The sequence below is a fragment of the Plantactinospora sp. B5E13 genome (assembly GCF_039871775.1).
Classification (GTDB): domain Bacteria; phylum Actinomycetota; class Actinomycetes; order Mycobacteriales; family Micromonosporaceae; genus Plantactinospora.
This window is the reverse complement of the sequence record NZ_JBDPLT010000033.1, coordinates 1-55862: the sequence shown is the minus strand read 5'-3', so window position 1 is coordinate 55862 and position 55862 is coordinate 1. Positions and strand designations below refer to the sequence as shown.

Here is a 55862-nt window from a genome sequence, read left to right as displayed (position 1 = left end):
CGGCTTCCCGCCCACCGACGGCCCGGACACCTACACGGCGGGAACGCTGTTCCCCCGGTCGTCGAAGAAGGCGGCGCGGGCGATCAACGCGGCCAGCGGCAACCGGCCGCTCGTCGTACTGGCGAACCTGTCGGGCTTCGACGGCTCCCCCGAGTCGATGCGGAAACTGCAACTGGAGTACGGCGCCGAGATCGGCCGGGCGATCGTGAACTTCCGCGGCCCCATCGTGTTCTGCGTGATCTCGCGGTACCACGGCGGCGCGTTCGTGGTCTTCTCGAAGGCGCTGAACCCGGAGATGACCGTGCTGGCGTTGGAGGGCTCGTTCGCCTCGGTGCTCGGCGGCGCGCCGGCCGCCGCGGTGGTCTTCGCCGGCGACGTCGACGCCCGGACCGCGGCCGACCCACGGGTACGGGACCTGGAGACCCGGGCCGCGGCCACCTCGGGTACCGAACGCGCGGCGCTGACCGCGGAACTCGACGAGATCCGTTCGACGGTCCGGACGGAGAAACTCCGTGAGGTGGCCGCCGAGTTCGACCGGATCCACAACATCCAGCGGGCTGTGGAGGTCGGTTCCGTCGACGCCGTCATCCGGGCGGCCGAGCTTCGTCCCCGGGTCATCGAGGCCATCGAGTCACGGCTGCGGTGACCCGCCCGGGTGTGCCGGATGCTCAGCCGGCGGCGGCGAGCATCCGGCGCAGCTCGGCGGCGAGCGTGACGGCGGCGTCGATCTCCACCTTCCGGATGGAGACGCTCTCCACGTTGAAGCCGAACGGCAGACCGAGCCGCCGGCAGAAGGCGATCAGCTCGGCGGCGGTCGCCAGACACTGCTCGTACGACTCGGTGAGCGGGTCCTCGGCGTGCCGGAGGGCGTTCTCCAGCCAGCGGGGCACCTCGACACCGAGCCACTGCAGGAAGGCGAGGGTCTTCAGCGAGCCGCAGACCGAGAGGGTGAGGATCACCGGGCGGGGGGCCAGGCCCCGTTCCCGACAGGCGTAGCGGTAGTCGGAGAGCAGGCTCTTGGTCGCGGAGACGTCGTACACCACCTGGGTGACGAAGTAGTCGCAGCCGGCCTCCTGCTTGGCCAGCATCCGCAGGTGCTCGTCCCCGCTCCGGCTGTACCGCTCGGTGATCGCGACCGCGCCGAGCGGCAGCTCGGGCCGCAGTTCCCGGCGCAGCTCGTGGGCCCGCCGCAGCCGGGTGTGCACGGTCTTCTGCCCGGACGAGGCGCCGACAAAAACGCCGGCCACCCGGTCGGCGTCGACCCCGCCGAGCCACCGCGCCAGCTCGGGTTCCGGATACTTGCCGACGCAGCGGTAGACGATCACGGGACGTCGCCAGTCGCCGAGATGGTCGGCGTGGAAGACCGCCGGGTCGATCGTCGGCAGGTACGGGAACGGGCGGTCGGCCGGGTTCCGGTCGCTCTCGTCGTCGATGTCGTAGAGGACCAGCCCGTCCAGGTCCAGTGGCGCCAGCCGGCCGACGGTGACCCGGGCCACCTCCGCGATCTGCTCGGCGGAGGCGCTGCGCCGGGGCGGGGTGACCGCGAAGAGCAGGATGCCGGTGCGCGCCTGCGCGAGCATCGTCCGCAGCGGCGGTCGACGGCCGGGCGGCGTGGCGTCGTCCGGAACCGTCGGGTGGTCTTCGGAGTGGTCCGGCATGCCCATCAGGGTTACAGCTCCGTGACGACCACGTCCAGCTGACGCGGCCGGCCGGCCGCGACCGGCTGCTCCTCGACGGTGTACTTCAGGTCCCGCAGCGCCTCGACCAGTTTCGCCGGGGTGCGCGGCGCCGGACCCGCGCAGAGCAGGTCGCGGACCAGCCGCCCCTTGGTCGCCTTGTTGAAGTGGCTGACCACCGACCGCCGGGCCACCCCGCCGACGACCTGCTCGTGCAGGACCCGTACGGTCACCGTCCGCTCGGCGACCGGGCCGGTCGGCCGCCACATCGCCGCGTACCCGCTGGAGCGCAGGTCCAGGACCGGGCCGCCGCCGGCCAGCTCGGGCAGCACCGGGCCGAGCAGCTTCCGCCAGTACGAGGCCAGCCCGCCCACCCCGGGCAGGGTGACCCCGCCGGAGAGCCGGTACGCCGGAATCCGGTCCGCCACCCGCAGCACGCCCCACAACCCGGAGAAGACCAGCAGGTCGCGCCGGGCCCGGTCGCGGGCGGACCCGCCGAGGCCCGACAGGTCGAGGGCGTCGTAGAGCACCCCGGTGTAGATCCGGCCCGCCGGCTGGGCCGGCGCGGACCGCAGTGCGGCGTTACGGTCCAGTTCCGGGTCCTGCCCCGGGCTCAGCCCGAGTACCGCCCGGCTCCGCTCCCGGTCGGCGCCGGAGCAGAGCTGGCCCAGCGCGTCCAGCACCCGCTCCCGGGCGGCGGTCAGGTCCGGCCGGACCAGCCCGGCCAGCTCGGCCCGGCCGCCGGTGGTCGGGGCGGTCTTTCCCTCCGAAGGCGGCAACAGGATCAGCACAACCGGCAAGCCTACGCAGCCCCGTCCTGGGGTCAGCCGACCGGGCGGCCCGGCCCGTGCGGGTTGCCGGCGGTCAGCCGCAGGGTGAAGGCGCCCCGCTCCCGGCTCAACGCCACATGGTTGCAGGCCTGGTACGTGATCCAGAGGCCGAGCCCGCCCCGGGCGCCGTCACCGGTCGGCAGCAGACCGACGAACGGGTCGTCCGGCCCGTCGCCGGTGTCGCTGATCTCCACCACGATCCGGTCGTCCCCGGTCCAGATCCGGAACCGGGCCGGCGGCTCGCCGTGCCGCAGCGCGTTCGTCACCGTCTCGCTGACCGCGACGACCAGGTCCTCGACCTCGTCGGCCGGCACCTGTCCCCGGTCGGCGCCCTGGACCGCGTGCCGGGCCTCGGCGGGGGTCGGGTCGGTCAACTCGACCAGCGGTGTTGTCGCCTGCAACGGATCCGGCGGCACCGACCGCCGCTCGGTGAGGTACGCCTTCGGCTCGACGTAGCCGACGCTCGGCACGTGCCGGCCGTCGGCCGTGGCGACCCGGGGATGGGTGCGCAGCACGTCCTCGAGCACCGGGTCGGGGGTGACCCGGGTGTCGTACGCGCACATGCTCCAGAGCGGGAAGTCGTCGTAGGCGTGGTTGATCGCCGACTCGTAGCGGGCCCACCAGTCCCAGGTCGGGCCGAACACCACCGGGTCCAGTTCGCCGATGATCCGGATCTGGCCGGCACCCCCGGCCAGGTACGAGGCGAGCAGTTCCCGGTACGACCGGATCGCGGCGGCCGGACGGGCGTACATGTCCCCGCCGGAGAGGAACGACACCCCCGAGTCGGCCGGCAACGCGGCCCGGAGCAGTGCCGCGTTCCGCTCGCCGAAGGCGACCACCGTCGGCTCGCCCGCCTCGACCCCGCCGAGCAGGAACGGCACCGCCACGGCGAGCAGTTCCTCGGGCGAGGCGTACGTCACGGCCTCGTGGTAGTAGCCGTCGTGCCCCGCGGCGGCGCCGGTCCTCACCGGGCCACCTCCACCCGGATGCCGGTCAGGCCGAGCAGGTCGACCAGGCGGGCGGCGGAGGTCCGACCGCCGCGCAACACCACCTCGGCGCCGCGTCGGCGGCCGTACTCCCGCAACTGCAGTAGGCAGCGGTGGTCGACGAACCGCAGGTCGTGGGCCTGCACCACCAACTCACCGTCGACCGGTGCCAGGTCGGCGCGCTCCAGCGCGGTCACGAACAGCTCCTGGTGCAGTTTGTCCACCTCTCCCCGGAGCGCGGCGACGCCCTCGTCGGGCGTACAGGCGTGCAACCGGAACAGGACGTCCTCGGCGTTCGTCTGCGGATGCAGACAGGCCAGCTCGGCGATCGCCCGGTCGCCCAACTCGGGGCGGTGGTAGGCACACATCGCCGACATCGGGCGGACCCGCATGTAGCGGTCGACGAGATGCTCGTACCGGGAGAAGGCGGCGAGCTGGGTCGGGGTCCGGACCAGCGAGGTCACCTCGGCGACCACCCGGAACCCGGTGTAGCCGCTGGCCAGGGCCTCGTCGGTGGCGGCCGTGTAGGCGGCGACCTGCGCCGGCGGGTCGACCACCCGGTCGGCGCACGCGGTGGTCGACGAGACGACCCGGGCGGCGCCGCGACCGAGCGCGTCCGCGAACCCGGGGATGTCGCGCATCCGTTCGACCAGCCGGTCCGGCTCCTCCGGCCCGACATACCAGACCCGTTCACCGGCGGCGAGCCCTTCGGCCAGGAACTCGCGGGCCCGGGCGTCGAACGCGGCGGGGTTGTCGTAGGACCAGCAGACGTGCCGGTGAGGCGGAGACGGCGCCAGACCGCCGGTCATCCTGATCGGCCCCATGTGCCGAGCATATGTCGGCCGGGCTGGTCGGCCCAGTCGGCGCCACCGGCGGCACCGGGTGGATCTGGTGGGTCGGGCGGGTTGCCGACGAACCGCGTCACCGCCCGTCGCCGCTCCGACGCCGGGCGGCCTGGATCCGGGCCCGGGCCCGGGCCGTCTTGATCGCCCTGGTCAGGGTCCCGATGTCGTACGCGCCGTAGTGGCGGCGGCCGTTGATGAAAAACGTCGGTGTGCCGGAGACCCCGCTCACGTCGGCCGAGTCGATGTCGTCGGAGATCCGGTCGTCGTGGGCGCCGCCGAGCAGGTCCGCGGAGAACCGGTCCCGGTCGAGGCCGAGTTCGTCGGCGTACCCGATCAGGTCGTCGGCGGTCAGCGCGTCCTGGTGGTCGAGCAGCAGGTCGTGCATGGGCCAGAAGGCGCCCTGGGCCGCCGCCGCCTCGGCCGCCGCCGCCGCGAGCCGGGCCTGCGGGTGGACGTCGGAGAGCGGCAGGTGACGCCAGACGTAGCGCAGGTCGGCGTCGGTGAGCAGTTCCCGGACCACCGGCTCGGCCTGCCCGCAGTACGGGCACTGGAAGTCGCCGTACTCGACGATGGTGACCGAGGCCGTCGCCGGCCCCCGCACGTGGTCCCGGTCCGGGTCGACCGGCGGTACCAGGTCGACGAGCTGGTCGACGTCGCCGAGCAGGGCACGGGCCCGCCGGGGCAACGGCAGGGCCGCGGTGATCCGGAACACCACCCAGGTGACCAGGGACGCGATCAACACGGTGCTCAGCACCCCGACCTTCGCCTCGGCGAGCCGGGGACCGTCGAAGGCGATGGTGGCGATCAGCAGTGAGACGGTGAAACCGAGGCCGGCGATGGTGCCGCTGCCGAGCACCGCCGCCCAGCCGACCGCCGGGCGGATCCGGCCCCGGGTGAGCCGGCTCAGCAGCCACGCGATCCCGACCACCGCGATCGGCTTGCCGAGGACGTAGCCGAGGATGATGCCGAGGGTGACCGGGGCGGTGAAGGCGTGGGCGAGGAACCCCCCGCCGAGGCTGATCCCGGCGTTGGCCAGGCCGAAGATCGGGACGATCACGTAGCTCGCCCACGGGTGGTAGATCCGCTGGAGCCGGTCGTTGGGCGACAGTGACCGGGCCAGCCCCCAGGCGGCGGAGTGCGCCAGCTCCGGGGTCGGCTGTTCGCGGAACAGCCGGAAGCGTTCGCTGGCCCGTTCCAGCGCCCCGCGGTTCGGGGTGTAGGCGGAGGAGATCAGCCCGAGGGCGAGACCGGCGACCACCGGTTCCACCCCGCCGGCCAGCAGCGCCGCCCACAGGGCGACACCGAACGGCAGGTAGAGGAGCCCGCGCCGGACCCCGAGCAGGCGCAGCCCGAGCAGCACCGCGAACATCACCACCGCGACCACGAGCGGGGTCACCTTGACGTTCTCGCTGTAGACGACCCCGATCACGACCAGCGCGACCAGGTCGTCGACCACGAAGACGGTGAGCAGGAAGACCCGTACCTGCTGGGGGACGTTGCGACCGAGCAGGGCGAGCAGGCCGAGGGCGAGCGCGGTGTCGGTGGACATCGCCACCCCCCAGCCGTGCGCTCCGGCGCCGCCCCGGTTGAGCAGCAGGTAGATCAGTACCGGGATCACCATGCCGGCCAGGCCGGCGACGAGCGGCAGCACGAACCGTCGCCGGTCCCGCAGGTCTCCCAGGTCGAACTCGCGGCGGGCCTCCAGGCCGACGACGAGGAAGAAGAACGTCATCAGCCCCTCGTTGACCCAGGTGCGCAGGTCCTGGGTGACGCCGACGCTGCCGAGCCGGATCGACAGGTCGGTCCCCCACAGCGTCTCGTACGAGTGGCTGTCGACGTTCGCCCAGACCAGGGCCGCGACGATCGCCGCCACCAGGATGCCCGCGCTGCCCGACTCGGTGCGCAGGAACCGGCGCAGCGGGGCGGAGATGTCGTCCCGCCACACCGTCCGCCCACGCATCCCGGACGAAGGAGATCCAGTCACCGACGCTCCACCCGCCCCCGGTCGCCTCCCCGAGGTGTATCACGGGCATCCTGGGGTTCCGGACGGTTCCAGCGAATCCCGGCGGACCGGGCGGTGGCCGGGCCGGACGGCGGTCAGGCCGGACGGCGGTCAGCCCGGGACGAGCGTCGGTTCTGCCGTGCCGGTCGGCGGATACCGCGGTTCGGGCCGGGCGGTGGCCACCTTCAGCCAGGAGACCAGCGGCTCGGCGTTGCCGCGCAGCCACCCCAGGTCGCCGAATCCGCGGTCCCAGCCGGCCGCCTCCAGCGTCTCCGGACGGCACCCCCACAACCGGCAGAGCACCTCGTCGACCACCGCCGGCCGGTAGCGCAGCCGCAACAGCGGCCGGTGCGGGTCGGGATGCGGCAGCCGGTCGGTGAGCCGCAGCGCGGAGGCGACGATCCGGCGGGTCCGCTCCCGCACCTCCGGGCCGGTCAGCTCCGGCGGCAGACAGCGGTACGGCAGGACCTTGCTGTTGACCGTGCCGAACGCGCGGACCAGCACCCGCAGCATCGCCTCGGCCGCCGGCAGGTCCCGCTCGTCGGTGGTGAGCCAGCCCGATCCGGCGATCCCCTCGTCGGTCAGCCCCCGCTGCCGGGCCAGGTCGAGGGCCCGACGTTCGACCTCCGGCAGCGGAGTCCGTGGATCGGCGCCGACCAGCAGTCGCAGGACGTGCCGGCGGTGCAGGACCGGGAACTCGGGATGCAGGATCATCAGGGCGTTGATCACCTTGGCGTCGTTCACCCAGCGCTCCCCGACCGTCGCACCGTGGTGCCGGGTCCGCCACGCCTCGAAGAAGACCGTGCCGACCGACTCGATCGGGGTGTCGGCCTCGTCCCGTGGGCGCAGCCGCGGGTCCCCGGCCGCCGCCAGCCGCAGCAGTTCCCGGGCGTCGTCGGCCTTGGCGTCCATCGGGTGCGCCGCGGCCCAGGCGGCGTACCGGTCGTGGCTGTCCCGCAGCCCCGCCGCGTACGCCCGACGCCGCAACATCCGGGGCCCCCGGGCCCGGAACGGCACCTGCCGGGCACAGTCGAGCAGGGCGTGCGCCCCAGCCCGGTCGAGCACCCCGGCGTCGACCGCGGCGGCGAGCGAGACCCGCAGGTTGACCAGCGGTTCACTGAGCGGACGGTGGCCCTCGTCGGCCGGCCCGTGCACGATGGTCACCTCGTCGTCGTCGGTGACCACGCCGTCCCGGTAGAACTCGAAGATCCGGCCGACCCCCCGCATCCCGTACGGCCACAGCTCGGCGGCGCGCAGCGCGCCCATGCTGCTGCTGCCGGCGACGACGACTCCCCGGTCCAGGGCGTCGAGCAGTTCCTTGTGCCGAATCGGGGCGGTGAGCAGGAACAACCCGTCGATGATCAGCACCCGGTCGTTCGCGCGGGGCGCGAGCCGGAGCAGGTCGCCGTGCCGGATCGGCGGCAGCGGTGTGGCGCCGGGCAGCAGCGCGGTGACCTCGGCCGCCGGCAGGGTCGGACCGACGAAGACGTAGTCGTGGGGCATCAGTGTTCTCCCGGCCGTCGGGACATCTCGTGCAGGGTGTAGAAGTCGAGCCCCGGCGCGATCACCTTGCTGGCCGGGATGCCGACGTCGGCCCGGGTCATGTCGACCACGAAGGGTTCCATGCCGGTGACGTCCATGATCCGCCGTGCGCAGTGTCGTACCGTCGCCTCGACGTCGTGGCCGCCGACGTCGACGGAGCCGGTCACCGGGCAGAGGGTCCGGCGGTGCACGTTCGGGTTGGCCAGCGGGTCGGCGGTGACGTAGTGCGCCGCGTCGATGTCGTCCCGGGCCCCGGAGACGACGGCGAGCCGGGACTGCGCGGCCTCGGCCATCGCCCGGGCCGCGGCGAGCCCGGCGTCGAGGTGGCAGCCGAAACCGCCACAGACGATCGGCAGGTCCGGTGACCAGATCGAGCAGGCGTAGGCGGGCACACCCAGCCGGCCGGTCGCCTCGACCAGTTCCACCCAGCAGCCGGCGCCGCGCAGCGCGGCGAGCACCGCCTCGGCGACCGGGTGGCGGGCGGTCTCCGGGTCGACGTACCGGCGCTCGGCCAGCGGGGTGGTGCAGTACGGGGTGATCGAGTCCCGCTCGATGATCTCGAGCAGGGCGTGCAGGGTCGCCTCGGCGGCGGTGTTTCCGGTGGCCAGGCCGTTGCTGCTGGGGTGGAACAGCACGTCGGGCCAGGGCAGCACGCCGGTGAAGTCGAGCCGGACCAGGTCGATCGGCGCCAGGTAGGTGGCCCCGGTCAGCAGGCCCCGACCGACGACCCAGTCCAGCACCGTCGTGTCGGTCAGCGGGGAGCGCTGCGCCAGCTTCAGCGCGCGTACGTCGTACCCGACGCCGACGTCACGGGCGGCGCCCCGGGCCACGACCGTCAGCCGGTCGTTCTCGGCGTGCCAGGTCTCGATGCTCTCCATCGCGGCGCTGACCCACGCCTGCACGGGGTCGAGTCCGGTGCCCAGACTCACCGACAGGGTCCGCCCGCAGGGCCGGTACGCCACACAGGTCGGCAGTCCGATCTCGTCCAGGCCGGTCACGTCCGCGACCCGGGTGATCCCGAACCGGGACAGGACCGGCCGGACCCGCTCCCGGGTCTGCTCCGGGCTCGCGCTGCGGAACGGACTGGTCACCGGCCCGGTGCCGGGCGGCGCCACCGCCACCGCCGCTCCCCGCTCGTACGACATCTCGGCTCCTCTCCACACCCGACCCCGACCGGCCCGTCACCGTCACCGGTGGCGGAAACCGGGCGGCCCGGGCGGTGGTGAGCCGCCCGGGCCGCCGGTGTCGAGCCGTCCGGTGACGCGTGGTCGATCAGGTGCTGACGTAGCAGGCGATGATGACGACCGGCGCGTCGGCGGCGGCGCCACCGCCTGCGACGGTCTCCAGCTCCTTCTCGTCGAGTTCGCTGAGGTCGACCAGCGGAGCCGCCGGCACGTGCAGGATGTGCCGACCGGGGGTGCTGTTCCAGTCGTCGACCAGCTGCGCCGAGGCGAACAGCCCGTCGGCCTGGCTGCGGTCGAGGACCACCTCGGCGTCCGGCGTCACCGGCAGGCCGGCCTCGATCGCGTACTTCTTCGGGTTGGCGAGCAGCTTGCGCTCCTCCGCCTCGTCCTGCCACACCTTGCCCATGATGGTGGTGTACTTGCTCAGGAACTCTTCCTGTTCGGCACTCACGGCGCTTCCTTTCCGCAGGGATTGACGACTGGCAGTCCCGGCTGATGTCGAAAACGTACAAGCGACGGAATCGCCGACTCAAGGAAACGGGTGCGGTTTACATCGTTCCGAGCCGGCACGGGTCATTGCTGCCACTGATCCGTGAAATCGTCAGGTCGTGCTGCAGCACGGGCAGCAGCAGGCGCAACTCGCGTCAATTCCGCCGACCACCCGGTCCAGTTCGTCCTCGTCGAGCTCCCCCGGCGCGAGCGGCTCGACGCGGGGGATGAACAGGGTGAGGACACCGCTGTCCACGGCGGCCTCCCAGGCCCGTACCTGGACGTCGATGTTGGGCTCGGCATCCGCCGTCTCCCGTACGACGCGGATCTCGACCCCTTCCGGCACCGGCAGGCCGTGCTGGGCGAGCAGGCCCCGCGGGTCGTCGGTGAGCTGCCGCTCGGCCGCCGGGTCGGCCCAGACCTCGGCGACCAGCCTGCTGTACGCGGCGATGAACATCGCCCTGTCCTTCGGCGCCATCAGTTGTCCTCCTTGGACCGTTTCGGATACGCCGCCAGCCGTGACGAAAATGGGTACGGCCGGCACGGAAAATACTGCGACCAGATGGTGGAGACGCGCCAGAGAAGAGACCGGACGGCACGAATACGGTCCACGACGACGCGACGCGTGGCACGAATCGGTGTCGGATCCCACTCCGCCCACGCACATACCACACGGGTCGTCCGTGCTCGGATTGTACGAGATTCGGACCGGCGCCCGGCAGTAGTAGTTTCACCTATACCCGTCGGCCGTACGCATTGATAGGTTCGCATCGCCCGCGCGACCCGAGGAGTGCCATGACGGCGAGCCTGTCCCCCGTCGGCGACCGCGCCGGTGCCGCCCCGGTCCCCGAGCGGTACACGATCGACGGTCTCGCCCGGGCGGTCGGCATGTCGCCCCGCAACATCCGGGCGCACCAGGCCCGGGGGCTGCTCGCCCCGCCGACCCGGGTCGGCCGGACCGCCTACTACACGCCGGCGCACGTACGCCGGCTGGAGAGCATCAAACTGCTCCAGCGGCAGGGCTTCAACCTGGTCGCCATCGAGGCGATGCTCGGGGTACGCCGGCCCACCGCGACCCCGACCGAGCCGCTCGCCGCCGCGCTCTCCCGGCTCGCCGCCGACCATCCCTCGCTGGTCTACACCCTGGCCCGGCACGGCGTGCTGGAGCGCACCGGGGACGGTTCGATCCGGGTCACCCGGGCCCGGGCCGTGCAGCCCGCCCTCGAACTGCGGCACGCCGGGGTGCCGGTCCCGGCCGCGCTGGCCCTGCTCGGCGAGGTGCTGGACACGCTGCGGGTGGTCGCCGAGGAGGTGGTCCGCAGCACCGGCACCCGGATGCTGGCGCTGCGGCGTACCGGCCCGACCGCGACCTCGTGGGAGCAGTTGGACCAGGAGACGACGGCGTTGACCCGCAGCCTGATCGGGCTGCTCAGCGAGGCGTTCCGGGTGGTGGCCGAGAATTCGGGCGAGGCCGCGATCGCCGAGTTCGTCGCCGCACCGGTCGCCCTCGACCTGCAGATCGAGGACGGACAGCCGGTCGACAACGGTTGACCGGGGCGGGTCGGTCCGGCCCGCCCCGGTCGGCTCACCCCTCCCCGCCCAGCTCCCGGTCCATCGCCTCCGGGGTGTCCAGCGCCTGGGAGCTGGCCTGCAGGAGCTGGCGGGAGGCGAGCCGGTGGAACAGCCCGCTCTCGTCCATCATCAGGCTGCGGTAGCTGCCGCGCTGCACGATCCGACCCCGGTCCATCACCAGGATGGTGTCCGCGTCCATCACCGTCGACAACCGGTGCGCGATGATGATCCGGGACGCCGCGAGTTCCCGGGTGCTGGCTGTCACCACCTCCTGGGTCCGGTTGTCCAACGCGCTTGTCGCCTCGTCGAAGAAGAGCATCCGGGGCCGGTTGATCAGCGCCCGGGCGATCAGGACCCGCTGGCGCTGGCCGACCGACAGGGTGCCGCCGCCGACCGGCACCATCGTCCCGAGCCCCATCGGCAGCTGCCCGATGTCCTCCTCCAGGCCGGCCAGCCGGACCGCCTCCCAGACCTGGTCCAGGGTGAAGCTCGATGCGCCGCAGATGTTCTCCCGCAACGTGCCGGCGAAGAGCATCCCGTCCTGGAGGACCACCCCGCACTGCCGACGTACCGCCTGCAGGTCGAGTTCGGTCAGGTCCTGGCCGTCGTACTGCACGGCGCCGCTGCGCGGCTGTTCGAAGCCGAGGAGCAGCCGGAGCAGGGTCGACTTGCCACAGCCGCTCGGGCCGACGATCGCCACGAACTCGCCGGGCTGCACCTCGAAGGAGACGTCGTCGAGGACCGGCGGCGCGTCCGGGTGGTAGCCGAAGGTCACCTCCCGCATCGCGACCCCGCCCCGCAGCTCACCCGGGTCGGTCCGCTGCGGCTGCCGTTCCGGCTCGGCCGCCAGGATGTCGTGCAGGTTCTCCAGCCGGGGCACCGCGGCCACCACCTCGACCCCGGTCATCACCAGCACCAGCAGGGCTCCGAGCAGCAGCGTGAAGGCCAGGTTGACGACGAAGAAGCCGGCCGCGTCGACCGCGCCGTCGAGCGGGCCGGCGAGCAGCGCGAACATCGCCAGCATGCCGCCGATCGGCAGCGCGCCGGCGACCGCGGCCAGGGTCGCCTGCACCCGGCGTACCCGTTGCAGCTCGGCCCGGGCGGCGGAGCTGGCATCCGACCACCAGCTGTAGGCGCGGTCCTCGGCGCCGGCCAGCCTGACCTTGCTGATCGCGCCGAGCAGCTGGTTGGTCCGGGCCGCGGCCCGGTGCTCGGCGGGCAGCGCACGACGCTGCCGGCGGATCACCGCCCGGCCGATACCGGCGGTGAAGGCCGCGGCGAGGGCGACCATCGCGAGACCGCCGGCCGCGAGCGGCGGGCTCACCACGGCCAGCAGCACGAGGTCGGCGACGACGGTGGCCAGCGCGGTGACCGCGGCCGGGGCCAGGCCGCTGAGCGACTCCCGGACGAAGGTGACGCCGAGCATCGAGTTGGCGAGTTCCCCACTGGAGGTCCGGGTGAAGAACCGGACCGGCAGCCGCATCAGCCGGTCCCAGAGTGCAAGCTGGGCGCCGACCTCGGCCCGGCCCTCGAGCCGGAGCAGCCGCAGGTTCTGCACGACCGCGGCGAGCGCGGCGAGCAGGGCGCAGGCGACCAGCACGCTGGCCAGCTGGACCAGCCCGATCGACGCGTTGTCGCTGGCTACCGAGCCGAGGACCTTGCCGGTGACGATCGGTGCCGCGAGCCCGAGGGTCGCGGCGACCGCCGCCGCGCCGAACAGGCCGACCAGGTCACGGCGGCCGCTGCGGGTCGCGGCCCGGATCAGGTGCCCGAACCCGGCCCGCTGCGGCAGCGGCAGCTGGATCACCGTGGCCGCGCGTTCGTAACGACCGGCCCGCGCGGCGTCGATCACCACCGCGGCCCCGGTCTGCGGGTCGACCGCCCGGTACCGACCGCGCCGGAACACCAGCGCGACCGCCGTCGGCGGCCCCGGCTCGTCGTCGGTCGCCGCCTCGTCGGGTACGGCCGGCTCCGGCGTGCCGGCGGTCGGTGTCCCGTCCGACGTGGTCGGTGTCCCGTCCGACGTGGCCGGGGCGGGCGCCGGCCGGCACCAGCCGATCAGCGGGCCGAGGTCCCGCCGCCACCACTGGGCCGGCAGGCGTACGTCGCGCAGGTGCAGGGCGGAGCTGCGGGCGACCGCCCGGATCGCCTCCCGTTCGTCCGGGACCGCCAGTCGGCGGTCGGCCGGTTCGCTCACCGTCACCCCGGTCTCCGCGGTGAGCAGCCGGAGCACCGCGGCGACCCGCTGGTAGAGGTCCAGGTGGGCGACCTCGGCGGTCGGCGCGCCCCGGCCGCCGCCGCCGACCACGCCGTACGCCTGGCGGGCCGCGCCGGCCACCACCGCCGCGTTGACCCGCTTGCGCCGGTCCAGCCCGGCGACCAGGTCCACGTCCGCCGCCGCGATCCGGACCCCGATCAGCTCGACCAGCCGGACGAAGTGGTCGTCGAGGGCGTCCCAGAGTTGCCCGGCCCGCAGCAGTTGCCAGCCGCTGAGCGCCTCGACGGTGCAGTCCGCCCGCGCCGAGATCCAGTCCCGGCGGGCGAGCAGCAGCAGCCCGTCGTTGCCCCAGGTGTCGGCCGGACCGCCGTCGTTGCGGACCACGGTCCCGCCGATGATCCGCAACCACCACAGGCCGGCGGCACCGGTCAGGGTCGCGCCGCCGGCCAGCGACGAGATCTCCCGGGGGCGCAGCGTCGCGGCGGTCCGGGGGGCCTGGCCCCGGCGCAGCGAGTCGGCGACCGCGGTCAGCCCCCGCTCCAGCGCGAAGACCGCGGCGCGCCCGGTCTGGGTGGCCGCGCCGTCCTCGGCCGGGTCGGCCCGGGCCGCCTCCTCGATCCGGCGCCGGCCCGGCTCGTCGAGGCAGCGGATCTCGGTACCGGGCAGCGGTACGAGGATCAGCCGCCACCGGCCGAGCACCGCCGGGCTGGGCACCATCGCCTGCTCGGGCAGCCGGGCAACGAAGTGCCGCCGGGAGACGGGCACCGTGGCAGGGCTCTCGTCGGCGGCTCCGGCGGCTCCGCCCCCGCCGTCCGGGGTGTCCGCCCGCACCGCGAAGAGGTCCGCCTCGCCCCCGAGTACGACGTACGCGGCCTGGCCGCCGTCGAGTCGTACCGTGCCGGACGGTGCGGGGGTGGCCAGGCCGACCAGCCGCTCCCAGCCGGCGATCCTGCGCGCGTTGACGGTGTGCACGGCGATCCCTGCCCTCTCCTGTGGACGCGTCAGTGCTCGCGGACGAGTCGCGCGTACGCGCTGTTGCGGGCGATCAGTTCGTCGTGGCTGCCCCGTTCGACCTCCCGGCCCCGGTCCAGGACGACGATCAGGTCGCAGTCCCGGATCGTCGACAGCCGGTGCGCCACGATCAGGCAGGTGGCGCCCCGGCGGCGCAGGTTCCGGTCGATCAGCTGCTCGGTCTCGGCGTCCAACGCGCTGGTCGCCTCGTCGAGGATCAGCACCCGGGGGTTGCGGACCAGGGCCCGGGCGATCTCCAGCCGCTGCCGCTGCCCGCCGGAGAAGTTCCGGCCGCCCTCCTTGACCAGGCTGGCCAACCCGCCCGGCCGGCCGGCGACCTCGCCGAGGATGGCGGCGTCCCGCAGCGCGGCGATCACCTGCTGGTCGTCGATGGTGGGGTCCCAGAGGGTGACGTTGTCCCGGACCGTGCCCTCGAACAGCAGCCGGTCCTGGTCGACCATGGCCACGGTGGCGGCCCAGAGTTCCACGTCGGTCTCCAGCCGCTGCCGGCCGTCCACGGTGATCCGCCCGGACCACGGCTGGTAGAGGCCGGCGACCAGTCGGCCGATGGTGGACTTGCCGCTGCCGGAGCCGCCGACCAGCGCGACCCGGCTGCCCGGCGGCACGTCCAGGTCGAAGTCGACGAGCAGCGGCGCGGTCAGCGGGTTGTAGCCGAAGGTCAGCTTCTCGATCCGCAGGTGGCCCTCCAGCGGGGCGAGTGGGCCGACGTGTGCCGGCTGGGCGGGCAGCGGATACCGTTCCACGTCCCGCAGCCGGTTCAGGTCGGCGCTCATGTCCTGCAGTCGGGAGCCGAGCGCGGTGAGGTTGGCCACCGGCCGGTTCATCGCGGCGACCAGGCCCTGCATCGCGACGAGTACGCCGATCGACAGCGCGCCCTCCACCACCCGTTCGCTGCCGAGGATCAGCAGCACGGCGGTGTTCAGCGCGGCCAGCAGGGCCGGCACCACGGAGAGCACCGCGGTCGGCACCCCGAGCCGCTGCTGGCCGGAGGCGACGGCCGCCCCCCGGGCCGCGAACCGCTGGTAGCCGACCTCCTCCTCACCACCGGCCTTGATCGTCTCGATCATCTGGATGTTCGTGTAGACGCTGGCGAAGAGTTTGCCGCGGTCGGCCTGCAGGCTGGCGACCGCGGTGGACCGGGTCGCCGAGACCTGCCGCAGCACCAGCACGTTGAGCCCGGCGAAGGCGACCGCACAGAGGCCGAGCAGCAGGTCGTACTGGCAGAGCAGGATCCCGTACGCGCCGACCAGCGCGCAGTCGACGACGGTGGTGGCGACCCGTCGGGTGAGCACCTCGGCGACCACCTCGTTGCCGCGGACCCGTTGGGCCAGGTCGGCGGCCTGCCGCTGGTTGAAGAAGGAGATCGGCAACCGCAGCAGGTGCCGGAAGAACCGGGCACTGGCCGACAACGCCAGCGCGGACTCGGCGCGGACCATCAGCCGTTGCTGGACCAGCCCGGCGACCAGGGTGAAGCCGACCGCGACCGCCATCGCGGCGGCCAGCCCGGCGAACGCGGAGTCGTCGCCGGCCAGCAGCACCCGGTCGACGAAGACCCGGACCAGCGCCGGGGTGGTCAGGCCGACCACCGCGATCAGCAGTCCGAGCAGGACGGTCAGCGGCAGCACCGAGCCGAGGTTGCGCCAGCGTTGGGCGAGTGCCCGCAGCACCCGGAACCGGCTGCCGCCCCGGGCGAAGTCCGGCCCGGGACGCATGGTCAGCACGATTCCGGTGAACGAGCCGTCGAACTCGTCCCAGCTCACCGCCCGGGGACCGGTCGCCGGGTCGTTGAGCCAGACCTTGCGACCGAGTCCCTCGAGGACCAGGAAGTGCTCGAAGCGCCAGAACAGCACGGCCGGCAGCGGTACGTCGGCCAGCCCGGAGATCTCCATCTGGAAGCCCCTGGCCTCCATGCCGTACCGGCGGGCACCCTTGAGCACGCTGGCCGCGGTCGAGCCGTCCCGGCTCACCCCACAGGTCTCCCGCAGTTCCTCCAGCGGCACGTGCCGGCCGTGGTGGCCGAGGACGATGCCGAGCGCGGCGGCCCCGCACTCGACCGCCTCCATCTGGATCAGGGTGGGGGTGCGGACCCGCCGCCGACGCGGCCGGGGCGGTGTCGGGGCGGCGACGTCCCCGAGGTCGATCGTCGGCGCGGTCACCGCTTCAGCAACCAGTCGATCGGGTGCTCGACCGCGACGGTGAAGCTGGCGGTCACCGCACTGACCGAGTTGAGCTGGAACGGCGGGGACTGTTTCGACCAACTCAGCCCGGTCGGGGAGTCCGGGTCGGGTTCCAGCGGTACGGCGACCCGGATCACGCTGCCGCCGGCCAGCAGCCGTCGCACGTCGGCACCGCTGCCGAGGAACGCCCGCAGCGACTCCTCGGTCTCCGGGAACGCGCCGACGGTGGCGACGGTGCCGCGCAGCTTGCCGAAGATGGTGCTCGGCACCGCCTCGGCGACCACCTCGACCTGGTTGCCCGGGCGCAGCAGCGGTGCCGAGGAGGCGGCGACGTAGACCACCGCCTGCAGGTTGTCGTCCGGCGAGTCGAGCCGTTCCATGTCGGCGATCCGGGTACCGGGCTGCAGCAGCTGCCCCTCGGAGATCATCCAGCTGACCACGTACGCGTCCCAGGGGGCGTTGACGATCACGATCCGCTGGTCGGCGGTACGCAGGCTGTACAGCGGGGTGCCCTTGGCGACCCGGTGGTTGAGTGCCCCCCACACCTCCATCACCTGGCCGCCCTCGACGGCGTCCAGTGGGGAGACCCCGGCAGAGTGGATCAGCACCCCGGCCGCCTCCACCACCCGCCGTACCTCGGTGGTGGTGGACCAGGTGGCGGCGAAGCCGACCGCCAGGGTGAGCGCCACCGCGGTCAGCCAGGTCGGCACCCCGGCCAGCCGGACCGCCTCGTCCAACTGCTCCGGTGCGTCGAGCCGGCGCAGCGCCTGCCGTCGGTACTTCATGCCCGTCCCTCCCGCGATCCGGATCCGTCGGCGGCCGTTCCGGCACGGCAGGAGCCGAGCAGGAAGTCGGCGACGCTCGGTTCGACCAGCGGGTCGACCCCGGCGAGGTCGGCGAAGGCCGCGGAGTGGCCGGCGCCGAGCGCGCACGGCGCCAGTCCCATCGCGGTCGCCACCAGGTACATCAGACCGGTCAGCACGCCGGCGTCCTTGAGCAGCAGCGGGTACGCCAGCCCCTCGTACTTCCACTTCAACCGCTCCAGCCGGGCGGTGACCACGAGCAGCACCTGTGGTGGCGTGCTCATCGCCCCGGCGCTGCGGGCGTACTCGACGAGTTTGCTGCCGACCACCGCGCGCTCGGCGAGCAACTCCAGCCGGTGCCCGACCGCGTCGTAGTGGTAGAGCCCGGCGGCCAGCCCCGCGCACCGGGTCACCACCGGATAGATCTCCAGCTCGCAGAGGCTGCCGGCGGTCGGGTACGGCCGCCGCCCCACCTGCTGCCCGGCGGCCTCGCCCAGGTGCATGGTGTGCTGCACCCGGTAGAGGAACTCGGCGAGCTGGTCGACGGTGAGCGGGTTGGCGTCGTCGTGTTCCCGGACGCTGCGTCGGGCCCGGACCACCTCGGTCAGCGGGTCGTCACGCTTCGCCGCCAGCTCCATGTCCGGTACGGCGAGCGGCACGGTCCGGACCCCCGGGAAGACCCGGCGCAGCGGCGCCGGGGCGAAGGTGTCCCGGAACGGGTAGGTGGCGCCGACCGGTGCCACGTGCCCGCCGGGGCGGGACCGGTCGTGCACCGCCAGTTCCTCCGTCGCCCAGTACGCCAACCGGGGGTCGGTCTCCTCCTCGGCCCGCTCGGCGGCGGTGCCCAGGATCCCCGCGGTGAGCAGTTCGTCGAGGACCCGTCCGGCGGTCTGCTCGTCGACGTCGAGGGCGGTCGCCGCATCGGTCGGCGTGACGCCCCGGGCGGCCAGGCCGAGCAGGGTGACCAGGGCCGGGTCGAGACGGTCGAGGACGGTCCGGCCGAGCGGGGTCCGGGCGGTCAGCCCGTCGTCGCCGGGGCACAGCGTCGCGAACCGACTCAGCCGGTACGTGGTCGCCGGATCGTGGCGGCGGGAGACCGGGGCACTGCCGGCGCCGAGTCCCCGGGGTACGACGTCGAGCAGCACCCGGTCCGCCACCGTCAGCCGGCGCCGCAGCCAGGAGTGCGCGACCAGTCGACGTAACAGGACCTGGGCCCGGAGCACCTGTCCCTCCCCCTCCAGGCCGCTGACCAGCCGGTGCAGTTCGAGGTCGTCGACCCACCGTTCGGCGAGCCGGAGCACCAGTGCCCGGCCGCCGACCCCGAGGTTGTCCAACGGCAGCCGGAACCGGGTCTGCCGTAACGCCAGTCCGCCGTCGGCGGCGAGCAGCTGGGCGTCGGTCCGCAGCCGGTAGCTCTCCCGGACCCGGGGCCGGTCGGTGGCCGCCCCGGCGTCGTGGGGGTCCCTCATCTTCCACACTCCCACCGTCGGTCAGAGGTCGTCGCCTCACACGAAAAGGTCAGAAGAAGACGCTGAGCGGATTCACCGCGTCCTCGTCGGCCGCGTACGGTGTGCGGCCGAGCCGGGCCGGCACCGTCCAGAGCCGTCCGGGGCCGAGGCGCCGCCAGAAGTGCCGCAGTCCCGGGACCAGCACCTTGACCACCGCCAGCTCCAGTTCCGGCCGGGACTGGTTCAGCACGATCACCTCCAGCCCGGCGTCGGCGGCCAGGCTCACGCAGTGCCGGACGTCCCCGGCGACGTCGCCGGTGGTCAGCGACGGCCGGGTCGCCACGGTGCTCGGCGGCGTCGTCGGGTCGGGTGCCAGCCACGGCTGCTCGGCGACCCGGACGGTGCGGTACCAGCGCACGGTGTCCGGGTCGGTGACGCCGTACCGGGTCCGGCCGTCGAGGAACCGGGAGACGATCGGCAGGAACTGGTTGAGTTCGGTCAGTGCCCGGCCGAGCGCGACCCGGGGGTCCAGGTGGGCGCCGAAGCCGACGATGACGTCCTCGGTCGGGCGGGCGGTGTGCCGGGACACCGCCGCGTACGTCGGGACGCCCAGGTCGGCGGTGACGTCCAGCACCCACAGGTCCCGGGCCAGCGTGTCGGCGTAGTGCCGGCGCAGCGCGTCGATCCAGGGGTCGGTGAACGAGTCGAGGTCCACCCCCGGCACCCGGGAGCGGTGGTACCACCACAGCGCCACCGCGTCCCGCTCGACCAGTTCGCAGAAGCCCTGCAGGATCGCCTCGCTGACGGTGGCGCCGGCGGCGCAGCCGTTCGAGTCCGGGCCGCAGATCCCGAGGTTGACCTCCGGGTGGCCGTACCAGCAGTAGGCGGCCGGGATCTCCCGGGGCGCGTCGGCGGTGAGCGACCAGCCGGTGCTCCAGTCGATCTCGCGATCGTCCGGCTGCGGCAGCGGCACCTGGTGGAAGTGGCCGCCGGAGCGGTTGAACCGGTCCCGGTCCCGGTACTGCCGGTCGGAGAAGAGCAGCAGGTCCCGCAGGTGCACCGCCCGGTCCGCGCCGAGCTGGGCGTAGCTGGCCCGGTGCACCGGGCGGTCGGCGCGCCACACCGCGCTGTACCGTTCGATCGCCTCGCCGATCGCGCTGACCTTGGCCTGCAGCCGGGTCCGGCCCTTGCCGCCGGAGAGGCCACGCAGGCTCTTGCGCAGCCCGACCGGGTGCCGGGCGAGCGCGAAGTTGTGCCCGGAGAGGTAGCTGTAGGTGAGGTTCTCCTCCTCGTCGAGCGCGTCGAGGCGGGTCACCACCCCGAGGTAGCGGCTGACGTGCCGGGAGAGCAGCCGGTAGGTGTCGGCGGTGTGTCGCAGCCGGGTGCCGCCGTCGGTCTCGCCGGTCGGGGTGCCGCCGGTGAGCACGATCCGGGCGTCGGCCTTGCGGGTCAGGTCCGGGTCGCCGCAGGCCGGGCACTGTGGCTGCCGGACCAGTTCGTGCGGGGTGGCGGTGTGGTCGCGGGTGTCGAAGGTGAGCATCCGGCCGGTCAGCCGGGCGGACCGGCCGGTGAGGCCGAGGACCGGCAGTTCGGCGGCGAGCAGTCCGGCCGCGACCAGGCTGGTCGCCGGCAGCGCGGCCCGGGCGGCGACCGGGCGGGGCCGGTCCGGGGCGTGGCCGGCGAGGAAGCTCTCCACCTGCTCGTTGTCCGTCCACCGCTGACGCAGACACTCCCAGCAGCCGGTCTCGTCCGGGACCAGGTGCGGGCCGAGCACGAGGACGCCGCCGTGCGGTCGGACCAGCGTCCACGGCACACCGGCGTCCAGGCAGGCCCGGTTCAGCGCGGCCAGTCGGGGGTCCAGCACACTTCCCGGTACGGCGACGACGAGCCCCGCCGGACCGACGACGGGTCCCGCCGCCGCTGTCCCATGCCCGTCCGCCGGACCGGTCGGGGCGGCGCCGGTCGGGGCGAAATCCCGGAGTCGTCGGGTCAGGTCCCGGGCCGTCACGTCGACCACCTCGACCCGGTCGACGCAGCCGGTCAGCGCGGCGGCGAGTCCGCGCAGGCCCGGGGAGCCGGCGTCGACCAGCAGCACCTGCCCGGTCCGGCCCCACCACTCGGCGGCGTCCGGTGCGATCTCCCGGGCGTCCCAGCCGGCGGCCCGGGCGGCCCCCACCCCGGTCGGCCCGTACGTCAGCAGTCCCAGCTCCGCCATCCGGCGCAGCGCGCCGGCCACCGCGGCGACCGGATGGCGGGGCGCGAGCGCGGCGGTGAGCACCCCGACGTCCCGGGTGCCGTCCAGCAGCGGCGCCAACTCGGCGGCGACCGGGTCCTCGATCAGCAGGTTCCGTTCCTCGCCGACCACGACCAGGTAGTCGCCGTCGTCGCCGGCAACCGGCACGGGCTGGTAGTCGGCTCGGAACCGTGGTCGTCGCATCGGTGCCTCCCGGTCGCCGTACCGTCGGTCAGGACGTGGTCACCTTGGTCGGGGCGTCGCTGAGCCCGAGCACCCGGGCCGGGGAGCCCTCGGCGTCCGGGACCAGCAGCAGGAAGACCTCCACCCGGGACACCGAGACGGCGGGACCGCGTACCCCGTCCCGCTCGCCGAGGGCGATCATGTCGGGGCTCTCGGCCGGCAGGACGACCGGTGCGCGGTTGCCGGCCGCCGGGGCGACCCGGTCGGTGACGTACATGGTGAGCAGGGCGAGGGTGCCGCCCGGGGTGCGGGCCGCGCAGGCGGACCATTCGGCGCTCTGCATGGTGCGCTCGACCGTCATCCTCGCCGCCGCCATCTGCTGCTGGTAGATGGTCCAGCCGGCGGCGAACTGCTGGTCGAGCAGCGGGCTGGAGGCGACCAGCGAGGTGTCCGCGCGGTCGGTGGCGGTGGTCCGGGCCAGCAGTTCGGTGGCGATCGCCTTGCGGCTGCGTTCGCCGACCGCCTCGGCCGACGGCACCGCCGGGCTGGCCGACAGGTCACCGATCGCCGGCACCGCCTCCCGACTGACCTGGACGTGGTGACTCAGCTTCCAGTCGCCGGCCGGGGTACGGACGAACTGGCTGAAGTCGACGTAGGTCGACTCCTCGCCGGTGATCCGCAGCGTGGCGCTGACCAGGAAACACCGGGGGTCGGTGCCGGGCAGCGCGAACTTCGGGTCGACGTGCTGGAAAGCCGGCTGGGTCCGCTTGTGGTACTCGGCCCGCCGGACCCCGGCGAGACTGGCGTCAAGGGCCGGGGCGGTCTCGAACCGGGCGAGCGCGTCCGGGTCGCCGGCGGTGGAGGCCGCCGAGTCGCCCTCGTCGAACGTGGCCAGCACCTCGGCCGCCTGGGTCGCGCCGAATCCCGACGCGGCCGCCGGCGGGGTGCCGCCGGCGGACACCGCCTGGTCTGCGCCGCAGCCGCCGAGACCGAGCAGCAGGACCAGTCCGAGTGCCCACCCCTGTCGCCGACGTTCCACGCTGGCCTCCCACCACCCCGGCGGTGGCGTCCGGAATGCACCACCGTCGAAGCGAGTATCGGCCGGTCGCGGCGTTGGATCTTCGGTTGGCGCCGGACCGTGCCGACGCCCCGCAACCGTGTCACGGATCGGTGTCATCGTCGTCCCGGCCACGACACCGGGCCCGGTAACGACGGACCGGGTCGCCGGGTGTCCCGTCATCCGGCCGCGTCCCAGGTCCGGGCGGCCAGCAGGCAGACCAGCGCGGCCCGGGAGGCGACCCCGAGCTTGCGGTAGATCCGCATCAGGTGCGCGTCCACGGTACGGGGGCTGAGCTGCAGCTGTCGGGCGATCAGTCGGGTGGTCGCCCCGGTCAGGGTCAACCCGGCGACCTCACGCTCCCGGTCGGTCAGCAGCGTCAGCGGATCCGCACCGACCGACGGTGGGGTGTCCAAGGTGATCCGGCAGCGGGGCACCGGCTCGGCCACCGCGCACCGGGGCCGACGCGGCGGTCCGGCGCCCGGCCGGCCGGCGAGGACGAGCAGCAGCGGCCCCGGGACCGGATACCGGGCCAGGTGCTCGATCAGGTCCGCTGAGGCGGGATCCGCCCAGTGCAGGTCGTCGAGGACCAGCACCAGACCCGAACCGACCCGGGCGGCCACCGCCCGCCGCCAGGCGCGGTAGAGCTGGTAGCGGGCCACGCTGAGCCGCTCGCCGCAGCCCTCCCGGGCCACCACCGCCCACAGCTGGTGCTTCGCGCCCAGGTGCTCGGCCACCTCGTCGCCGAAAGCGTGCAGGAAGACGTGGAACGGGATCCGCCGCTCCGCCTCGGCCGCCGACCCGGCACAGACCGTGGTGCCGGGTCGGTCCAGCCGGCGCAGCGCCTCGACGATCAGCCGGGACTTGCCGGTACCCGGGCCGCCGACCACCTCGACGATCCCCTGCCGTCCGGTGTCCAGCCCACGGACCGCCGCCTCGATCCGGGCGAGTTCCGCCGTCCGGCCCACGAACGGCGCCGGACCCGGGAAGTCCACCGTCAGGGTCACCACCACTCACCCCATCCGCACCGTCGCCCGGCCGAGCCGCTCCAGGCAGATTCCGATCTGGGTCCGCGCCTCCGGGTCACCGGTGGCGGCGTGGACCTCGGTGAAGTCGACGAGCGCCTCCTCGTACCGGCCGGCTCCGGCGAGTGCCGTGCCCCGGTTGAACCGGACGGCGGGGTTGTCGGCGAGGGCGAGCGCCCGACCGAAGTCGGTCACCGCGTCGGCCAGCTCACCCCGGTCGTACGCGGCCGCGCCCCGGGCCGCCCAACCGTCGGCGAAGTCGGGATGTGTGGTGACGAGTCCGGTCAGCACCCGGGTCGCCGCCGTCGGGTCGTCGGCCGTCAGCAGCTGCCCCTGGACACAGCGCAGGTGCGGGTTCTCCGGATCCAGGGCCAGCCCGGCCCGTACGTCGTGCCAGGCGCCGTCGGCGTCGCCGAGTTCGAGGCGGAGCCCGGCCCGGTTGACGTACGCGTCGAGGTGGGTCGGGTCCAACTCCAGCACGTACCCGAAGTCGGCGAGTGCCCCGGCCAGGTCGCCGAGTTCGACCCGGGCGTCGCCCCGGTTGTAGTACACCTCGGGAAACGGCGGGGAGAGTGCCAACGCCCGCTCGTAGCAGTCGACCGCCTCGGCGGGCCGGCCAAGCCGACGCAGCAGGTTGCCCCGGTCGAAGTGGTACTCCGGGTAGTGCGGGTCGGCGGCGATCACCGCGTCGAGGTCGGTCAACGCGTCGTCGTACCGGCCGAGGGCGGCGTACACCTGCGAGCGGTTGTGCCGCAGCACCGAGCGGTGCAACGCGTGCTCGGTGTCGTCGAGGTCCTGCTCCAGCCGGTCGATGCCGTTGCTGACCAGGGTCAACGCCTCGTCGAGCCGGCCCTCGTGCACGGCGACCAGCGCCAGCCCGTTCTGGTTGAAGACGGTCTTGAACGCCCGGATCTTCGGGTCCGGCAGGCACTGCGCGATCGCGATCGCCAGGTTGGCCCAGCCCCGGGCGGTGTGGTGGTCCTGGTGCTCCTTCGGCAGGTAGCGGGTGTGCAGCATGGCGGTCGCGTACGCCGCCTGCAGGTGCACCATCGGGGCGGTGGTCTGGGCCCGGGCCTCGTGGTAGAGCGCCAGGGCCTGCTCGGGCAGGCCGAGCGCGGCCAGTGAGGTGGTCATCTTGGTGGTGAACGCCCACCAGTGGTCGAGCTGCCCGGTCCAGTCGACGACCGCGCGTCCGCGTTCCCCGTAGTCGACGGTGGCGTGGTAAAAGCCCATGTCGACGCAGTAGTCGAGGGCCGCGCGCAGCGCGTCGGCACCGGCGCCGGCCGGGTCGGTCCCGTGCTCGGCGTGGTACGGGAGCGCGCCGAGCCGCACCGACCATTCCGGATGCCCGGTCAGTTCGGCCACCCGCTCGTCGTGCAGCCGGGCCCGGTCCGCCGGGTCGAGCCGCTGGTATGCCGCCCGTACCCGGGGGTCGTCGTCGACGCAGTCGTCGGTGACGTACCGGCGGGCCAGGTCCAGGTCGGACCCTTCGGGCTCCGGCGGCGGGGTCGCGGCGGCGACCACCTCGGTGGCGTACCGGCGCAACGCCCCGGGCAGGGACACCGCCAGCGGACCCGGCGGGGCGACAAGGTCGTCGGTGTCGGTGGCGATCACCAGCCGGAGCAGCTCCGGGTCGGCGCGGCGCAGCAGGACGGCGCAGAGTTCCTGGTCGGTGGGATCGGCGTGGTGCAGGTTGTCGACCAGCAGATACCGGGGTCCGCCGCCGAGTCGACGGAGGTGGTCGTTGAGGAACTCGACGAGACCGTGCGCGATCCGCAGCGTCCGGAGCCGGGAGTAGAACCGGGTCCGTTCCTCCGGAACGGCGAGCGAGGTCAGGGTGTGCCGGGTCGCCGGGATCAGGTCCCGCAGCTCCGGGGCGAGCGAGAGCACCTCCACCTCGTGCCGGCTGACCAGCTCCGGGTAGCGGCGCCACGCCTCCGGGACCACCGTGCGCAGCAGTTGACCCGCGGCCGTGTACGGCCCGCGCCGCCTCCGGTGCGCGTCCACCTCGGCCAGCACCGCCCCCGCCGGCACGGCACCGGGCAACCGGCTCCGGTGCGCGTCCATCCCGACCAGCACCGCTCCGGCCGCGACCGCGGTGAGCAACCGCCGCCGGTCGTGCCGGTGTCGGGCCCGGATCCACTGGTGTGCCGGCCCCGACGGCCCGTCGCCGGCCGGTCGGATCCGGCGGTCCGTCGGGTCCGGGGGCCCGGCTGGTGCGTCAGCCGGTTCGATGTCAGGCATGCGGTCGCGCCTCCCTAGGCGATGACGTGACGGGGTTGCGGGGCACGGTTCCGGCGCTCCCGGACCATCACCGCGACGAGCAGGACCAGCTGACCGACGTTGAGTCCGAGGAAGACGACCGAGTCGGCCAGGCCCACCAGGTCGGGCTCGGTGAAGAAGCGGCCGAGGACACCGCTGGCGAACCGGTACACCGCCGGCAGCATGTAGACGAGCGTCGACAGGCCGACCGCGTAGCCGACCACCACGAGCCAGCTGTACCAGCGGCCGATCCGGCGGTCGACCGGGTGGAACAGCGACTCGTCGTACCGCCGGTCCTGGCGGCCGAGCCATCGGTTGACCCGGTTGCGCAGCATCCGCATCGCCGTGGTGTGCAGGTCGACGCAGCCGAAGACGGTGGTGAAAAGGTGGTAGAGGTCGGTACGGAGAAAGAAGTAGAACTGCCAGACGGTACGCAGCACGGTGCCGAACGCCAACGCCAGACAGATCCGACCGGCCAGCGGGATGCTGCCGTCGGGTTCCCGGAGCACCGCCGCGACAAGCGTCAACGCCGCCACCGTGAGTACGTCGGCACCGATCCCGGCCAGCATCGGCAGGTACCGCTTGCGGCGGGGCACCACCACCAGTCCGTCCAGCGACGTCTCCAGCACCAGCCGGCCGAGGCGGTGACTGAGCGAGAGCCGGGACCGCAACCCGAGCCGGCGTCCGGCGAGCGCGTGGGCGCCCTCGTGCACCAGCATCAGCGGGATCTGCCCGAGGAAGAGGGTGAGTTCGATGACCGAGTAGTAGTCGGTGAAGAAGATGTGGTCGTAGTGCGGCGCCAGGTCGGGTTCGGCCGCCATCACCGCGATCGCGGCGGTGACCAGCAGCGCGTACCCGGCGAAGGCGACCGGGGAGAAGAGGGCCCGGCCGAGGCGCTGCCAGCGCACCGGGCCCGGTGCCGTGGCCGGGTCGGACGATCCGCCCGGACCGGCCGACCCGTCGCCGCCGGCCGGCCGGTCGTCCCCGGCCGGGCGGATGAACTCCAGTTCGGCGAGGGTGTCCAGCAGTTCGGCGACGTCGACCGGCTCGCCGTAGGTGTCGGCGTACCACTGCGCGGCCTGCCGGGGCGTGGTCCCGGCGGCGAGCCGGCGGACCAGTTCCGCGCCGTCGGGCGGGAAGATCGCGTACGAGTCGACGTCCGGCCGGCCCACCGTGACCGCGTCGGCTTCCTCGAGGTAGACGAGCGGGTGCAGGCGTACCACCCGGTCGAGCTGCCCGGTCTCCATCGGGGTCCCTCCTCTCACCCTCGCGACTCGACCGCCGCCACGGCACCGCCTCAGAAACGGCACCGCATCCGCGGCACCGCCACGGGAACGCCCACCGCGTCCACGGCGTCGCCCGGCCGCGTGACCGGCCAGCTGACCGGCCAACCGGGCCTGCCCCGGCCGGGCGACTCCGGCGGATCAGTTCACCCAGGGCCAGATCGGACCGGGCAGGGACGGGCCGCACGTGTCGCCGTAGATCGCGGAAGCGGCGGCGGTCAGCCGGACCGGGCCCGCCTTGCGCACCACGAGCTTCTTCAGCGGCCGGGTCTGCGGGTGGGACATGGGATTCACCTCCTTCGACGAGTAGGTGCCCCACTCTGCCCGCCGTCGGCCGCCCTAGGATCCGGAGAAACACGGAACCCGTACGGGTCCGGCACGCTGAGTCGTCAACGGCCGCCCCCGGGATCGACCGGTCAGGAAGGGGTCCTTCCGCAGCGCCGACTGCCACCCGGCAACGGGAAGGACCCCTTCCGTGCGGTCAGTGGTCGCCGAGTTGGCGGGCGACCGCGGCCCGGGACGGGACGCCGAGTTTGGCGATGATCCGGGTGACGTGGGTTTCCACCGTGCGTGGGCTCAGCACCAGCTGACCGGCGATCTGGTGGTTGGTCAGGCCCTGGGCGACCAGTTCGGCGACCTCGCGCTCGCGGGCGGAGAGCGTCACCGGGCCCTCGGTACGTTGCCGGGGCAGTCGGGCCGCCAGTCGACGCTGGGCCCGGTCCGCCTGACCGGCGAGCCAGCGCGCCCCGCTGCCGGCGAAGAGTTTCTTGGCCCGGCCCAGCTGTTCCCGGGCCGGTTGTGGATGTCCGGACGCGAACTCCGCCTCGGCGAGCAGCATCCGGGCCTGTCCCTCGGCCACGGGTGTGCCGGCCCGGGTGAACCAGCCGATGGTCGGGGTGATCTCGGCAACCGCCGTGGCGGGCAGGTTCTGTGCCATCAGGAGTCCGGCCCGGGCCAGGCCGACGTGGCCGAGCCGGGCCGGCATGCCGGCGGCGACGTCCGTGGCCCGGCCCAGCCAGCGCCGCAGCTGTGCCGACGTGCCGGCACCGGTGGCCGATCCGGCGCTGGTGGCCGGGCCGGCACCGGCGGGTGGGGGGACGTTCGCCGCCCCGGCCGGGGTGGCACCGGCGGCCGCGAGGGCGCGTAGCGCCAGGACGCTGGCCTCGGCCGGTCCGAGACAGCGGTACGTCTCCGCGTCCGCCAGCAGTTCCTGACAGTCGTCGTACTCGCCGAGCGCGTGGCACGCCTCCGCCAGGTGCAGTTGCACCACCGCCCGGTAGAGGGTGGAGCGCGGCGGAGCGCTGCCCCGCAGCCGGTCCAGGACGGGGCGTACCGCCTCCGGGCCGTCGACCCAGAGCAGCGGCCGGAGCCGGACCGCGCTGGCCAGGGTCGCCGCCTCGGCGCTGCCCTGCCAGCGGGCGATCTCCTCGGCCTCTTCCGCGTCCCGGAGCGACTCGTCGACCCGGCCGGCCGCGCCGTACAGCACCGACCGTGCCGCGTAGAGCACCGGCAGGACGTGGATCCGGCCGAACCGCACCCCGACGTCGATGCCGCGTTCGGCGTGGGCGAGGCCGTCGGCGTACCGGTCGACCATCGCCTCGACCCAGGCGAGCAGTGCGATCGCCCCCAGTTCGTCCCGGAGCGCGACGTCGCCGAGGGCGTCGATCATCCGGCCGGCGTGCGAGATCCGTACCCGGGCGGTGGGGAACGGGCCCTTGGCCAGGGCGCAGGCGGCGAGTACGGTGCTCGCCGCCGCCTCGAACCCCCGGTGCCCGCCACGCCGGGCCCGTTCGACGGTTTTCGCCGCGTGCCGGGCACCGGATCGCCAGCGACCGGCGAGCATCTCGTTGACCGCCAGTTCCAGCCGGAGCATCGCCTGGCTGGCGCCGGTGACGCCGAGCCGGTCCAGTTCGGCGCTGAGCAGGGTGCTGGCGACGTCGTGCCGGCCGGCCAGCCGCTCCAGCACGGCGAGTTGCTCGACGGCGGTGTGCCGGTGCGGTCCGGCGATCGCGACCAGGTCGTGCAGCACGGCCCGGGACTCGTCGAAGCGCCCGGTGACGCTGAGCGCCTTGGCGAACAGCAGCCGTAGTTCGGCCCGCCGGTCGGCCTGGTCGGGGCGGTCGGGCAGGGCCGCCAACGCGGCCCGCAACCAGGTGGCGCTGGTGCTCGGTGCACTGCCCATGGTGCTGCGGGCGGCGAGGGTGAGCACCTCGACGGCATCCTCGTCACCCGGTTCGAGGGCCCGGGCGAGGTGGTGGGCCCGCAGGGTCAACGGTGCGCCCCGCTGTTGCAGGTGCGCGGCGACCCGCCGGTGGGCGGCGAGCCGCCACGCCGGGCCGGCCATCCAGTACGCCACCGCCCGGACCAGCGGATGTCGGAAGTCGAACGTGCCACCGGCCTGACGCAGCAGGTCGCGGGCCACCAGGTTGTCGAGGACGACGCCGGTGCGGCACAGGTCGAGTTCGGCGGCGGCGGCCACCGCCGGCACGTCGAGTCCGGTGCCGACCACCGCGGTGGCCTGGAGGACGAGCCGCTCGGTGGGGTTCAGCCCGCGTACCTCCACCGCCATCGCGCCGTGCAGGGCGGTGCTCACCGGTTCGTCCGGGAAGTCGCCCCGCCGCAGCGCGGCCAGCACCTGGGTCGGGGTGCCGGCGAGCAGTTCCAGGTAGAGCGGGTTGCCGCCGCTGACCTGGTGGAGCAGCCGGCGGCGGGACGGCGGTTCGGCCGGCAGCCAGCGGTCGAGGTCGGGTCCGGAGAGCGGCCCGAGTCGGATCCGGGTGGGTGCGGGCGTGAGGTGGGCGAGTCCGTCGGCCAACCGGTCCGGGCACTGGTCGGTCCGGTAGGCGAAGACCACCAGCACACCGTTTCCCGGCGGGTGCCGCAGCAGGTAACCGAAAAACTCGACGGAGGCGTCGTCGGCCCACTGCACGTCGTCGAAGACCAGCAGCAGCCGGGCCGGCCGGGCGAGGGCGGTGAGCAGTTCGCACAGCCGCCGGTGCCGGCGGTGCCGTTCGACCGCCGCCGCGGGACCGGCGCCGACCGGCTCGGCGCCGGGCCCGGCCGCGTCGAGGTCCCGGCCCGCGACGGCGTCGAGCAACGCCTGCAGTTCGGCGCGCTGCGCGGGTACGCCGGCCAGGGCGTCGAGCACCACGCCGTACGGGAGGGAGCGTTCGAACTCGGTGGCCCGGCCGGAGAGCACCACACGTCCGCGCCCCTGGGCGGTACGGACGAGTTCGGCGAGGAGCCGACTCTTGCCGATGCCGGGCTCGCCGTCCAGGGTCAGGAAGCGTGGCTGCGACGAGTCGTCGAGCAGCCTGACCGTCCGGGCCAACTCGTCGTCCCGCCCGACGAATACCGCCGGGCCGGCGGCGGATCTCGTCGCGGTGGGTGTTCCGACAGCGGGTCTCGGGACGGCGGACGGTTCCGGGACAGATTGGATCGACACACGGCACCTCCGGGGGCATCGGAAAGCCTGCGTGCCGAGATAACCGCGTTGACCGTTATTGATGCCAGACCCGATCAGGGCGGACTAAAATCGGTCATCAGTCCATTGACAGCAACGCACCTGGAATCTATGGCCGCAATCCCCGCCCGTTTACCCGACAGCGGAGGTCGGCTCCCCTTTGGCTGATGACGCCTGGTCACGACCCGGCGCAGGACCGTTGAGTCCGCACCCCGACAGCACCGGAGGTCAACTCGGGCGCAGATCCTGCGGCTCCGCCAATAGCGCACGAAGGGGTCGGGGACAGACAGTTCCTCCCGCATCGCGGGAAGACCTGGTCCCGCAGGCGGGACCATTTTCGACAGCGTCACCAGTTTCGCCGTCCGAAAACGAAACGATCGGCGACCACGAATCATCCGAATCGTCGAGCGCGGCATCCCGACAACCCCGTGACAATGTGCTCGCGGTCCGGCGCGACCCGCCGCGCCGAGCCTGGTCAGTCGAAGTAGCTGGTCAGATAGCTCCACGAGGCGGCGTTGTCCGCACTCTCCCCGTGCGGCCGGCGCAGCTCGTCGACGTAGATCGCGATGTCGGCGAGCTTCCACCGCAGCCGGTGGAACGCCAGCCCGGCGACGTCGACCGGGCGTCCGGTCGCCCGGGAGTAGTCGGCGAGCAGGTCGGGATCCTCGGTGACCAGCCACAGGTCCCGCTCCGGCGGGGCGAGCCGGACCGTGTCCCAGTCGACCAGCCGCAACCCGTCGGCGGTCCGCAGCAGGTTGCCGGGATGCGGTTCGCCGTGCGTGACGACCGGTTCGGCACCGGTCTGCGCCACCCGCGCGGCGAGCCGGTCGAGGTCGGCCAACCACCCGTGGATCCGTACGGTCTGGACGGTCAGCAGTTTCCGGGTCGGTTCGGCGTACGGGCCGGTGTGCCACGGTCGGTCGAGGTCGTCGAGGGCCGCCTCGAGCCGCTGCCGGCCGGGCAGATCCGGTACGAACCGGCCGGCGGTCCGGGCGACCACCGGGGTGGCCTGGTGCAGTGTCACGAGCAGGTCCAGCACCTCGGGCAGGTCGGCCGGCCGGTGTGGACCGAACCTGCCGGCGACGCCGTCGAGCAGCGGGAAGACCGAGACGGCGTACCGGGGGTCGAGCCGGTACACCGACGTGCCGTCCCCGGTCGGAACCGGCGCGACCACCGTGCCGAGTCCGGCGTCGCGGTGCAGGACGAGCGCGGTGTCGAAGGCTCTGCCGAGCTCGGCGAAGACGACGTCCCGTCCCTCGGGGTCGGCGCCGAGGTCGTCGACGGTGACGAACCACGTCCGGTCGGTGTCGTCGAGTACCGACCAGTGGTAGCTGCCCGCCCCCACCGGCCGGTACGTCAACTCCGCCACGTCGAGCCCCCAGCCGTCGGACAACGCCGCGACCAGGTCTGACTCGGTCATCTCCGCCGGTCTGTCCCGCATGGTGCGCGATTGTGCCGACCTGGGCCGGGCGGGATCAACCGACTTTTCCGAGCCGGCACTGTTGCAGACCTGTTCTAGGGTCGAACCACGAGCCTCGACACCAGTCGATCGGATGGGTGACCTCATGGAGACGATCGTCGACGTTGTCGGCCTGGTCCTGGTGGTCGTGTCGTTGCTCTTCGCCGCCGTACAGACCCGGGAGTTGGCGAAACAGACCCGGCTCAACAACGGCATCACCAGAGTCACCGCCACCAGCGGGCTCGCCACCCTGACCCAGGGCTGGTACCAACACCTGGTCAGGGATCCCTCGTTGCGACCGTACTTCTTCGCTGGCCGGTCCTGCCCGCCGCGCGGCGACGAGCGGGCGGTGCTGGTCAGTCTCGCCGAGCTGCTCGCCGACGTTCTCGAGGGCGACCTGCGGACGACGGCGTTGCTGCCCGGTTTCGACTTCGCGCAGCAGTGGCACGAGTGGCCCGCGCACATGCTACGGAACAGTCCGGTGCTCGTCGAGGTGGTGGAGGCTCACCCTGCCTGGTGGCCCGCCCTGCGGGCGTTGCAGCAGTCGTTGGACGGCGTTGCCGACGGCCCGGTGCCGCACCCGTTGGTCGAGGTACGGCGACCGGGCCGGATCCGCGCCCTGCTGCGTCGGCCGCCCCTGCGGTCACGGCCGACGGAGGCCATCGACCGCGGGGCGCCCGGGTCAGTGGCGTAGTTTCGCCAGTGCCTGCTGCCCGATCCGCATCCCCACCATCTTGCGCAGCACCGGCGTCTGCTTGCCGATCCCCTGCCCGACAACCTGGCGCACGCCCCTGGTCGCGTGGTTGAGTCCGCCGAACCGTTGCATCACGCCCCGGAGGACCTGCCCGGGTTTCTGCTGCTCCCCGGCGAACGCGGTGACGATGATCAGTCCGCCGGTCAGCGCCGGGATCACCCACTGCAGGACCCGCAACTGGCGTTGCCGACCCGCCACGTCCGGCGGTGTGCCGTTCATCGGCGCGGTGCCGGCGACCACCGGCGCCTCGGCGGTCTTCTGCAGCTTCATCCCGAGCAGTCGGCTGTAGCCGGTCGCCGCCAGCGCGGCGACGGTCAGACCGGTCTTGACGGCGCTCATCTTGCCGACACCGGCCTGGGCGAACACCCGCGGACTCTCGGTGATCAGCTCTCCGGCCGCGCCCACCACGTGCGCGCCGATCGCCGCCGCGTTGACCGGGGTCCACCGGGCCCAACCCTCCGACGCCACACCGAGCCGCTGTTTCTTGTCGGTGACCTTCTCCGCCGCGCCGTTGACCCCGACCGCCCCCATCAGCGTGCCGCCGAACCAGGCCGCCAGGCCGAGGTCGTGCATCGAGCGCAACATCGTGTGCCGTTCCCCCATGAGCCACCCTCCCGTTGTCCGAGGTTCCGGGCGTACCCGCTGGTCACGACCTCAATCGGCACGGCAGGTATCATCATCGCTCGATGAGCATGCTGGGTGCGACCGCGTACGACGAATGTCCGGATCTGCCGCCGCTGGGCGCCACGGTCACTCTCTTGCGGCGTCGACGTCCGGCAGCAGGGTGAACTCCGTACGCCCGGAGGCGACCCCGTTGACCTGGAGTTCGATCGCGTGTGCGCCCGGGTGGTAGCGCCGGGTGGTGATCTGCCGGAACGAGTGCTCACGGACCAGCCGACGCTGCTCGCCCGGGGCGAGGATCATGGTGGTCAGCTTGAAGGTCTTGCCCCGCTGGCTGCCGTTCGCCTTCCTGTGGTGCACGATGTAGTCGACCGCGAGGGTCACCGGCCCGGTGCCGGTGTTGGTGATCGTGGCGGTGAACCCGACGCTGCCGCCGAACGGGATCTCCGTCGCCGCCAGCGCCGGCCCGACCACCTCGACCGGTGCCGACGCGGTGAAGCCGAGCAGCGCGAGCGCCCCCGGATGCCCCTGCTTGACCAGGGTCCGCAGCCCGTGCCGGACCACCCGGTCGGTGTTCTCGTCTGGCGCGGCCAGCCAGGACCGGGCCGTCTCGGCGACGATGTCCGGTTGCTGTCGGCTCAGGTCGTTCAGGTGGTTGGCGACCGACCGTCGGACGTACTCGCTCTCGTCCCGGTAGAGCGCGTCGAGGATGGGCAGCGTGGCCCGGGGGTCGGTCAGGATCCCGGGGACACGTTTCGCCCACGGCAGGAACGGCCGGGTCCCCTCCGAGGCGAGTCGCCGGACGTCCGGGTCGGGGCTGTCGGTCCAGCCCCGGATGATCGCCAGGGCCCGGTCGAGGTCGTGGTGGAGCAGCGTACGGAGGGCGAACTCGGCGGTGAGTCGGGAGGTGAGGTCGGCGAGCAACGCCATCGCGTCGTCGAAGGCTGTGAGTGTCCCGTCCGCTACCGCGGCGGCGGCGACCGCCTCGGTCACCGGCCAGACCAGCCAGCCGTGGAACGGCAGGGCGCCGTCCCGGGCCGCCCGGATGGTCCGGGTGAACGTGGCGTAGTCGCCGGGCAGGTCCCGCCGCAGCGCCTCGCCGAGCAGGTCGCTGCGTTCCCGCAGGGAGCGGCCGGCCAGGTCGCCGGCGGCCCGGCGCAACGCGGACAGCGGCGCCTGCGGCGCGACCGCGGCGACCGCGCTCACCAGCGCCCTGGCGGTCTGCGCACCGATGAGTTCGTCGGCGAAGGGCATCTGCTGCTCCCGGGTGGTCCGTTGATCGGCGCGGACCATTCTGCGCGCCGGGTACGACGGTCGCCAGGGTCTCGCCGCCTGGGTGCACCACACCCTGCCAGTCCTGGACCAGAAGCGTTTACGCTGGTCAGCATGGCCGGCGCTGCCCGCGACAGCAACCCGCTCGGCGACTTCCTCCGGGCCCGGCGGGCCGGGGTCGAGCCGACCGAGGTCGGCCTGCGCGGCGGTGGTGACCGCCGGGTCGCCGGGCTGCGCCGCGAGGAGGTCGCCGTACTGGCCGGGGTGAGCGTCGACTACTACGCCCGGCTGGAACAGGGCCGGGAGCGGAACCCGTCACCGCAGGTCCTGGAGGCGATCGGCCGGGCACTCCGGCTCGGACCGGACGCCCGGGGACATCTGTTCCGGCTCGCCGGACTCAACCCGCGGCTCGGCCCGGACCGGGCGGCGGACCGGGTCCATCCCGCGCTGCGGCAACTCCTGGACGCCTTCCCGACCTCGGCCGCCTACGTGCTCGGTCCGGCGTTCGACGTCCTCGCCGCCAACGGGATCGCCGCCGCGCTGCTGAGCCCGTTCGCCCCGCAGACCAACATGGTCCGGGCGTTGTTCCAGCATCCGCAGGGACGGATCGTCTTCCCGGAGTGGCCGACCCTGACCGAGAACGTGGTGTACGCACTACGGCTCAACGCCGGCCTCTTTCCGCGTGACCAACAGTTACGGGCCCTCGTCGACGAACTGCGGCGGGACTCGGTGGAGTTCCGGTCACTCTGGGCCGACCAGCAGGTACGCGGCCTGGGCCGGCTGTTCAAGGTCTTCGTCCACCCGGAGGTCGGCCGGGTCGAGTTGACGTACCAGACGTTCGACGTACGGGACGCCCCCGGTCAGCAGCTTCTTGTCGGTACGCCGGAGCCGGGCAGCCGCAGCGCCGAGGCGCTCACCTACCTGGCAGCGACGCGGGTCACGTCACAGCACCAGTAGGTCACGTCACGGCAGCACCACCAGGAACGGGGACTACCATCCCGCCATGGCACTGCTGCACCGGGCGGAGATACGTCCCACGAAGCTCGAACTGCTGGCCGGCTGGCTGCCCGGCCGTGACTGGTACCAGGGTCGGCCCGGCGCCGAACTGGTCCGGGTGGCGGCCTACCGCTTCGACGACCCGGCCGGCCGGGTGGGGATCGAGACGATGCTTGTCAGTTTCGGTGACGGGCCGGTGCTCCAGGTGCCGCTCACCTACCGTGACGCGCCGCTGGACGGTGCCGACGGTTGGCTGATCGGCACCACCGACCATTCCGTGCTCGGCCGGCGCTGGGTCTACGACGGCTGCGGCGATCCGGTCTACGCGGCCGCGCTGGCCGACGCGGTCCTCGCCGCCACCGGTCAGGCGGAAGAGCACTTCGAGGTGGCCGGGAAGCGGGAGGTCCGGGCACCGAGCATGGCGATCGCCAGCAGCGGTGACCCGGGTACCGAGGTGCCGCACCTCGGCGAGCACCGGCTGGTTGTCGAGGGTGAACCGACCCGGATCGTGACGGATCCGGTGGAGCTGGCCGTGGTCCGTTGCCTGGCCGCCGACGGCACTCCCCCGACCGGCACCGGCGCCGTGCTGACCGGCAGCTGGGACGGGCAGCCGACACCGCTGCCGCTGGCGTACGCCGCCCTGCGCTGAGCCGTCCCGGCCCCCGGGTGACCTGGGCCGACAGCACCTGCCAGGGTGTGCCGCACCCCGGAAGACCGACCCTTCTTCCGGGGCCACCGTCGACGCACGATTGCTCCTGGCCGCCGAGCACGCGGCGACCGCGACAGCGACCAGGAGTTTTCGTGACCATGACAGCGAACACCAACGGCAAGATCGTCCTGATCACCGGGGCGAGCAGCGGAATCGGGGCGGCGACCGCCCGCCGGCTCGCCGCCGACGGACACCACGTCGTGCTCGGCGCCCGACGCACCGACCGGCTCGCCGCCCTCGCCGCCGAGATCCGCGCGGCAGGCGGGCGGGTCGACCACCAGGAGCTGGACGTGACCAGCCTGGAGAGCGTACGGAGCTTCGTCGAGGCCGCCCACCGGCGGCACGGCCGGATCGACGTACTGGTGAACAACGCCGGGGTGATGCCACTGTCCACCCTCGACGCACTGCGGGTCGACGAGTGGAACCAGATGATCGACGTGAACCTGCGCGGCGTCCTGCACGGGATCGCCGCCGCGCTGCCGCTGATGAAGGCCCGGGGCAGCGGTCACGTGGTCAACGTCGCCTCGACGGCCGGGCACCGGGTCGACCGGACCGCCGCCGTCTACTGCGCCACCAAGTACGCGGTCCGGGCGCTGTCCGAGGGGCTGCGGCAGGAGAGCCGGGAGATCCGGGTGACCGTGGTGAGCCCCGGCTTCACCGAGTCGGAGCTGACCGACCGGGGTGGCGACCCGCAGGTCCGGGCGGCCGTACGGGCGGCGGCCGAGCAGCTCGCCATTCCGGCCTCCGCCATCGCGGACGCGATCGGATACGCGATCGCCCAGCCCGGCAACGTGGACGTCAACGAGATCGTGGTCCGCCCGACCGCCCAGGGCTGACGGTCCCCACGGTCGGCGTTGTCGTAGCGGCTGTCTACCATCCCGTCGCATGGGGACGACCTATCAGACCGTGCTGGCGACCGGCCCCCTCGACAATCTCCGCCACGCGCTGACCCTGCTCCGGCGGGAGGCGTACGTGGTGCCGGTCGCCGAGCGCCGCTGGGCCGTCCTGCCGCGCGAGGACGAGCACGGGTACGCCGACACCGACGAACTGGCCCGGCTGCTGAGCCTCGTACCCGGCTGCTCCGCCGCGAGCTTCGACGTCCACGACTCCGACGTACTGAGCGTCGGCCTGCACCACGACGGCGACAAGGTCCACTCCTACGTGTCGGACCGGTCGTACGTCGTGGAGTGGTGGGACGACGACGACAACGAGTGCTGGATCGGCCTCGACGGCACGGTGTACCCGGAGGACGGTCCGCTGCCGCCGCCGGGGCCGGCCGGCGACGACCCGGCGTCGTTCGCGCCGCTCGGCGTCGGCGACGTCGACCTGGTACGCCTGCACGCCGCCCTGCGCGGCGACGTGTCCGAGCACGATTCGTCGCGGTTGCGCGCCGAATGCCAGCACCACGAGATCCTGGCGGCACTGAACCTGGATCCGGGCCCGGCGACCGAGGCGTTCCGGCACTTCACGCCGGAGAGGTTTCCGGCGGCGGTCCGGGTTGGCCCGTTCGCGGCGGAGCCGGCGGGCTCCCCGCCCTGATGGCTCGCCGGCCCCGCCTGGTCAGCCGGTCCGGCGGTCAGCCGTGCTGGCGGACGTAACCCAGCTCGAAGTCGAGATTCCAGGTCGTGCCGTCCTTCGACATCTCCCACCGGGCGTCGACGCTGTTGCCGTCGGCGCCGAGCGTGCCGGTGAACCGCTGGTGGAAGCCGGGTGCCTCGCGCCAGATCCGCCAACCGCCGTCCGCGAACGTCATCCGGTAGACCCGGTGCACGCCCCGGCCGTCGGTGTAGAGCATGGTGAACTCGCCGGTCGTGTCGTCGAGCCCGATCAGCGCGTACATCGGGAAGGGCGCGTTGTCCCGCCACTGCTGTGGCGTGCCGTCCGGGATCGTGTCGACGTCGGTCACCTGCCGGATGAAGAGCCCGTCCGGCTGCCAGGCGAACTCGCCCCTGGCGGGCCGGTGGTCAGGTCTCACCGGGGCGGACCAGCCCACTCTCGTAGGCGATCACCACGAGCTGGGAACGGTCCCGGGCGTGCAGTTTGCTCAACAGCCGACTGACGTAGGTGCGGGCGGTCTCCGGGCTGAGGTACAGGGCGGCGCCGATCTCGGCGTTCGACCGTCCGGCGCCGACCTGGGCGAGAACGTCCCGTTCGCGGTCGGTGAGCCCGGCGAGCCGGCCCGGGTCGGCGACCGGTGACCGGGCCACCGCGGCGAGGACCCGCCGGGTGACGGCGGGCGACAGCAGCGCGTTTCCGTCCGCGACGAGCCGGACGGCCTCCCGGAGCGCGTCCGGCGGGGTGTCCTTGAGCAGAAAGCCGGCGGCACCGGCCCGGATGGCCTCGAACAGGTACTCGTCGTCGTCGAAGGTGGTCAGCATGACCACCCGGACGTCGGCCAGTTTCGGGTCGGCGAGGATCTGTCGGGTCGCGGTCAGCCCGTCGGTGCCGGGCATCCGGACGTCCATCAGCACGATGTCGGGTCGTTCCGTCCGGACGACGGCCAGCCCCCCGGCACCGTCGCCGGCCTCGCCGACGACGGCGATCTCGGGAGTACGTTCGAGCAGCGCGCGGAGTCCGGTGCGGACCAGGTGCTGGTCGTCGACGAGGACGACCCGGATCGGGGTCACGTCCGGCTCCCGGGCAGCGGCAGTCGGGCGTACACCCGGAAGCCGCCGCTCGCCACGGTGCCGGCGGTGCCGCCGTTGCCTGTGGTGGTGATGGTGTCGGCGGTTCCGGTGGTGCCGGCGGTTGGGGTGTCGCGGCCGGGTCCGATGGTGCCCGCCTCGACGGTGCCGCCGAGCAGGGTGACCCGCTCCGCCATGCCCCGCAGCCCCTGCCCGGCCGTGCCGGGCGGTCCGTCGGGGCCGGGTGGGACCGCCCGCGCGCCCCGACCGTCGTCGACGACCTCCAGCGACAGTTCGGCGCCGGTCACCCGGACGGTGACCTCGACCCGGGTGGCTCCGGCGTGCCGCAGGGTGTTGGTCAGCGCCTCCTGGACGACCCGGTAGGCGGTGGTCCCGACGACGGTCGGCAGCGTGTCGACGTCACCGGTGACCCGCAGCTCGACCGCCAGCCCGCTGTGGCGGACGCCGTCGACGAGGGTGGCCAACTGGTCGAGGCCGGGTGCCGGTTCGCGGGTGCCGGGGTCGCGGCGCAGCGTACCGAGGGTGGCCCGCAGCTCGGCCATGGCGGAGCCGCCCGCCGACCGGATCGCCGCCAGCGCGTCTCGGGCCCGGTCGGGTCGACTGTCGGCAAGTGCCTCCTCGGCGACCGCGGACTGCAGCGTGACCACGGACATGGTGTGTCCGAGGGTGTCGTGCACCTCGCGGGCGATGCGGAGCCGTTCGGCCTCGACCTGCCGGGCGGCCTCCCGGCGGCGTTCCTCGTCGGCGACCGCCGCCTGCCGGGCCAGTTCGGCCCGGAGTGACCGCCGGTTGCGGACGGCGTCGCCGAGGGCGATGACCGCGAGGATCAGTGCCGCCTCGGAGCCGAGGTCGAAGCCGACGACGATCGAGACGTCGTCGCCCTCGACCAGGCGGGCGCCGACCGAGACCGCCAGCAGCACCGCGCCGACGACGGCCGCCGCCACCGCCTGGCCACGTTCCGCCGCCCGGTACAGCACGGCGGCGGCCGGCGCGGCCAGCCCGATCGGCGGCAGGTCCAGCATGTAGTAGGCGACGATGCCGAGCGCGGTGACCAGCAGGGCGGGCACCGGCCACCGCCGGGCGCAGAGCAGCAGGGCGCCGAGTCCGACCGCGAAGCCGTAGGCGAGGGCGGCCCGGCCGGGTGCGGCGTTGTCGGTCACCACGGCGGCGGCGACCAGCAGGAAGGTGGCGGCGCCGAGCAGCGCGTCGGTCCGGGTCGGTGGGGTGGCCTGCACGCAGCCGAGCGTAGGCCGGCCCGGGGTGAGACCGCTGTCGTCGCCGGGCGTCAGTTCCGGGATCCGGCGTACGTCGAGAAGCGACCCCGGATCGCGCCGCCGCGCGGCAGACGGTCGCGGTACGGCTGCCTAGCGTCGATGACGGCTCGACAGAGCCGCTTTGTCCGACAACTTCCGAAGGGATGCACACAGTGTTACGCACCCGATTGATGTGGTTTGCTCTGATCGCCCTGGTCTGGACGGCGATGATGTCGTTCGGCGGGGTGGCCGCCGAGACAGTGATGCTCTATCCGAACATCTTCGGTGACGCGCCCGCCTCGCTGGACCGGGCCCGGGAGTTCCTGGTCGCTGGCGGGCCGAGCGACTACTTCCCGCCGCTGGGCGCCACCGTGGTGCTCAGCAGCCTCGCCGCCACGGCCCTGGCCTGGCGGAACCGCCGGCTGCGCTGGCTGGTCGCCGGAGCCGCCGCGGTTTTCATCGCCTGCGAGTTCCTCTTCTCGGTGGTCTTCTTCTGGCCACGTAACGAGATCATGTTCGTCGACCCGGTCGGCACCCACTCCCCCGAGTACCTGCGTCAGGTCGCCGGCGAGTTCGTCGCCGGACACTGGGTACGCCTCGCCGGCGGCCTGGTCACGGCGGTGCTCGCGTTCACCGCGCTGCTGCGGTTCACCCGCGACACCGCGCCGCGGGCGGCTGCCGTGGCGGACGCGCCTGCCCCGGCGGACGCGGGGGCTCCGGCGGACGCGGGGGCTCCGGCGGACACGGGAGCCGGGCGATGAGCCATGCCGCCCGTACGCCCGGATTCTCCTGGCCGGTGCTGGTCGGGCTCGCCGCGCTGGCCGTACCCCGGGTGGTGCTGCACGACCTCGGGGTGATCGAGGAGGGCAGTCTGGTCAACGGGCTGCTGGTGTTCCTGCCGCCGCTGTGCTGGATCGCGGCCGTGCTGTGGCGTCGCCCGTCCCGCCCGTTCCTGACCGTGCTGCTCGTCGGCGCGCTCTACGGCGTGTTCCTCGCGGTCGGCCACCAACTGCTCTGGGACTCGGCCTTCGGCCAGACCACCCCGGCACTCGGCGGCAACCTCGCCGACCTCGACCCGGGGGCACAGGAGGGCATCCTGCGGACCGCCGCCGTACTCTCCAGCCTCGTCACCGGGGCGTTCGTCGGCGCGGTCACCGGTGCCGTCGCGGCCCTGCTGTGCCGGGTCGTGCCGCCAGCCGACAATGCTCCGGAGCAGGTCGGCCGGCAACTGTCCGACCGTCGGTGACGGTTGCCGGTCAGCCGTCCCGGAGCGTACGGCCGGTGGCGGCGAGCGCCTCCCGGAGGATCCGGACCGCCTTCGGGCCGACTCCGTGCAGCGCCGCCAACTCGGCGGCGGTCAGGTCGGCGACCTGGGCCAGCGTGCTGATGCCGGCTCCGGCAAGTGCCCGGGTGGCGGGTCTGCCGATGGCCCTGGGCAGGTCACCGACCTGACCCGGGGCGGCGGTGCCGGTGGCGGCCACCCGCGCGGCGAGCGGCTCGGGGGCGTGGGCGAGCCAGGCACGCCGTACCCAGTGGTTGAGCTGCTGACCGTTGATGTCCCGCAGCGGCACCAGTACGCCGGTCGCCGTCGTTTCCCCGGTCAGCCGCTCGGCGGTCGGGTGTTCGGCGCACACCTGCTCCGCCTCGGCGGCTGGCAGGTGCAGGCGTACCCGGTTGTCGGGGTCGACCGAGGCGAACTCCCGGTCGTGGACGGTGAAGGTCACCGGGCCGGGCCGGGCGCCACGCTCGACGGTCTCCGGCAGGGAGAGCGCGGTGGTGCGGAGCTGGGCCAGCGTCGTCATGCCGGACACGATCGCATGCCCCTCCGACGACGCCTGCGCCCGGCGGTGGCCGGTTCGTCGCACCGCTGTCGCCGTTTGTCCGGGGCCGAGTCCGGGAACCCTCCCCGGATGGTGACCCACACCCCGTCCCGGCGTCGGACGCCGGCCCGCAGCTGGCTGGTCCTGCTCGGATTCCTGCTCGCGGTCGCGGTCACCGCCGCGATCGGCGGGCTCGGGGTGCAGGGCACCACCGAGGAGTACCAGAACCTCCGGCAACCGTCCTGGGCGCCGCCGTCGTGGCTGTTCGGCCCGGTCTGGACGGTGCTCTACGTGCTGATAGCGGTTTCCGGCTGGCTCTACTGGCGGCGGGCCGGCTTCGACCGGGCACTCGTCGTCTACGCGGCACAGTTGGTGCTGAACGCGATCTGGACCCCGCTCTTCTTCGGTGCCGGCCGGTACGGGCTCGCCTTCGCCGACATCGTCGTACTCTGGCTGCTCATCGGGTTGACCGTGGTGCTGTTCGGGCGCCGTTCCCGGCCGGCCGCGTGGCTGCTGCTGCCGTACTGGGCCTGGGTCACCTTCGCCGCCGCGCTCAACTTCACCATCTGGCAACTCAACGCCTGAGGTACGGAGGCGGCCCGGTCACCGCCCCTCGAGGGACTGGTGACCGGGCCGTGCTCCACGTACCGATGATCAGTTGACGTTACGGATGGTGCCGCCGTCGACCCGCAGGTTGGCGCCGCTGATGTAGCCGGCGAGTGGGCTGGCCAGGTACGCGACGGCGGAGGCGATCTCGTCGGGTCGCCCCATCCGCTGGATGTCGTTGGGCACCAGGTCGTTGGTGGCGGCCTGCTCGATCTCCTCCCAGGTCTCGCCCCAGCCGCGTTCGGGGGCGAGTCCGGTCAGCAGATCCTTGACCGCGTCGACCAGGATCGCGCCGGGCGCGACGACGTTGGAGGTCACGCCGGAGCCGCGCAGTTCACGGGCCAGCGACACCGCCAGGTTGTGCCGGGCGGCGAGGGTGGCGTTGTACTGCGGGTGCTGGAACAGTGGCTGCGTGCCGAGGCCGCCACCGATGGTGATCACCCGTCCCCAGCCGCGTTCGCGCATCTGCGGCACGAGGCGCTGGATCATCCGTACGCCGGAGATGACGTTGCCCTCGTAGGTCTCCGCCCAGCTGTCCGGGGTGGCATCGGTCCAGGAGAGGTGCTTGTAGGCACCGGCGTTGTTGACCAGGATGTCCACCTGGCCGCCGGCCAGCGCCTCCGCGGCCACCTTGTCCGCGCCCTCGTCGGTGGTCAGATCACCGACCGCGACGTCGGCGGTGCCGCCGGCTGCCCGGATCTCGTCGGCGACGGCCCGGGCACGTCCTTCGTCCCGTCCGTGCACGACCACCGCGGCGCCCTCGGCGGCGAGCAGTCGCACCATCGCCACGCCGAGCCCGGAGCTCGAACCGGTCACCAGGGCACGCTTGCCCGAAAGTTGCAGATCCATGAGATTTTCCCCGTTTCGCCTGTGCATCAGTCTGCTATGTCTACAACCGTAGACCTGATGGAAGAAGTAGTCTACGCTCGTAGACATGAGCCACAACGCACCCGGAGCTGGGAAAAGTCCCGGCACCCGACGGCGGGACGCCGCCGCCACCCGAGAGGCGATCCTGCGGTCTGCGCAGGAGTCCTTCACCCGGGTCGGCTACGACGGCGCCGGAGTACGCGAGGTCGCCGGGAACGCCGGGGTGACCGCCATGCTGGTCAACCGCTACTTCGGGTCGAAGGAGCAGCTCTTCGCCGAGGTGGTGGACCGGTCCTTCGCGCCGCGTACCGTCGTCGGCACCGACCGGGAGGCGCTGACCGAGCAGACCGCGAGCACCCTTGCCGCGCGAACCGCGTCGGACGCCGACGACCTCGACCCGTTCCTGTTGATGCTCCGCTCGGCGGCCAACCCGCGGGCCGCCGAGATCATCCGGGCCGGCATCGAGCGGCACGTCGGCAGCCACGTCACCGGCCTGCTCGGCGGCGCGGACGCCGCCGTCCGCGCGGAGCTGCTGCTCTCCCTGATCGCTGGGGTGTGGCTGATGCGCCGGGTCGTCGCGACCCCGGCGCTCAGTGAGGCTGACGAGGAAACCCTCGCCCGCCACCTGCGGGACCTGATCTGGACCCTGGTCGACCCGCCGACCGACTCCGACGAGTCGACCGACCTCGACCCGCCGACAGACCTCGACGCGGAGGCCGACGTTACGGCTGCTGACGACGCAGCCGGGTGAGGATGTCGGCGATCTCCCGGGTCTCCTCGTCGTCGGCGCCGTAGACCAGCAACAGGTCGTCGTGCAGCGGCTGCAGCTCGGCGACCGCCTCGGCCTCCCGCCCCTCCGAGAGCAGCAGCAGACCGATGCTGCGACGGATGTCGAGCGCGGTCTGGTTCGCGTCGCCGCCGTCGTCGCGGACGTGGTCGAGCGCCTGCCGGAACTGCCGCAGCGCCGCCGTCGCCTGCCCCAGCTCCGCCCGGCAGTACGCCGCCTGGCGCAGACAGTCCACCGCGTCCGGGTTCCCGGCCCCGCCGACCCGGGTGTACGCCCCGACCAGCGCGTCGAACTCGGGCAGCGCCCGCCGGTAGTCGCCGCCGAAGAGCAGGCTGGCGGCACGCCGGGCCCGGAGCACCAGCACCTGCCGGCTCTCCATGCCGAGCGCGTCACCGGCCAGGGCGATCACGTTCTCCAGCACCTCGGCCGCCTGGGCGTACCGGTCCTGTTCCAGCAGCTCGGTGGACTCGGCGAGCGCGTCACGGATGGCGTTGCGGAGCGCGGTGTCGACGCGGACCACCACTGGCGGGGTGGCCGGCTCCTCGACCGTCGAGGCAGGCGGCGCGGGGGCCGGCGCCGGACGGGGTGCGTTCGGCCGCCGGTAGAGCAGGGTCGGGTCCGGCATCCCGGACAGCTCGGGTCCGACGGTCGGCGGCTCGGCCCCGGGCGGCGGCAGGAACGGCAACAGGCGCTGGTGGACGGCGTACGCGTCCGGGGGCCGCTGCTCGGGGACCTTCGCCAGCAGTTCCAGGACCAGCCGCTCCAGCTCCTCGGGTACGTCCGTCCGCCACTGCCGCACCGCCGGCGGCGGCTCCTTGACGTGCCGGTACATCAGCTGGAACCCGGTCGCGGCGGCGAAGACGTGCCGGCCGGTGAGCAGTTCGTGCAGCAGGCAACCGAGGGCGTACAGGTCGCTGTGCGGGCTGACCTGGGCGGCCTGGATCTGCTCCGGCGACATGTAGTGGTGGGTGCCAACCAGGCCGCCGGTGCCGGTGAGCCGGGTGACGTCGGTACGCAGGATCGCGGCGATGCCGAAGTCGAGCAGCTTCACCGCACCGTCCTCGGTGACCAGTACGTTGTCCGGCTTCAGATCCCGGTGCACCACCGGTACGGCGTGCGCGTGCGACAGCACGGTGCAGATCTGGGCGGCGATCGCCACCGCCCAGTCGATCGGCAGTGGACGGTCGGGCTGGATGAAGGCGCGCAGCGAGGTGCCGCGGACGTACTCCATCACCAGGTAGACCTGGTCGTGTGGGCGGTCCAGGACGGCGTCGTACACCTGCGGGACGCCGTGGTGCTGGACCCGGGCGGTGACCCTGGCCTCGCGGCGGAACCGTTTGGCGAACTCGTCGGCCTCCTCCGGCGTACCGGCCACGTCCGGCCGGATCAGCTTGACCGCGACCTCACGGTCGAGCACGCCGTCGTAGCCGCGCCATACCTGACCCATGCCACCGGAGTTGATCTCCTCGACCAGTTCGTACCGGCCGGCGATCGGCTCTGCCCGCACCGTCACCCGTGACCCGCCCTTCCCGAGGGGACGTCCCGTACCCGGCGCCAGTGTTCCCGCTACCGCCAGCACCGTCCACACCCACCCACCCGCCCAGCCGCGGTACGGATCACCTACCACCTGATGCCGGGAATGTCGCCGTCCGTGGCTACCGGCTGTTTGCCGACAGGAACGGTAGGGTAGTTCGTTGCGAAGAGTCCGAATTAGGACGGAGGACGCGGTGCGCCGTACTCGTCTCCAGGCCCCGGTCGCGGTGGTGGTCGGCCTCGTTCTGCTGGCCGGCTGTACGACCGACAGCGGCGCCGGTCCGGTCGCCACCGGCGGCGCTCTGACGGCGCCGGCCACCGGCACCGCCGCCACGCCACCGGCAGCAGCGACCTCACCGGCCCGTTCGACGCCGTCACCAACCTCGGACGTGATCGCCGGATCGCTGCTGCTGCAACCCGAGGACCTCCACGGCGCGAAACTCGAGCCGGTGCCGGACGGTGAGAGCGCGCACCTGCGACCGGCCCGGCCGTGTGGCGCGCGCTATCCGAGCGATCGGACCCGGACCGCCGCCGTCGCGATGCGGGCGTACGTCAGCCCGGCCGACGGATACACCCCGCACGTGGTGCTGCAGTACGTCGGCCTGCACCCCGGCCACGCGGACCGGGCGTTCGACGAGATCGCCGAGGCGGTACGGGGCTGCCCCGGCGGCCTCGGGTCCGGACAGCTCCGGTGGGAGGTGGCCGGGACCGGGATCGCCGGCGACGAGTCGCTGCTCGTCCGGGTCTCCGAACGGTTCAGTTACGGGGACGAGGCCCACGTGGTGACGACCCCGACCGTGATCGCCCGGGTCGGCGACCACGTCACCGTTCTCGCCGACCTGGGTTGGGAGAACGCCAGCGGCGACGAGCCGAAGCTGCGCCAACTGGCGGCGAAGGCCGTCGGACGCCTACGTACGACGGGGTGAGAGGCTCGTTCTGTCGAACCGCCGAGACCCGGGTCAGACCAGGCGGCGGATGTCGCCGTACGCGCGGTAGAAGCCGCCCCGGCCCGACTCGCGTACCTCGGTCACCAGGTATCGCACGCCCGGCTGGCGGATGCCCTTCGGGAACTGCACCGACCAGTCCGACCGGTAGCCGCCGGAGACGACGTGCACCCGCAGCCGGCCGCCGACCTCGACACACTCCACCACCACACCGCCGCCCTGGTCGCTGGTCACCTCGACGGTGGTCGACGGCACGACGGCCCGCATCGGCGGTGCCTTGACGTCGACCACGTCGGGAACGGTGCCCTGCTCGGCGGCGCGGATCGCCGTCTCGCTGGCGTCGATGCAGGCCAACGAGCCGTCGGTGGTGACGATGTAGAGCCGCTCCTGGTGGTACTGCATCGAGTACGCCGACCCGCAGCCGGTGCCGAGCTTCCACAGCCGGTTACCGGCCGCGTCGAAGCAGTAGATCGAGGAGTGGCTGTCACCGGCGAAGACGTACCGGCCGTTCTCGGCGGTGGCGCAGGAGTAGACCGGGGCGTCGCAGCGGTAGACCCGCTCCGACCGGCCGTCCTTGCCGAGCCGGACGACCTGGCGGGTGGCCGTGCCGGCGTACAGCATGCCGGGCTCCTGCCAGCCGAACAGCACCGCGCCGGTGGGCTGGTGCCAGACCTCCCGGCCGGTACGCCAGTCGTAGCTGGTCACCCCGCGCGAGTGACCGTGGTGTACGGCGTCGGCGTCGCAGCGCACCATCCAGCCGGAGGTGCCGTTGCCCCGCCGCCGCCAGAGGAACTCGTCCTCGTGGTCGATCGCGGCGATGCCACCGCCCGCGTCGGAGACGCCCAGCACGCCGTCGTGAATGTCCAGCCAGTAGATGTCGATGTCCGGGGCGATCCGGTACGCCAACTGGGGCACCTTGCCGGAGAGGTCGTAGACGTTGCCGTCGTCGCAGCCGGCGTAGAGCCAGTCGTCGTCGGCGACGATGCACTTCACTCCGTCCGGCAGGCCGAACTGCTGCATCACCTGACCATCGTGGCTGAGGGTGGTGATCAGCCCGCTCTCGTTGCCGACCATGCACCGCTCGTCGTCGACGAAGATGCCGAACGCCGGGGCGCCGGAGCGGTACCGCCACAGCACCGGCGCGGTACGCGCGGTGGACCGGGTGCTGACGATCTGTCGACGCGACACGCTGCGCTTCTGGCGTACGCCGGGCGTGGCCGGGGCGTACCCCTTGCGGACCTTCTCGCCGATCTTCTTGGACGCCTCGGCCCGGGCCCGCTGGTTGTCCGGGAACGTCTTGCTCTTGACCTGGCCGGTGTCGCCGATCCGGCCGTACCGGACGGTCAGCTGGGCGTCGTCGACGGTCACCTCGTAGAACTTGTGCGCGCTGCCGTTGTCTTCGGACAGTTCGAGGTACGTCGTCTCCTGCGGCATCGGTGGGACCTTCCGGCGAGGGGGCAGGGCGAGGGTGGCAGATGGTCGGCGCCGGTCACCGGCGCATCGACGGTCGCACCGTATCCACCGCCCCCGACAAACTCGTCCGGCCGGCGGTACGGGAAGGCCGATCAGTGGTTGCCGCGTGTGAGTTCGCACGGTTTGGATGCCACTTCAGATCTGACGACGGCCGCGTACCACGACGCAACCTGTGCTGACCGCGATCCGACCTGGATGGCGCATGCCCGCCCACGGCGCAGGCTGGTCAAGCTACGGGTCGGGCGGCGAGTCGGTGGGGACCTGACGACCTGAAGGAGTTCGGGGCATGACAACAGACGGCTTGGACGCACCGGTTCCGGACGTGGCCGCGCCCGGGCAGCGGGTCCTCGACCTCCTGGACAAGGCGATCGCTCTCCAGACCCCACTCGTGCGCAAGCACATCGCCCGGGCCCGCCAGCGGAAGCCGGAGGCGACGCCGGCAGGGGTGGTCCGCAACCTGGAACGGATGTACGTCAGCGCGCTGACCGGTACGGGTGCGGCGGTCGGCGGGGCCGCGGCGGCGCCCGGTGTCGGCACGGGCGTCGCGCTGGCACTGACGGGCGGTGAGGTTCTCTCCTCTCTCGCCGCTCGCCAGCGCATTGACTGTCCTGCCTACGCCGACTCTGTTCGAAGCGGCGTACAGTGCGACCGCGCCTGCCGAGATCTCAACCCTCGGGAGTACCGTCTTCTGCCCACCGTTGTTCGGTCAACCGACGGCCGAACGCGTCGTTTCGCAACTCGCAGGCGAGCCGGCCGTTGCGGTGCCACTCGCGGGACTCGACGAGGATGCCGAAGCGGTACGTGTCCTCCGTCCGGACGCTTCCGTCCTCGTGAAAGGTACGCTCGGGGCCGTCCTGCACACCGTTGCGATAGGTGGACTCTGCCAGGAGCACTCCCTCCGAGTCGACCTCGACGGCGACGCCGGTGAAGAGTTTGCCACGGTAGGTGAGCCGGTCGTCGTCGTTGAAGTCGGCCTCGTCAAGCAGCACCCGCATCTTTGCGCACTCCTGTGGTCAAGCTGTTGTGCCATGGTGCCGATGCCGCCCGGAAGCCACCCGCGACGCCCGCTCAGCCCTTGCCCCGCTCGTCACTCTCGCCGTGCCGGGACAGGAGGCCGAGGGCACCGACTGCGGCGGCGAGGGTGGCGGCGGTGGCGAGGGGGCGTACGCCGTCGCGGTCGCGAAGCAGCAGCTGGCAGGTGTCACCGGTGTAATGGGCGGCGACGGGCTGGCCGGCATGATGCCGGGCGAGTCGACGTAGCAACGGGACCGGGTCGTCGACAATCATCGGGGTCGGACACTGCGGCACCGGGATCGGTTCGATCGGGTCGTCGGGCACCGAGCCGGCGATGACCAGTTCCAGATAGTCGAGGCAGAACGCGGTCGCGGCCTCCGGGGTGGACCGGGTGGGCGGGTCGGCCGGAGTGATCACCCCGCTGGGCGGGCCGATGCTGACATCCCAGCGTTCACCCTGGATGAGCCGCAGGTCGCCGGCGTTGCGCACATGGTCGACGATCGTGACCGTGGCCGCCAGCCGCAGTCCGAGGGCGAGCCGGATCAGGTGTGCCAGCGGCGGTACGTCGGGTCGGCGGGCGAGCACGAACAGCCGGGCAGCGGGCCGGCCCCGGGCGGCGTTGGAGACGTACTCGGTGAGTGGGTCGTCCCCGGCCCGGTGCAGGGTGACGGTGCCGTGTCGCAGACTGTGGTCGAGGTCGCCACCGCCGTCGAGTTCGGTGAGGTCGTCGGGGCGTACGCCGAAGTCGCCGGCCCGCTTCCCGAGCCGGAACTGGGCGGGGAGCTGGTGCAGCGGTTTGCCGCCCGGGTGGGTGGCGACGTGCGGGGCCAGCACCCGGTCGCCGAGCTGCCAGGCATGCTCCCCCACCGGCCGCTTCGAGTCGTCCAGTTGCAGGGTGAGCCCGCTGGCCAGCCAGCCGGCCTCGTCGACCCGCCAGTTCAGGTGGACGACCCGACTGCTCAGGTCGGTCAGGATGATGCTCACGTCCCGGTACAGCCGACGGCTGCCGCCGCAGGTGTCGCAGCGGAACGGCGACGGGGCACGGCCGGCGCCGGCACACCGTGGACAGTCGGGCTCGGCGACTCCGGTGCCGAGCAGGCAGTGGCAGCGGCGGAGTCGACTTGTCGGGTCGCAGTCGGGACACTCGACGTACGGGACGGGGCGGCCCTGCCACGACGGCGCCGGCGGCTGCCAGCCGCGCTCGACAATGATTCGGCTCCGTTGGTGGATCTGGCCGGTCGGCGATTCGCTGAGGATCTCGGTGGTGTCGGCGACCTGGAGGCTGGTGTGCCACCAGCGGCCGTCGCGCCAGATCGCCTGCGCGCCAGCGGTCGGCGTGCCGGTGGAGACGTCGACGCAGTCGGCGATGATTCGCCGTTCGAGCTGGTCGAGGTCGATGTCCGGGGGTTCGGCCGGGGGCCGGTAACCGCTGGCGAGGTGGTGGGCGGGTGCGGTCCGGCCCCGTTCCTCCAGGCCGTAGCAGGCGTCCAGGTCGCTGGTGCCGGTGATCGCGGCGGTGAGATCGTCGGCGTGGCAGCGCGCCTCGGTCGGGACGGGTCCGCCGGCGACCTCGTACCGCAGGTGCCAGGTCAGGTCGTCGACGGTCCGGATCCGGCCGGCGTCGACGGGACGGCCATCGACCCGGCGCGCCCCGACAGTGCCGGCCTCGACACGGCGGGCCTCGACACGGCGGGCCTCAACGCGGCGGGCCTCGATGACCAGGTCGAGGCAGAGCAGGTCGGCGAGTCGGCAGAGTCGGGCCAGCTCGGCGGCCGGGTCGCGGGGCGGTTCACTCGCCGTGCGGCCGAGGTAGAGCCGCCACGGATCATTGGACCGGCGGGCGATCGCGTCCGCCTCCAGCACCTTCCGATCGGAGGCGGGCAGGTCCGGCCGCCACTGCTTCGGCAACATGACCAGCGGCCCGTCCGGCGAGCCGGACCCGTTCACGTCGGTCCAGGAGGTGGCGCCGACGCGGGCGGCCAGGTCGCGCAACAGCGGGGCGACCGGCAGATACCAGCCCGGATCATCCTCGGGTCCGCGCGCCGGTTCCACCACTCCGGGTACGACGTTCGCCGAGGCCACCGCCCCGGTGTCGAGGTTCGCCACGGTCAGGACCAGCTGGGCCCGTCGCCGGCCGGTCTGCCGGCAGTCGTGGCACGGTCGGCCGACGGTGCCGACCCCGTCGCACTCCAGGCAGTTGTGGTACGGCTCCCCCGGCGCCCGATCATCGTCGCTGACCAGCATTTTGTTGCCGTAGTAGGTGCAGCGGCAGCGGACGAGGATAAAACTCATCCCGTCACACTCGCGGCACAGCATGACCGGCGGCCCGTCCGGCACGGTGGCGGTCACGACCCCGCCTCCGTATCCGGCTCCGACTCGACGGTTCCGCAGGGTGTCTCGTGTTCGGCACGCAGCACACAGCGCCGGCCGCCGGACAGGAGCCGGTCGCAGAAGAGTCGGGACTGCACGCCCTGGTTGTCCTCCGCCGAGACGGTCGCCTCGGCAACATCCACCTGGGGCAGTCGGTCGAGGGTCCGGGCCGCCGTCCGGGCGAACCGCCGGGCCGCGGTCGGATCCGACGCGGTGAAGGGCACGTGTACGACGTACCGGTCCGTCATCAGCGCCCCGCCAACTCGCGGGCGGTCGGCGCCTGCCGGGACTGCCAGCGTCGCAGCGCCTCCTTGATCCGGGCGTTCTGCTCCCGGACACTCGCCAATTCGGTGTACGCCCGCGCCAGGTCACCGGCGACCTGGTCAAGAAACTGGGCCACCTCGTCCGGGTCGACTCCCCGCCGACCGAAGCCGACTGGGGTGAACCGGCGAGCCCGCACCTGCGACGGCCACAGCGGCCGGTACGCCTCCGACCGGTACGCCGACCCGAGCCGCCGCCGGTCCCTTCTCAGTCGTCGTAACAGCAGCACCCGCACAACCTTCACCAACTTCCGGGTCGTGGATCAGGACATGGACGGGTGACCCCGGCCCGGAACCGGGAGGGGACGCTCCGGACCGGGGTCACCCCGCCCCACCACCGCAGCCAACAGCGGCGAGTACGGCAGCAGGGCGCGTCTCGGGGCCGACACGACTGGTGGGGTGATCACCAGCCGTGTCGGCATTCGCGGATGCCCAACCGGAGGGCCGGTTGCCTACCAGGCTTTCCGTTGCCAGGCGTCCCGCAGAGGCAACTTACAATGCAAAGCATGGGAGGGCAAGAGCTAAGCATGCAAAGCAGGCAAAGTCTTGAGGCTTTGTTGGCGATCATGAGAGGATGCAGGGGCCTACCAGGAAGTTGCCATGCCCCGTATCTCAGATCGCCAGCGCATCGCACAGGACATCCGCGAGAAGATCGCCTCGGGTGAATACAAGCCCGGCGACAAACTACCCTCGCTCCGTGAGTTGATCGTGCTGTACAAAGTGTCCGCCGAGCCCGTCCGCTCCGCTCTGTTGATCCTGCAAGCCGAGGGTCTTCTGGAGGGACACCAGGGCAAGGGCGTGTTCGTGACCGGTAAGGCTGAAGATCCTGACTGAACCTCATGGACGCCGAGCCATGCTCAGGCCGAACTATCAGCGTGTCGCCGACGACCTGCGCAACCAGATCACGTCTGGTGTGCTCGGTCCCGGCGATAAGCTGCCCTCGATCAGGCAACTCCAGGCCAAGTACGGAGTCGGCAACAACGCCGTCCACATGGCGATCGTCATCCTGAAGTCCGAAGGACTGGTCTACGGCCACCAGGGCAAGGGCGTCTTCGTGTCCGAGCCCGAGTAGCCAACGCGCAACGCCAGGCAAGCTCTCCGTACGGAGTGAGGCCCCCGCTCTACAACCAGCCAGATGGGGTTCGGCCCGGGCGACGAGATCGATCACGGCGCCTCGCTTGCGCCGTACAAACAGCTCGCGGCGATCCTCACCGCCCGGACAAAGCGCGGAGACTGGCAGCGCGACCGAGCCATCCCGAGAGAACAGCAACTCGTCCAGCAGTACGGCATCGGCCGCGCGACCATCCGGCGTGCGAGCGCCCTCCTGGTCGAGCAGGGCGTGTTGTCCGTCGTACCCCAACGCGGCACCTACGTCCGCCGGTCTGACGGGTAACGCGAACCCAGCACTACTCGATCGAGCGTGCGGGCCACGTCCAGGGCAAGCCGCCAGGCAGCAGTCGAACCCGACACGGTATAGAGCACGTGTACCGCCGGGCCGTCTGGGTGACCAGTGCGTGATGCGCCGCCGGTCCCTCCTCAGTCGTCGCAGCAGCACCCGCACAACCTTCACCAACTTCCGGGTCGTGGATCAGGACATGGACGGGTGACCCCGGCCCGGAACCGGGAGGGGACGCTCCGGACCGGGGTCACCCCGCCCCACCACCGCAGCCAACAACGGCGAGTACGGCAGCAGGGCGTGACTCGGGGCCGGGACGGACAACCCGTACAAGCCGACCGCCCCGACCGGGAGGTGAGCGCCCCAGGTGCCATCCGGGGGCGTCGCGATGAACCTACAATCGCCACCGATTGTAGGTCAAGAGATACCAGCAACCGGTTGAGGTTGGAGGTGGAGTCGTGATCAAATGGGCATGCCATCCGGGGAGTGTGTTATGCCCAAGCAGCAGTACCAGGTGCTCGCAGACGAACTACGCCAGAAGATCGAGTCAGGAGAGTGGCCACCGGGCACGAAGTTGCCCAGTCGCTCTCAACTCTGCAAGGAGTACAACGTTTCCGACACCGTCGTCGGCAAGGCCATGATGATCCTTCGGGCGACCGGTCTGACCGAGACCCTTGAGGGTGTCGGCGTGTTCGTGGCTGAGCCCAAGTAGTCGCCCGCCGCACCCGTTCGGGCCAGCGCGTTCGGTCAGCGTCTTCCGGCTCTGGCCAGGGCGATCTCCGCCTGGTTGGCCAGGGTGGTGACAAGGTCGGCTGCCGACGGCAGGTCGGTGATGAGGTCGACGGCTTCGCCGGCCCAGACCGGGAGTGGAGGTATCGCGCCTCGCGCCACGTCGGCCTGGTACTCCTCTCTCACCTGGGGGTCGCCGACGAGTTCGGCCTCACGGCCACGCCACCGGTCAAGGTAGGGATGACCGAGAGTGCGCGCGGGGTACTTTGACGGCCATCGGGAGCCGCGCGCGATGTCGAGCACGGTGTTGCGCTCGGTGTCCTCCCCTCGCCCTTCGACGATTGCCTTGGTGATCATGGGGTCAGCCAGGGCCTCTGTGGTGGCCTGGAAGCGGGTGCCGATCAGGGCGCCGGCAGCACCCAGGGCCAGGGCTGCGGCGAGGCCGCGCCCGTCGGCGATGCCACCGGCCGCCAGCACCGGCACCGGCGCCGCGAGGTCCACTACCACGGGTACGAACGGCAGTGTGGACCGACCCCGCCGGCCACCATGGCCACCGGCTTCGGTGCCCTGCGCCACGATGACATCGGCGCCCAGGTCCACGGCCTGCCTGGCCTCCTCCAGATCGGTGACCTGGATGATCAGGACGGCCCCCGCTTCGCGGACAAGTTCCACGTACGGGCTCGGGTCGCCGAATGACAACATGACCGCGCGGGGACCGTACTCCAACGCACACGCGACCGCGCCAGCGTCGATCCCCCAGGTCAGAAAGCCGACGCCCCACGGCTGATCGGTACGCGAAGCGACAATCCGCGCCTCACGATCCAGCCACTCCCGATCTCCGAAGGCCGCACCGAGCATTCCGAGGCCGCCACTGCTGGAGACTGCCGCCGCCAGGGCACCACCGGCCGACCCGCCCATCGGGGCCAGGACGATTGGGTGCCGTATCCCGAACAACTCCGTGAACTCCGTCGACAACGCCATGCTCGCATCATCGCCTTGTCTCGTTGGATCTGACAGCACGGGTCCGGACCGGACTCCGCAATTCTCCGTTCGGGTCAACCAGGGGCTGCACACCTTGACCATCTCGGATAGTGTCCGACCAACCACGCACTGGCGATGCCTCGCCTCATGCGCAGGCGCGTCGACACCGCGTACGTCAGCATGGCCGGTAACCGGGGAGGACCGAATGGCCAGCATCGAGGAAGTCAAGGCAGCGCTCATCCAAGCCGCTGAGCAGGGATCGAGCAGCCTGAACCAGATTCGCGCCGCCGCCGAGCAGACCGAGCAGGTGCTCACCCGTTTGCGGGCAGTCGCCGCCGGCACCGGTCACCCCAAGGTCGCCGAGGCCATCCAGCGCGCCGAGCAGACCAAGCAGCGCCTTGCCGAAGCAGCCACCATGATCCAAGGCAGCGCCGCCGCAGCCCGCGAGTACGTCAGCGTACTCGGCTAACCGCGAAGTTAACCGGCAGGCAGGCCCGGCACCGCAGTCATTTCAGCACCGAGGGCAGCGTGGCGAGCACGCCCCATGCGCTCCCTCCTCCGACCAGTAGCGCGGCTGGCCACGTGCCTCCGGCCGCCAAGGTCAGACTGGCCGCCAGCGCAGCGGCAACGATCATCGCGACCAGGACGAGTGCGGCCTTCGTGTCAAACAGCTTCATCGGTTCCTCCGTTCCGCCCGGCCGTAGCGTCCGCTGTGGCCAACACGAATATGCCGCGCTGCCAGCGGAAACAACCCGAATCCGAACGATGTCGAAGGATTCCGAACACGCCACCTTTCATGAGGCATCGACGCTAAGGGCTAGGGTGCGCCTATGAGTGAGGAGTCAGCTGGTGGCGACGAGAACGATGTGTGGTCAGTGAGGTGATCTCAGCAAGGATCCGGGGGCGGTTCGGGATGACACGGGCGTACCGTCCATAGCGGACAGCTTTTGATAAGGACGTGGAGCCATCGGTAGACAGGTTCTTGCGACGGAATCGGTCTCCG

Annotated in this window: 53 protein-coding genes (1 of these 53 running past the window's edge); 17 read left to right on the top strand and 36 right to left on the bottom strand. The window is 72.6% G+C overall.

Annotated features, from left to right (window positions below; genetic code table 11):
* Positions 1-646 carry the 3' end of a carboxyl transferase domain-containing protein gene (locus tag ABGB05_RS25280; RefSeq protein WP_347656058.1) on the top strand. It extends 4823 nt beyond the left edge of the window, so the window shows 646 of its 5469 coding nt (coding positions 4824-5469); the start codon falls outside the window, past its left edge; the stop codon is at positions 644-646.
* A 22-nt stretch (positions 647-668) separates the two neighbouring features.
* Here ABGB05_RS25280 and ABGB05_RS25275 read toward each other — a convergent pair whose 3' ends face one another.
* The 9 genes from ABGB05_RS25275 to ABGB05_RS25235 form a co-directional block, all read right to left on the bottom strand.
* On the bottom strand, positions 669-1658 hold the full coding sequence (locus ABGB05_RS25275; RefSeq protein ID WP_347656056.1) for a methylenetetrahydrofolate reductase: 990 nt from the start codon (positions 1656-1658) through the stop codon (positions 669-671).
* Positions 1659-1669: 11 nt separating this feature from the next.
* Positions 1670-2467, bottom strand: a complete 798-nt coding sequence (gene yaaA / locus ABGB05_RS25270) for a peroxide stress protein YaaA (RefSeq protein WP_347656054.1) — start codon at positions 2465-2467, stop codon at positions 1670-1672.
* Between the two features lie 32 nt (positions 2468-2499).
* Positions 2500-3474: a sensor histidine kinase gene (locus ABGB05_RS25265; RefSeq protein ID WP_347656052.1), complete on the bottom strand. Its 975-nt coding sequence runs from the start codon at positions 3472-3474 to the stop codon at positions 2500-2502.
* Positions 3471-4316: an MEDS domain-containing protein gene (locus ABGB05_RS25260; protein ID WP_347656050.1), complete on the bottom strand. Its 846-nt coding sequence runs from the start codon at positions 4314-4316 to the stop codon at positions 3471-3473. The genes ABGB05_RS25265 and ABGB05_RS25260 overlap by 4 nt, the downstream gene beginning before the upstream one ends.
* A gap of 97 nt (positions 4317-4413) precedes the next feature.
* Positions 4414-6321, bottom strand: a complete 1908-nt coding sequence (gene nhaA, locus ABGB05_RS25255) for a Na+/H+ antiporter NhaA (RefSeq protein WP_347656049.1) — start codon at positions 6319-6321, stop codon at positions 4414-4416.
* 129 nt (positions 6322-6450) lie between these two features.
* Entirely contained in the window at positions 6451-7842 is a 1392-nt protein-coding gene (locus tag ABGB05_RS25250; RefSeq protein ID WP_347656047.1) for a TfuA-like protein, read from the bottom strand.
* Positions 7842-9026, bottom strand: a complete 1185-nt coding sequence (locus tag ABGB05_RS25245; RefSeq protein ID WP_347656045.1) for a YcaO-like family protein — start codon at positions 9024-9026, stop codon at positions 7842-7844. The genes ABGB05_RS25250 and ABGB05_RS25245 overlap by 1 nt, the downstream gene beginning before the upstream one ends.
* A gap of 127 nt (positions 9027-9153) precedes the next feature.
* Positions 9154-9516, bottom strand: a complete 363-nt coding sequence (locus ABGB05_RS25240; RefSeq protein ID WP_347656044.1) for a hypothetical protein — start codon at positions 9514-9516, stop codon at positions 9154-9156.
* Between the two features lie 150 nt (positions 9517-9666).
* Positions 9667-10032 carry a hypothetical protein gene (locus tag ABGB05_RS25235; RefSeq protein WP_347656042.1) on the bottom strand — a complete coding sequence of 122 codons (366 nt, stop codon included), beginning with the start codon at positions 10030-10032 and terminating at the stop codon, positions 9667-9669.
* A gap of 317 nt (positions 10033-10349) precedes the next feature.
* Here ABGB05_RS25235 and ABGB05_RS25230 point away from each other — a divergent pair, with 317 nt between their 5' ends.
* Positions 10350-11105: a MerR family transcriptional regulator gene (locus ABGB05_RS25230; protein ID WP_347656040.1), complete on the top strand. Its 756-nt coding sequence runs from the start codon at positions 10350-10352 to the stop codon at positions 11103-11105.
* Positions 11106-11139: 34 nt separating this feature from the next.
* Here the strand turns inward: ABGB05_RS25230 and ABGB05_RS25225 are convergent, their stop codons facing one another.
* The 12 genes from ABGB05_RS25225 to ABGB05_RS25170 form a co-directional block, all read right to left on the bottom strand.
* Complete coding sequence (locus tag ABGB05_RS25225; protein WP_347656039.1) at positions 11140-14316, bottom strand: ATP-binding cassette domain-containing protein; 3177 nt, start codon at positions 14314-14316, stop codon at positions 11140-11142.
* A gap of 29 nt (positions 14317-14345) precedes the next feature.
* Positions 14346-16532, bottom strand: a complete 2187-nt coding sequence (locus tag ABGB05_RS25220) for an NHLP family bacteriocin export ABC transporter peptidase/permease/ATPase subunit (protein ID WP_347656038.1) — start codon at positions 16530-16532, stop codon at positions 14346-14348.
* Positions 16529-17338 carry an HlyD family efflux transporter periplasmic adaptor subunit gene (locus tag ABGB05_RS25215; protein WP_347656036.1) on the bottom strand — a complete coding sequence of 270 codons (810 nt, stop codon included), beginning with the start codon at positions 17336-17338 and terminating at the stop codon, positions 16529-16531. The genes ABGB05_RS25220 and ABGB05_RS25215 overlap by 4 nt, the downstream gene beginning before the upstream one ends.
* The gene (locus tag ABGB05_RS25210) at positions 17335-18825 is read right to left on the bottom strand and encodes a SagB family peptide dehydrogenase (RefSeq protein WP_347656034.1); all 1491 of its coding nucleotides are present in this window, start codon (positions 18823-18825) and stop codon (positions 17335-17337) included. Before ABGB05_RS25210 ends, ABGB05_RS25215 begins: the two co-directional genes overlap by 4 nt.
* 49 nt (positions 18826-18874) lie before the next feature.
* Positions 18875-21241: a TOMM precursor leader peptide-binding protein gene (locus tag ABGB05_RS25205; RefSeq protein ID WP_347656032.1), complete on the bottom strand. Its 2367-nt coding sequence runs from the start codon at positions 21239-21241 to the stop codon at positions 18875-18877.
* A gap of 28 nt (positions 21242-21269) precedes the next feature.
* A complete protein-coding gene (locus ABGB05_RS25200; protein ID WP_347656030.1) occupies positions 21270-22259 on the bottom strand; it encodes a hypothetical protein in 990 nt (329 codons plus the stop codon).
* A gap of 197 nt (positions 22260-22456) precedes the next feature.
* The gene (locus ABGB05_RS25195) at positions 22457-23284 is read right to left on the bottom strand and encodes a LuxR family transcriptional regulator (protein ID WP_347656028.1); all 828 of its coding nucleotides are present in this window, start codon (positions 23282-23284) and stop codon (positions 22457-22459) included.
* A 6-nt stretch (positions 23285-23290) separates the two neighbouring features.
* Positions 23291-25546, bottom strand: coding sequence for a tetratricopeptide repeat protein (locus ABGB05_RS25190; RefSeq protein WP_347656027.1), 2256 nt, complete (start codon positions 25544-25546; stop codon positions 23291-23293).
* Positions 25547-25560: 14 nt separating this feature from the next.
* Positions 25561-26811: a hypothetical protein gene (locus ABGB05_RS25185; RefSeq protein ID WP_347656025.1), complete on the bottom strand. Its 1251-nt coding sequence runs from the start codon at positions 26809-26811 to the stop codon at positions 25561-25563.
* A 177-nt stretch (positions 26812-26988) separates the two neighbouring features.
* A complete protein-coding gene (locus ABGB05_RS25180; RefSeq protein WP_331216643.1) occupies positions 26989-27132 on the bottom strand; it encodes a hypothetical protein in 144 nt (47 codons plus the stop codon).
* 196 nt (positions 27133-27328) lie between these two features.
* Entirely contained in the window at positions 27329-30292 is a 2964-nt protein-coding gene (locus tag ABGB05_RS25175; protein ID WP_347656023.1) for an AAA family ATPase, read from the bottom strand.
* Between the two features lie 493 nt (positions 30293-30785).
* Positions 30786-31751, bottom strand: a complete 966-nt coding sequence (locus ABGB05_RS25170) for a phosphotransferase (protein ID WP_347656022.1) — start codon at positions 31749-31751, stop codon at positions 30786-30788.
* 112 nt (positions 31752-31863) lie between these two features.
* Between ABGB05_RS25170 and ABGB05_RS25165 the strand changes: the two genes are divergently transcribed.
* A complete protein-coding gene (locus ABGB05_RS25165; RefSeq protein ID WP_347656020.1) occupies positions 31864-32463 on the top strand; it encodes a hypothetical protein in 600 nt (199 codons plus the stop codon).
* Here the strand turns inward: ABGB05_RS25165 and ABGB05_RS25160 are convergent.
* Both ABGB05_RS25160 and ABGB05_RS25155 read right to left on the bottom strand, forming a co-directional pair.
* Positions 32452-33126, bottom strand: a complete 675-nt coding sequence (locus tag ABGB05_RS25160; protein WP_347656018.1) for a hypothetical protein — start codon at positions 33124-33126, stop codon at positions 32452-32454. The two genes, ABGB05_RS25165 and ABGB05_RS25160, sit on opposite strands and share 12 nt — an antisense overlap.
* A 147-nt stretch (positions 33127-33273) precedes the next feature.
* A complete protein-coding gene (locus ABGB05_RS25155) occupies positions 33274-34398 on the bottom strand; it encodes a DNA alkylation repair protein (protein WP_347656017.1) in 1125 nt (374 codons plus the stop codon).
* 132 nt (positions 34399-34530) lie between these two features.
* Here ABGB05_RS25155 and ABGB05_RS25150 point away from each other — a divergent pair, with 132 nt between their 5' ends.
* From ABGB05_RS25150 to ABGB05_RS25135, 4 genes are all read left to right on the top strand, one after another.
* Positions 34531-35373, top strand: a complete 843-nt coding sequence (locus tag ABGB05_RS25150; RefSeq protein ID WP_347656015.1) for a helix-turn-helix transcriptional regulator — start codon at positions 34531-34533, stop codon at positions 35371-35373.
* 46 nt (positions 35374-35419) lie between these two features.
* A complete protein-coding gene (locus ABGB05_RS25145; protein ID WP_347656014.1) occupies positions 35420-36061 on the top strand; it encodes a hypothetical protein in 642 nt (213 codons plus the stop codon).
* 158 nt (positions 36062-36219) lie between these two features.
* A complete protein-coding gene (locus ABGB05_RS25140) occupies positions 36220-36957 on the top strand; it encodes an SDR family oxidoreductase (protein WP_347656087.1) in 738 nt (245 codons plus the stop codon).
* Between the two features lie 49 nt (positions 36958-37006).
* Positions 37007-37660, top strand: a complete 654-nt coding sequence (locus ABGB05_RS25135; RefSeq protein ID WP_347656012.1) for a hypothetical protein — start codon at positions 37007-37009, stop codon at positions 37658-37660.
* Positions 37661-37697: 37 nt separating this feature from the next.
* Here ABGB05_RS25135 and ABGB05_RS25130 read toward each other — a convergent pair whose 3' ends face one another.
* Genes ABGB05_RS25130 through ABGB05_RS25120 form a run of 3 tightly spaced genes read right to left on the bottom strand, consistent with a single transcriptional unit; the run spans position 37698 to position 40001 of the window.
* Positions 37698-38096 (bottom strand): hypothetical protein, encoded by a 399-nt coding sequence (locus ABGB05_RS25130; RefSeq protein ID WP_347656011.1) that lies wholly within the window; start codon positions 38094-38096, stop codon positions 37698-37700.
* Positions 38086-38748: a response regulator transcription factor gene (locus tag ABGB05_RS25125; RefSeq protein ID WP_347656009.1), complete on the bottom strand. Its 663-nt coding sequence runs from the start codon at positions 38746-38748 to the stop codon at positions 38086-38088. Before ABGB05_RS25125 ends, ABGB05_RS25130 begins: the two co-directional genes overlap by 11 nt.
* A complete protein-coding gene (locus tag ABGB05_RS25120) occupies positions 38745-40001 on the bottom strand; it encodes a sensor histidine kinase (RefSeq protein WP_347656007.1) in 1257 nt (418 codons plus the stop codon). The genes ABGB05_RS25125 and ABGB05_RS25120 overlap by 4 nt, the downstream gene beginning before the upstream one ends.
* A gap of 209 nt (positions 40002-40210) precedes the next feature.
* Between ABGB05_RS25120 and ABGB05_RS25115 the strand changes: the two genes are divergently transcribed.
* On the top strand, positions 40211-40780 hold the full coding sequence (locus ABGB05_RS25115) for a DUF1772 domain-containing protein (protein WP_347656005.1): 570 nt from the start codon (positions 40211-40213) through the stop codon (positions 40778-40780).
* Positions 40777-41265, top strand: a complete 489-nt coding sequence (locus ABGB05_RS25110; protein ID WP_347656004.1) for a hypothetical protein — start codon at positions 40777-40779, stop codon at positions 41263-41265. The genes ABGB05_RS25115 and ABGB05_RS25110 overlap by 4 nt, the downstream gene beginning before the upstream one ends.
* Before the next feature lie 10 nt (positions 41266-41275).
* Here ABGB05_RS25110 and ABGB05_RS25105 read toward each other — a convergent pair whose 3' ends face one another.
* Positions 41276-41821, bottom strand: coding sequence for a hypothetical protein (locus ABGB05_RS25105; protein WP_347656002.1), 546 nt, complete (start codon positions 41819-41821; stop codon positions 41276-41278).
* Positions 41822-41929: 108 nt separating this feature from the next.
* Between ABGB05_RS25105 and ABGB05_RS25100 the strand changes: the two genes are divergently transcribed.
* The gene (locus ABGB05_RS25100; RefSeq protein WP_347656001.1) at positions 41930-42424 is read left to right on the top strand and encodes a TspO/MBR family protein; all 495 of its coding nucleotides are present in this window, start codon (positions 41930-41932) and stop codon (positions 42422-42424) included.
* A gap of 69 nt (positions 42425-42493) precedes the next feature.
* Here ABGB05_RS25100 and ABGB05_RS25095 read toward each other — a convergent pair whose 3' ends face one another.
* Positions 42494-43294 carry an SDR family NAD(P)-dependent oxidoreductase gene (locus ABGB05_RS25095; RefSeq protein WP_347656000.1) on the bottom strand — a complete coding sequence of 267 codons (801 nt, stop codon included), beginning with the start codon at positions 43292-43294 and terminating at the stop codon, positions 42494-42496.
* A gap of 85 nt (positions 43295-43379) precedes the next feature.
* On the opposite strand from ABGB05_RS25095, the gene ABGB05_RS25090 reads away from it, so the two are divergent.
* Positions 43380-44063 (top strand): TetR family transcriptional regulator, encoded by a 684-nt coding sequence (locus tag ABGB05_RS25090; RefSeq protein ID WP_347655999.1) that lies wholly within the window; start codon positions 43380-43382, stop codon positions 44061-44063.
* Here the strand turns inward: ABGB05_RS25090 and ABGB05_RS25085 are convergent.
* Positions 44035-45612: a serine/threonine-protein kinase gene (locus ABGB05_RS25085; protein ID WP_347655998.1), complete on the bottom strand. Its 1578-nt coding sequence runs from the start codon at positions 45610-45612 to the stop codon at positions 44035-44037. The genes ABGB05_RS25090 and ABGB05_RS25085 overlap by 29 nt on opposite strands.
* Positions 45613-45826: 214 nt before the next feature.
* On the opposite strand from ABGB05_RS25085, the gene ABGB05_RS25080 reads away from it, so the two are divergent.
* Positions 45827-46558, top strand: coding sequence for a hypothetical protein (locus ABGB05_RS25080; RefSeq protein WP_347655996.1), 732 nt, complete (start codon positions 45827-45829; stop codon positions 46556-46558).
* Between the two features lie 33 nt (positions 46559-46591).
* Here ABGB05_RS25080 and ABGB05_RS25075 read toward each other — a convergent pair whose 3' ends face one another.
* From ABGB05_RS25075 to ABGB05_RS25055, 5 genes are all read right to left on the bottom strand, one after another.
* Positions 46592-48010, bottom strand: coding sequence for a WGR domain-containing protein (locus ABGB05_RS25075; RefSeq protein ID WP_347655995.1), 1419 nt, complete (start codon positions 48008-48010; stop codon positions 46592-46594).
* 704 nt (positions 48011-48714) lie between these two features.
* A complete protein-coding gene (locus ABGB05_RS25070; protein WP_347655993.1) occupies positions 48715-49044 on the bottom strand; it encodes a hypothetical protein in 330 nt (109 codons plus the stop codon).
* A 73-nt stretch (positions 49045-49117) separates the two neighbouring features.
* On the bottom strand, positions 49118-51355 hold the full coding sequence (locus tag ABGB05_RS25065) for a hypothetical protein (RefSeq protein WP_347655992.1): 2238 nt from the start codon (positions 51353-51355) through the stop codon (positions 49118-49120).
* Positions 51356-51408: 53 nt separating this feature from the next.
* A complete protein-coding gene (locus ABGB05_RS25060; protein ID WP_347655990.1) occupies positions 51409-51681 on the bottom strand; it encodes a hypothetical protein in 273 nt (90 codons plus the stop codon).
* Positions 51681-51989, bottom strand: a complete 309-nt coding sequence (locus ABGB05_RS25055) for a DivIVA domain-containing protein (protein WP_347656085.1) — start codon at positions 51987-51989, stop codon at positions 51681-51683. Before ABGB05_RS25055 ends, ABGB05_RS25060 begins: the two co-directional genes overlap by 1 nt.
* 364 nt (positions 51990-52353) lie before the next feature.
* Between ABGB05_RS25055 and ABGB05_RS25050 the strand changes: the two genes are divergently transcribed.
* The 4 genes from ABGB05_RS25050 to ABGB05_RS25035 all read left to right on the top strand — a co-directional run bounded on the left by ABGB05_RS25050 (position 52354) and on the right by ABGB05_RS25035 (position 53861).
* Positions 52354-52587 carry a winged helix-turn-helix domain-containing protein gene (locus ABGB05_RS25050; protein ID WP_347655989.1) on the top strand — a complete coding sequence of 78 codons (234 nt, stop codon included), beginning with the start codon at positions 52354-52356 and terminating at the stop codon, positions 52585-52587.
* Between the two features lie 19 nt (positions 52588-52606).
* Positions 52607-52825 (top strand): winged helix-turn-helix domain-containing protein, encoded by a 219-nt coding sequence (locus ABGB05_RS25045; protein WP_347655987.1) that lies wholly within the window; start codon positions 52607-52609, stop codon positions 52823-52825.
* A gap of 63 nt (positions 52826-52888) precedes the next feature.
* Positions 52889-53146 carry a winged helix-turn-helix domain-containing protein gene (locus tag ABGB05_RS25040; RefSeq protein ID WP_347655986.1) on the top strand — a complete coding sequence of 86 codons (258 nt, stop codon included), beginning with the start codon at positions 52889-52891 and terminating at the stop codon, positions 53144-53146.
* 496 nt (positions 53147-53642) lie between these two features.
* A complete protein-coding gene (locus ABGB05_RS25035; RefSeq protein WP_347655985.1) occupies positions 53643-53861 on the top strand; it encodes a winged helix-turn-helix domain-containing protein in 219 nt (72 codons plus the stop codon).
* Positions 53862-53896: 35 nt separating this feature from the next.
* Here the strand turns inward: ABGB05_RS25035 and ABGB05_RS25030 are convergent, their stop codons facing one another.
* Positions 53897-54859: a nitronate monooxygenase gene (locus ABGB05_RS25030; protein WP_347655983.1), complete on the bottom strand. Its 963-nt coding sequence runs from the start codon at positions 54857-54859 to the stop codon at positions 53897-53899.
* A gap of 205 nt (positions 54860-55064) precedes the next feature.
* On the opposite strand from ABGB05_RS25030, the gene ABGB05_RS25025 reads away from it, so the two are divergent.
* Positions 55065-55328 (top strand): hypothetical protein, encoded by a 264-nt coding sequence (locus ABGB05_RS25025; protein WP_347655982.1) that lies wholly within the window; start codon positions 55065-55067, stop codon positions 55326-55328.
* 37 nt (positions 55329-55365) lie between these two features.
* Here ABGB05_RS25025 and ABGB05_RS25020 read toward each other — a convergent pair whose 3' ends face one another.
* Positions 55366-55536, bottom strand: coding sequence for a hypothetical protein (locus ABGB05_RS25020; protein WP_347655980.1), 171 nt, complete (start codon positions 55534-55536; stop codon positions 55366-55368).
* Between the last annotated feature and the right edge of the window lie 326 nt (positions 55537-55862).

Excerpts from the sequence above, each read along its gene's own strand:
- ABGB05_RS25275 (WP_347656056.1), bottom strand. The coding sequence starts at position 1,658 with ATGCCGGACCACTCCGAAGACCACCCGACGGTTCCGGACGACGCCACG.
- ABGB05_RS25260 (WP_347656050.1), bottom strand. The coding sequence starts at position 4,316 with ATGGGGCCGATCAGGATGACCGGCGGTCTGGCGCCGTCTCCGCCTCAC.
- ABGB05_RS25250 (WP_347656047.1), bottom strand. The coding sequence starts at position 7,842 with ATGCCCCACGACTACGTCTTCGTCGGTCCGACCCTGCCGGCGGCCGAG.
- ABGB05_RS25245 (WP_347656045.1), bottom strand. The coding sequence starts at position 9,026 with ATGTCGTACGAGCGGGGAGCGGCGGTGGCGGTGGCGCCGCCCGGCACC.
- ABGB05_RS25235 (WP_347656042.1), bottom strand. The coding sequence starts at position 10,032 with ATGGCGCCGAAGGACAGGGCGATGTTCATCGCCGCGTACAGCAGGCTG.
- ABGB05_RS25230 (WP_347656040.1), top strand. The coding sequence starts at position 10,350 with ATGACGGCGAGCCTGTCCCCCGTCGGCGACCGCGCCGGTGCCGCCCCG.
- ABGB05_RS25215 (WP_347656036.1), bottom strand. The coding sequence starts at position 17,338 with ATGAAGTACCGACGGCAGGCGCTGCGCCGGCTCGACGCACCGGAGCAG.
- ABGB05_RS25210 (WP_347656034.1), bottom strand. The coding sequence starts at position 18,825 with ATGAGGGACCCCCACGACGCCGGGGCGGCCACCGACCGGCCCCGGGTC.
- ABGB05_RS25205 (WP_347656032.1), bottom strand. The coding sequence starts at position 21,241 with ATGCGACGACCACGGTTCCGAGCCGACTACCAGCCCGTGCCGGTTGCC.
- ABGB05_RS25190 (WP_347656027.1), bottom strand. The coding sequence starts at position 25,546 with ATGCCTGACATCGAACCGGCTGACGCACCAGCCGGGCCCCCGGACCCG.
- ABGB05_RS25185 (WP_347656025.1), bottom strand. The coding sequence starts at position 26,811 with ATGGAGACCGGGCAGCTCGACCGGGTGGTACGCCTGCACCCGCTCGTC.
- ABGB05_RS25180 (WP_331216643.1), bottom strand. The coding sequence starts at position 27,132 with ATGTCCCACCCGCAGACCCGGCCGCTGAAGAAGCTCGTGGTGCGCAAG.
- ABGB05_RS25170 (WP_347656022.1), bottom strand. The coding sequence starts at position 31,751 with ATGCGGGACAGACCGGCGGAGATGACCGAGTCAGACCTGGTCGCGGCG.
- ABGB05_RS25165 (WP_347656020.1), top strand. The coding sequence starts at position 31,864 with ATGGGTGACCTCATGGAGACGATCGTCGACGTTGTCGGCCTGGTCCTG.
- ABGB05_RS25160 (WP_347656018.1), bottom strand. The coding sequence starts at position 33,126 with ATGGGGGAACGGCACACGATGTTGCGCTCGATGCACGACCTCGGCCTG.
- ABGB05_RS25155 (WP_347656017.1), bottom strand. The coding sequence starts at position 34,398 with ATGCCCTTCGCCGACGAACTCATCGGTGCGCAGACCGCCAGGGCGCTG.
- ABGB05_RS25150 (WP_347656015.1), top strand. The coding sequence starts at position 34,531 with ATGGCCGGCGCTGCCCGCGACAGCAACCCGCTCGGCGACTTCCTCCGG.
- ABGB05_RS25145 (WP_347656014.1), top strand. The coding sequence starts at position 35,420 with ATGGCACTGCTGCACCGGGCGGAGATACGTCCCACGAAGCTCGAACTG.
- ABGB05_RS25140 (WP_347656087.1), top strand. The coding sequence starts at position 36,220 with ATGACAGCGAACACCAACGGCAAGATCGTCCTGATCACCGGGGCGAGC.
- ABGB05_RS25135 (WP_347656012.1), top strand. The coding sequence starts at position 37,007 with ATGGGGACGACCTATCAGACCGTGCTGGCGACCGGCCCCCTCGACAAT.
- ABGB05_RS25115 (WP_347656005.1), top strand. The coding sequence starts at position 40,211 with ATGTGGTTTGCTCTGATCGCCCTGGTCTGGACGGCGATGATGTCGTTC.
- ABGB05_RS25110 (WP_347656004.1), top strand. The coding sequence starts at position 40,777 with ATGAGCCATGCCGCCCGTACGCCCGGATTCTCCTGGCCGGTGCTGGTC.
- ABGB05_RS25105 (WP_347656002.1), bottom strand. The coding sequence starts at position 41,821 with ATGACGACGCTGGCCCAGCTCCGCACCACCGCGCTCTCCCTGCCGGAG.
- ABGB05_RS25100 (WP_347656001.1), top strand. The coding sequence starts at position 41,930 with ATGGTGACCCACACCCCGTCCCGGCGTCGGACGCCGGCCCGCAGCTGG.
- ABGB05_RS25095 (WP_347656000.1), bottom strand. The coding sequence starts at position 43,294 with ATGGATCTGCAACTTTCGGGCAAGCGTGCCCTGGTGACCGGTTCGAGC.
- ABGB05_RS25090 (WP_347655999.1), top strand. The coding sequence starts at position 43,380 with ATGAGCCACAACGCACCCGGAGCTGGGAAAAGTCCCGGCACCCGACGG.
- ABGB05_RS25075 (WP_347655995.1), bottom strand. The coding sequence starts at position 48,010 with ATGCCGCAGGAGACGACGTACCTCGAACTGTCCGAAGACAACGGCAGC.
- ABGB05_RS25070 (WP_347655993.1), bottom strand. The coding sequence starts at position 49,044 with ATGCGGGTGCTGCTTGACGAGGCCGACTTCAACGACGACGACCGGCTC.
- ABGB05_RS25065 (WP_347655992.1), bottom strand. The coding sequence starts at position 51,355 with ATGAGTTTTATCCTCGTCCGCTGCCGCTGCACCTACTACGGCAACAAA.
- ABGB05_RS25060 (WP_347655990.1), bottom strand. The coding sequence starts at position 51,681 with ATGACGGACCGGTACGTCGTACACGTGCCCTTCACCGCGTCGGATCCG.
- ABGB05_RS25050 (WP_347655989.1), top strand. The coding sequence starts at position 52,354 with ATGCCCCGTATCTCAGATCGCCAGCGCATCGCACAGGACATCCGCGAG.
- ABGB05_RS25045 (WP_347655987.1), top strand. The coding sequence starts at position 52,607 with ATGCTCAGGCCGAACTATCAGCGTGTCGCCGACGACCTGCGCAACCAG.
- ABGB05_RS25040 (WP_347655986.1), top strand. The coding sequence starts at position 52,889 with ATGGGGTTCGGCCCGGGCGACGAGATCGATCACGGCGCCTCGCTTGCG.
- ABGB05_RS25035 (WP_347655985.1), top strand. The coding sequence starts at position 53,643 with ATGCCCAAGCAGCAGTACCAGGTGCTCGCAGACGAACTACGCCAGAAG.
- ABGB05_RS25030 (WP_347655983.1), bottom strand. The coding sequence starts at position 54,859 with ATGGCGTTGTCGACGGAGTTCACGGAGTTGTTCGGGATACGGCACCCA.
- ABGB05_RS25025 (WP_347655982.1), top strand. The coding sequence starts at position 55,065 with ATGGCCAGCATCGAGGAAGTCAAGGCAGCGCTCATCCAAGCCGCTGAG.
- ABGB05_RS25020 (WP_347655980.1), bottom strand. The coding sequence starts at position 55,536 with ATGAAGCTGTTTGACACGAAGGCCGCACTCGTCCTGGTCGCGATGATC.